Source organism: Streptomyces sp. NBC_01508, assembly GCF_045040315.1.
GTDB lineage: Bacteria > Actinomycetota > Actinomycetes > Streptomycetales > Streptomycetaceae > Streptomyces.
In genome coordinates this window covers 6,227,928-6,282,944 of sequence record NZ_CP109419.1, presented here as the reverse complement: position 1 = coordinate 6,282,944, position 55,017 = coordinate 6,227,928, and the positions used below count along the sequence as shown (strand labels likewise).

Sequence of the window (55,017 nt, the reverse complement as noted above, 5' to 3'; positions counted from 1 at the left end):
CGCTGACGGTGACCGGGTTCGCCGCCTCCGTACTGATGTGCCTCCGGCTGCGGCCGGCGCCGCCTTCCAAGGAGGCGGCGAAGCCGTCGCTGCGCGGAATCGCCGAAGGCGCGCGGTACGCGTGGAGCAAGCCGGTGCTGCTGGGCACGTACGCGATCGACCTGGGCGCCATGTTCTTCGCCTTCCCGCTCGCGATCTTCCCGTTCCTGGCGGAGGACCTGGACGCGGAGTGGGCGCTCGGCCTGATGTACGGGGCGATCCCGCTCGGCTCCATCCTGATCAGCCTGACCAGCGGCTGGGCCTCGAAGGTCCGGCGGCACGGCCTGATGGTGGTGTACGGCGCGGGAGCCTGGGGCCTGGCGATGACCCTGGCCGGCTGGATGCCGAACATCTGGCTGGTCCTGTTCTGCCTGATGCTGGCCGGCGCGGGCGACATGCTCAGCGGACTGGGCCGCTCGACGATCTGGAACCAGACGATCCCCGAGGAGCTGCGGGGCAGGCTGGCGGGCCTGGAGGTGCTGTCCTACAGCGTGGGCCCGCAGCTCGGCCAGGTCCGCGCGGGCACGGTGGCCGGCTGGACGGGCACCCGGCCGGCGGTCTGGAGCGGCGGGGTGGCGTGCGTGGTGGCGGTGGGGCTGCTGGCGGCGGTGCTGCCGAAGCTGATGACGTACGACTCGGAGACGGACGAGGACGCGGTGCGGCGGAAGGCGCAGCAGGAGGCGGAGGTCGCGGGCGCGGATGCGGATGCCGCTGCCGCTGCCGCTGCCCAGGCGCCTGGACCGGGTGCGGCGGTCTGACGCGCGACGTCGGGCTCAGGTACCTGGCGGGGACCGCCCCGGGGGCCGGGGGTCCGTCCTCAAACGCCGGACGGGCTTGAAATGCCCAACCCGCCTCCGGGCTGGGGCACCACGCGGGAAACCGCCCCCGAGGCCGGGGTTCGTCCTCGAACGCCGGACGGGCTGGAGTGGGCGTCAGGTTGGGGGTGGGGGGTCGTTTGGGGTGTCGTGCCAGCGAGGGTCCGTCTCCCAGTCGAGGTTGCGCTCGGCCGCCGTCTCCATCGCGTGTTCCGCCTCCTGTCTGGAGGCGTACGGGCCGAAGCGGTCCTTGGCCGGACAGTCGGGGCCCTCCTCGACCCGCTTGTGCTGGAGGCAGTAGTACCACTCGCCCGGCTTACCCGCCGTGCGCTTCTTGAACAGGGCCATCGTCGGCTCCTTCCTCTTAACGCCATGCTGCCCCACCGGCGGCTTTTGAACGCTGGTTAGACTCGCTGGCATGTCTGGCCAGTCGCTGCTCGTCCCCGGGGAACTGTCCCCCGTCCGTTCCGTTCCCGGAAGAATCCGGCGTCCCGAGTACGTCGGGAAGCCTCTGCCGACCCCGTACACCGGTCCGGAGGTGCAGACCGCCGAGACCGTCGAGCTGATGCGGATCGCCGGGCGGATCGCCGCCCAGGCGATGGAGGAGGCCGCGAAGCACATCGCGCCCGGCGTCACGACCGACACGCTCGACCAGGTCGCGCACGAGTTCATGGTCGACCACGGGGCGTACCCCTCCACCCTCGGTTACCGCGAGTTCCCGAAGTCGCTCTGCACCTCGGTCAACGAGGTCATCTGCCACGGGATCCCGGACTCCACCGTGCTGCGCGACGGTGACATCGTGAATCTCGACGTGACCGCCTACATCAACGGCGTGCACGGCGACAACAACGCCACCTATCTCTGCGGTGACGTCGACGAGGAGTCGACGCTCCTGGTCGAGCGGACCCGTGAGTCCCTGAACCGGGCCATCAAGGCGGTCCGGCCCGGTCGGCAGGTCAATGTGATCGGCCGTGTCATCGAGTCGTACGCCAAGCGCTTCGGCTACGGCGTGGTCCGGGACTTCACCGGGCACGGCATCAACTCGTCGTTCCACTCCGGGCTGATCATCCCGCACTACGACAGCCCGCACGCGACGACCGTCATGCGGCCCGGCATGACCTTCACCATCGAGCCGATGCTCACGCTCGGCACCCACGAGTACGACATGTGGGACGACGGCTGGACCGTGGTGACGAAGGACCGCAGGCGGACCGCGCAGTTCGAGCACACGCTCGTGGTGACGGACACCGGCGCGGAGATCCTGACCCTGCCCTGACCCCGCCCTGACCTCGGGCGCGACCCAGGTCGCGACCTCTCGCGGGGCCATTCGTGCGACAGGTGTCCCCCGCGCGGCCATGGGGTACCTCTTTTACCGACAGGACGTCGGGAACCGGTTGACTTAGGTAAGCCTAAGTAGCAGGATCGGCGGAGGCAAGCGCTTCTGCTGCCGCCGCCGGATCTCGGTCTGGTTTTCCGTCCCCCTCGGTCCCGGAGGCCCGCCTTGGACGCAACCGCCACCCCCTTCTCCACGCTCATCCGTGTCGCGTCACACGCGCAGCACACGGAGGCGGAGACCTCCACCTTCATGAGCGATCTGCTGGGCGGCCGGCTCGGGGTGGACGCGTACACGCGCTACACCGAACAGCTCTGGTTCGTGTACCGGGCACTGGAGGGCGCCGCCGGGATACTCGAACGGGACCCGGTCGCCGGCCCGTTCATCCGGCCCGAGCTGATGCGCACCGACGCCCTGGAGCGCGATCTCACACATCTGCGCGGTGCCGACTGGCGTACGGGCCTTGAGCCGCTGCCCGCCACCGCGGCGTACGCGGCCAGGGTCATCGAGTGCGCCCGCACCTGGCCCGGCGGCTATGTGGCGCACCACTACACCCGCTATCTCGGGGATCTCTCCGGCGGCCAGATCATCCGTGACAAGGCCGAGAAGACCTGGGGCTTCGCGCGCAAGGGCGACGGCGTCCGCTTCTACGTCTTCGAGGAGATCGCCAATCCGGCGGCGTTCAAGCGCGGTTACCGCGAGCTGCTGGACGCGGTGCCGGCGGACGACCTGGAGAAGCAGCGCGTGATCGACGAGTGCAAGCGGGCGTTCGACTTCAACGGGGCCGTATTCCGTGAGCTGGGCGGGGAGTTCCCCCTCAGCGCGTAGCCGAGGCCGGCGCGTGGCCGAGGTCAGCGCGTGGCCGAGGTCAGCGCGGGAGCAGCAGGCGGACGCGTCCGCCGATCTCGATCGAGCCGTCAGGGCCGGGGGCAGTGAGGATCTGCGACCCCCGGCCCTGTGTGATGTTCAGCGCGCGGCCCAGTTCGGCGGTGAGGAGCAGGGCCGCCGCGCCCGTCGCCTCGTCCTCCATGATGCCGTCGTCGCGGCGCGGGAAGCCCCGCGCCCTGACCCGGCCGGCCGACTCGTCCTGCCAGGCCCACGCGTAGAGCCAGCCCTCGCCGGGCGGCGGGGCGGGGAGCGCGTCGACCTCGGCGACGGTCTCGTACCGGCGCAGGATGCGCGGCGGGGACCATTCGGGGCGTGCCGTGATCCAGGTGAACTCGCCGTCCTGGCGCACCCACACCTCGCCGACGGGCGGGTTGATCACCTCCAGGTCGAGCAGCCAGGCGGCCCCGACGAGCGGGTATCCGGCGAACAGCAGCCGCAGGCCCGGGGTGTAGATGTCCACGTGGCCGCGCTCGGGGTCGTCGACGAACACGGTCTCGCTGAAGCCGAGTTCGGCCGCCAGCGCCTGCCGGGACGCCTGGTCGGGGTAGTCGCGGCCGTCCCGTACGACTCCGAGCGCGTTGCCGTGCCGGCCGTCGCCCGCGCAGAAGACGCGCAGCACTTCCACGTCGCCGCTGCCGATGTCAGTCATCCAGGCATTGAAGCATCACGTACGTGGTGTACCTGACAGCGCGGGGCCGTACCGCGATTTCCGTGCGGTACGGCCCTGCCCCGTGTCGGTGCCCGGCGGCTCAATTCACCGGTCAGACCTGACCGTTGGCCGTGTTACGGCGCCGGGCGACGAAGACCGCCGCGCCGCCCGCGACAGCGAGCGCGCCCGCGGCGCCGATGAGCGCGCCGGCCGGGACGTCCGCTCCGGTGCTCGCGAGGTTTCCGGTGCCGCCCGCGGAGCCGCCGACCGAGCCGCCGCCCGCCGCGCCGGCCGTACCACCCGTGGTGCCGGAGCCGCCGCCCGAACCGCCCGTACCGCCCGAACCGTCCGGAAGCTGGGCGTCCTTCGTCAGGGAGACGGCCGTGGTCAGGGCGTCGAGCGTCTCGCCCTCCTGGTACATGCCGCCGAAGGCCTTCGAGCCGTCCGCGGTGAGCGTGGCGGGCACGGCGTTCAGCGTGACGACGCCGTCCTTGGCCTTCAGCTCACCGGTCGGCAGATCGAGCGTGGCGATGGTCAGGTCCTTGAAGGTGGAGACCTTGTGCGTCGTCCGGTCCTTGGTGCTGACGTCCGCGACGAGGGTGCCCTTGCCGTTGTCGACCTCGGCCTCCAGACCGCTGAGCTTGAGGTCGAGCACGTACGTGCCGGCGTCCTCGTGGCCCAGGAAGCGGACCGAGCCGCCGAACTCGGCGGACAGGGTCTGCGCGTCCGCGTCGAAGGAGCCGGTGGCCTTGGGGAAGCGGTACGCCTCGCCCGACCGGGTCGCGCCGTCCGCGAGTTCGACCTTGCCCTTGGCGATGGGGCCCGTCACATACGAACGGAACTTCTTCTTCACGCCCCAGTCGAGGTTGCCGTCGACGATCGGGCCGTCCACGACGGCCGGGTTCGTCGGCTCGTCGGTGGGCTCGGTCGTGGGCTCGGTCGTGGGCTCGTCCGTCGGTTCATCGGTCGGTTCATCGGTCGGCTCGTCCGTGGGCTCGTCGGTCGGCTCGTCCGTCGGTTCATCGGTGGGGGCCTTGCCCGCCGTCACGGAGAGCGTCGCCGGGTCGAGTTCGGCGCCCGCCGCGTAGAAGCCCGCGAACGCGTCGGAGCCCTCGGCCGTCAGCTTGGCGGGGATGTCCTTGAAGACCAGCGCGCCGTTCTCGCCCTGGCCCGGCTTGACCGCCGTCAGATCGAGAGCGGCGATCGGGACGTCGTCGCGGGTCTCGGTCTTGCCCTCGGTCACGCTGGTGACGTCGGCGGTGATCTCCCCTTCCGTTCGGCCGGTGTTGACCTGCACATCGCTCAACTTGACGTCGAGAACGCCGTGGTGACCCTCGAAGTGAACGCTTCCCTTGAAGGTGGTGGCGGTGGCGTGCGTGCCGGTGTCGTAGGTGCCCGTGCCGTCCGTGAAGGTGAACACGCCGTTGCCGGTGGCCTGGGTGGCACCGTCGGCGGCCGTGATCTTGCCACTGGCTATGGGCGAGAGCAGGTACTTGCGGAAGGACTCCTTGAAGCCCCACTCCAGGGTGCCGTCCTTGAGTTCGAGCTGCGGCGCGGGAGGAGCGGCGGGGGCAGCGGGCGCGGCGAGGGCGCCGGGTACGGCGAGCGCGGTCGCGCCGATGGCCACGACGGTGGCGACCGCTGCGGCAAGGGCCAGGGGGCGGCGGGTGGTTGGCATGTTCGGGGTCTCCTCGATGGGTGGGAGTGCGCGAAAGGGAGTGAGGGGTGGGGCGGGGAAGGAAAGTCAGGAGTTACGGCGCCGGGCGCCGAGGTACACCGCGAGGGCGGCGGCCAGCACCAGAGCGGTGCCGATGCCCACGTACGTAAGGGCGTTGGAGGAAGAGGAGGCGGAGGCGGACGCGGCATCGTCCGCCCCCGCCGGCTTGGTGGACCCGCCGGACGCGTCGGACTTCGGCTCGGCGGGCGCCTTGGCGTCGCTGCCCAGGTCGGGCAGCGCGGGCAGCTCCGCCTTCTTGTCGACGGCGACGGCGAGCGAGACGGGATCCATCACCGTGCCCGCCCTGTACATGGAGCCGAAGGCCTTGGCGCCGCCTTCGGTGAGCGTGGCGGGGGCCTCGGTGAGTGCGGCGAGACCGTTCTTCGGGGTGAGGTCCCCGGCGGCGAAGGTGACCAGGGCGACGGCCTTGCGCGGCGCCTGCCCCTCGCTCGTGACATCGGCGGCCAGGGTGCCCTTGCCGCCCTTCACCCGGACGCTGATCTCGCTGAGCGTCAGGTCGAGTTGGGTTCCGGTGAAGTGGACCCTGCCCGCGAAGTCGGCGTCGAGCGTCCGCTTCTTCGCGTCGTACGTGCCCTCGCCCTTCGGGAAGCGGAAGAGCGCGCCGCCGTCCTGCGCTCCGCCGTCGAGCGTCCACTTGCCCTTGGCGATGGTGCCGGTGACGTACTCACGGAAGGTACGGCGTACGCCCCAGTCGACGGCCGCGTCCTGGATGGCGCCCTTGGCCTGCTTGCTCCTGGCCTTGTCCGCGCCCTTGCCCTTGTCGTCCCCCGCCTTGCCGCCCGGCTGCCTCGCGGTGTTCTTCGCGGCGGCCACGTCCACGGAGAGGCTGACCGGGTCGAGCGGCGTGCCCGCCGTGTAGTACCCGGCGAAGGCGGTGGCGCCCTGTGCGGTGAGCGTCGCGGGAACGTTGCTGAGGGCGACCGGGCTGCCGCCGCCCCTCATGTCGATCCCGCCGAGATCGAGGGTGGCGAGCGGGACCTGCGCGGAGTTGGTGACCTTGCCGCTGCCCTTGGCCTTGCTGGTCATGTCGGCGTGCAGGGTGCCCGCGCCGCCGGAGATACGGACCGTGGGACGGCTGATGGTGAGGTCCAGTTCGGACGATCCGTCGGCCTTGGTGTGGCCGACGAAGCGGACGCCGCCGCTGAATCCGGCGCGCAGCGCACCACTGTCGGGGTCGTACGTCCCCGAGGCGGAGTGGAACCGGAACAGGCTGTCGCCCACGGTCGCCGCGCCCCCGCTCAGGCTCCAACTGCCGCCCGCCACCGGGCCGGTGACATAGCTCTGGAAGGAGCTCTTGATCCCCCAGTCGAGCCGGCCGCCCTGCACGGTGCGGTTCGCCGCCTGGGCCGTGGCCGCCGGGAGCAGTGCCCCGAGGAGCGCGGCGAGGAGCGCGACGGCGAGAGCGCGCACCGGTCTTGACGACAGCATCAGAGAATCACTCCCACGTTGGAGACGTCGGCGGCCACGGGCACGCCGAAGAAAGCCCGGTTGAGACCCACCCCGGACCTGGTAAGCAAGGTAAGGCTAACCTAAGCTATCTCCAGTCCGGCCGGAACCCTTCCGTCCGGACCGCTCAACCGGAATCCACCCGGGACTCCACAGACGACGGGACGGTGCACTCCGTGCGCACTCAACGCCCGGTGGGCGCACTCATCGCGGTGCTCACCCTCGCCCTGGCCGCCACCGGCTGCGGCGGAAGCGGAAGCGGGAGCAGCGGCGACGGCGGGGAAAGCGGCGCCGCCAAGGGCGCCCGGACCACGGCCACCGCCGACCGCGTCGAGCCGCTGGCCACCGTCCCCGAGCCGAAGCTCCCGGTCACCGTGGACTCCGCGGACGGCACGAAGGTCACCGTCACCTCGGCCGACCGGCTCGTGCCCCTGACCGGATCGCTCAACGAGATCGTCTTCACCCTCGGCCTCGGCGAGCGGGTCGTGGCCCGCGACATCACCGCCACGTTCGAACAGGCCGAGAAGCTGCCCGTGGTGACCCGCGCGCACGACGTCTCGGCCGAGAGCGTGCTGTCCCTGCGACCCACGCTCGTCATCGCCGAGACCACCACCGGACCGGCGGAGGCCGTCGACCAGATTCGGGACGCCGGGATCCCGCTGCTCGTCATCGAGCCCGCCAAGAGCCTGGACGCCGTCGGTACACGCATCGAGACGGTGGCGCGGGCGCTGGGCGTCGACGCGGCGGGCGACGAGCTGAGCGCGCGTACGGCCGGGCGGATCGCCGCCGTACAGAAACAAATCCCGGCACCCGAAAGGGGGAGCGGGGACGGCGGGAAGCCACGCGTCGCCTTCCTCTATCTGCGCGGCACGGCGTCCGTCTATCTGCTCGGCGGCCGTGATTCCGGGGTGAGTTCACTGCTGGAGGCGGCCGGTGCCGTCGACGCGGGCAAGGAGTCCGGACTCGCCAAGGACTTCACCGCGATCACCAGCGAGGCGCTGGCGAAGGCCGCGCCCGACGCGATCCTCCTGATGAGCAAGGGACTCGACTCGGTGGGCGGCCCCGAGGGTCTGGTGAAGATCCCCGGCGTCGCCGAGACCCCGGCCGGTCTCGACCGCAGATTCATCTCCGTCGACGACGGCGTGCTGCTCAACTACGGGCCCCGTACGGACCAGGTGCTCGCGTCCCTGGTCGAGCAGCTCTACCCGGACGGCGAGTGAGATGACGACGACCGCACCACCCACCGTGACAACCACGCCGCCGGACCGACCGCCGTCCGAAGCCGCCCCCAAGGAACCCCAACGGCGCGGCACCACCTGGCTGTTGACCGCCGGGCTGCTGGGCGTACTGCTCCTGCTCTGCCTGCTCTCCGCCGGGCTCGGCGCGTACGACATCCCACTCGGCGACGTCCTGTCCTCCGTCCGGCACCGGATCGGCCTCGGCGGCGCCGCGCTCGAACGGGTCCCCGAGAGCGTCCTGTGGAACGTCCGGCTGCCGCGCGTCGTCCTCGCGCTGCTCGTCGGCGCCTCGCTGGGCTGCGCGGGCGCCCTGATGCAGGGCGTGTTCGGCAATCCGCTCGCCGAACCCGGAGTCATCGGCATCTCGGCGGGCGCGGCGGTCGGCGCCGTCGCGTCGATCGCGCTCGGCCTGAGCTTCTTCGGCAACTGGACGGTCACCGTCTGCGCGTTCGTCTCCGGGCTCCTGACGGTGCTGCTGGTGTACGCGATGTCCCGCTCCGGCGGCCGTACGGAGGTGGTCACGCTCATCCTCACCGGCATCGCGGTGAACGCCTTCGCGGGTGCGCTCATCGGGCTGTCCATCTTCTTCGCCGACAACGCGCAGATCACCCAGATCACCTTCTGGCAGCTCGGCTCGCTCGCGCAGGCGACCTGGCCCAAGGTGCTCGCCGTGCTGCCGTGCGCACTCCTCGGTCTGGCCGTCGCGCCCTTCTACGCGCGGAAGTTGGACCTCCTCGCGCTGGGCGAGCGGCCGGCCAGGCATCTGGGCGTGGATGTCGAACGGCTCCGTGTCCTGCTCGTCCTGGTCGTCGCGCTGCTCACGGCCGCCGCCGTGGCGGTCGCGGGGATCATCACTTTCGTCGGGCTGCTCGTCCCGCACCTGCTGCGGATGGCAAACGGCCCCGGCCACCGCTTCCTGGTGCCGGGCAGCGCGCTCGGCGGCGCGCTGGTCCTGGTCGCGGGCGACCTCGCGGCGCGTACGGTCGCGGCCCCGGCCGAACTGCCGCTCGGCGTCCTGACGGCGCTCTTCGGCAGTCCGTTCTTCTTCTGGTTGCTGCGCAGGACGCGGCGCAGGCAAGGGGGTTGGGCATGAAGGCCGGTATCGCGTTGCGGAGTCTGCTGGTACGGAACCTGCTCACCGCACGGAACCCGTTCGCCGCACGGAACCCGTTCACCGGACGGAGCCGGGAGCTACCCGCGCCCGTCGCCCACGGAGACGTCGTCGCCGAGGCGCGTGGCCTGCGGGTACGGCTCGGCCAGCGCGACATCCTCGGTGACGCCGACGGCGGTGTCGACCTCGTCGTACGCGCCGGTGAGGTACTGGCGCTCGTCGGACCCAACGGGGCGGGCAAGTCGACGCTCCTGTCCGCGCTCGCCACCGACCAGGGTGCCGACAGCGGCGGGGTACGGATCGGCGACCGGCCCGCCCACGACTGGTCGGCGCCCGAACTCGCCCTGCGCCGGGCCGTGTTGCCACAGGCCGCCACGCTCTCCTTCCCGTTCCCGGTGGCGGAGGTCGTCCGGATGGGCCGCGCGCCCTGGGCGGGCACGGCGGCGGAGGACGACGACGAGGCGGCCGTGGCCGAGGCGATGGCGGCGACCGAGGTCGGCGAATTCGCGCGCCGCCCGTTCTCCGCGCTCTCCGGCGGCGAGCGCGCCCGCGTCGCGCTCGCCCGGGTCCTCGCCCAGCGCGCCCCGCTGCTCCTCCTCGACGAGCCGACCGCCGCACTCGACCTGCGGCACCAGGAGTTGGTGCTGCGTATCTGCCGGGCCCGCGCTGCGGCCGGTGACGCCGTCGTGGTCGTCCTGCACGATCTCGGGCTGGCCGCCGCGCACGCCGACCGGGCCGCCGTCCTGCACGAGGGCCGGATCGTGGCGGACGGTCCGCCGGCCGACGTGTTCGGCGACCAACTCCTCAGCCGTGTCTACCGGCAGCCCGTCGAGGTCTTCGCGCACCCGCGCACCGGGACCCCGCTGGTGATTCCCAGGCGGACCGGTAGGGTTCGGACGGTCAGCGGGGGTAACGGAGCAGAAGGCGACCGATGAGAAGGCCGATTCGGGCAGCGGCGGGGCTGGCGATGGTGACGGTGATGTCGCTGGTCGCGAGTGGGTGTATGACGGTCCACGGGGAACTGGCGGTGCTTCCGGGCGCGAAGAAGTCCGAAGCGGCCCAGGCGCTCGCGGATTTCACCGAGGCGTACAACAAGGCGGACAAGGCGTACGACCCGGGGCTGGACGCCGGGCGGGTCACCGGTGCGCTCGGCGCGATCAACCAGGCCGGGCTCAAGGCGAGAAGCATCACGACGCCGGGGGGCAACAACCGGCACCAGCCGCTGGAGTTGACCGACGCGAAGTACCTCATCCCCAAGAAGGCCGGCTGGCCCCGCTGGTTCGTCGCCGACACCGACAGCAACCGCGACAAGGACGACGGCCCCGGCGACAACCGCTGGGTCCTGGTCTTCGTGCGCAACGGTGCCGACCAGTTGTGGGAGGTCGCCTACCTCGCGATCCTCACGCCGGACGAGGTCCCGGAGTTCAAGACCGACAAGGACGGTTACGTCGAACCGGTGGCGGCGGACAGCGGGGTGCCCGCGGTGGCCCCCGGCGATCTGAGCGCCGAGTACGCCTCGTATCTGAAGAGCGGCGAGCCGGACCACTTCGCGCCGGGACCGCACACGGACGCGTGGCGGGACATCCGGGAGAAGAACGCCAAACTGCCCGGTCTCACCATCCAGTACATCGATCAGCCCCTGAAGAGCGGGGACTTCGCGCCGCTCGGCCTCGCCACGAAGGACGGCGGCGCGCTGGTCTTCTTCGCGATCAAGTACTTCGACCGGCAGACGGCGGCGCCGGGCTACAGCCCGAAGGTGTCCCCCGACGTGAAGGCGCTGATGACCGGCGAGGTGAAGGACACCCTCACCAAGGAGTGGGTGTCGAGCCAGGCGGCGCTGGTGGAGCCGGGCGGTGCAGAAGGGGACCGGGTGAACGTGGTGAGCAGACTGCAAGGGGTGACCGGGGCCGAAGGCTCCTGACACCCCTCGCAGGGGACACGGGCATCGCGCGCCGGTGGTCAGCGGCCGAGCGGCCAGGCCACCGGGTGCGGGTCCAGCTCGTGGTTCTCGCCCGCGTACCGCGCGCACGCGTCCGTCAGTGACTCCAGCAGCGTCAGCGGGTCGGGCAGTGGATGCTCGGGGCCGCGCAGCCAGGTCATCGACAGGTCGCCGGGCAGCCTGGCCGGCGGTACGAGGACATAACTGCCCCGGCAGTGCCAGCGGAAGCCCGGATGCTCGTCCATCGTCTCGGGGTGGCAGTCCAGTTCACAGGGCCACCACTCGTCCTCGTCCTCGGGCGTGCCGCGGGTGGCGGTGAAGAAGAGCATCCGGTCGCCGCCGGAGTCCGCCACCGGACCGACGTCGATACCCGCGCCGAGCAGCCGCTCCAGCGCCCTGCTGCCCGCCTCCAGCGGTACGTCGAGGACGTCGTGCACCATGCCGGTGGCCGTGATGAAGTTGGCCTCCGGCTGGTTCCTGGCCCAGCGCTGGATCTGCGCCTCGTCGGTCGTGGACTGCGTCTGCCAGGCGAAGGAGACGGGATGCCTGGCGGGGGTGGGGCAGCCGATGCGTTCGCACGAACATCGGTAGCCGATGGGATGTGCGGCGGGCGAGACGGGCATACCGGCGGCGGCCACGGCCAGAAGCAGCGCCTCGCGTGCATCGGCGTCCGTGGCGGACGCCCGGCCGTCGTCCTGCTTCCCGGCGAGTCGGCGCAGCCACTGGGAAACCCTGCCCTCAGTGCCGCGGTAGCGGCCGAAATCGTCGCCCATCTATCCCCTCACCTCATGCATCGGTCCTCTCGGACTCTTCCATGTTCGCACCATCCTGCGCTTCGGGGGGCCGCACTCCTCAACCGGGGTGGGGAGGCGGATGCCTGTCACCGGGCGCCATCACGCGCTATAGCGGGAAATCGCCCCCCGATGTGGGCGATGGGAACCGGTGGTGTTCGACACATTCACCGCATCCGAATCAGGTCCGGTCCAAGTCCGGTCCAAGTCCGGGCCGGCTCCGGGCGCCGGTACGGCACTCAGTGCCGGGGGGCCAGCCCGTTCAGCGCGTAGTCGACCAGCGCGTCCGCGTAGGCGTGCGTGAGCGGCAGCGTGCGCAGCAGCCAGCGATGCACGAGGGGGCCGGTCAGCAGCTCCATCGCGGTGCGCGGATCGATGTCGTCCCGTACGGCGCCCGACTCCTGGGCGGCCCGCAGCCTTCGTACGTAGAGCGCCGCCTGCGGCTCCAGTAGTTTCTCCACGTACTGGGCGCCGATCCTCGCGTCCACGATGCCCTCGGCGGCGAGCGCGCGGAGCGGGGCCTCGAATCCCTGATCGTTCAGCTCGTCGACCGTGGCGCGCAGCACCCCTTTGAGGTCCGCCGCCAGATCGCCGGTGTCGGGGATCTCGTAGTCGCCGTCGGCCGCTTCGGCGGCCTGTTCGGCCAGGTCGAGGAAGGCTTCGAGGAGTACGGCGGCCTTCGACGGCCACCAGCGGTAGATCGTCTGCTTGCCGACGCCCGCGCGGGCCGCGATGCCCTCGATCGTCGTCTTCGCGTAGCCGGCCTCGCCGACGAGCGACAGGGCGGCGGCGTAGATCGCGCGGCGTGACTTCTCACTGCGGCGGGTGGAGTCCGGTGCCTTGCTCTCAGCCATCACGCCAGCCTAGCAGTGCGGCGAGACGCTACGTCTCGCCCTGCGCCGATCGCCTGCCGAGCATGGCCAGAGCGATGACCAGGCCCAGTGCCGCGACGAGGCCGACCACGCCGAACGCGGCCTGATGGGCGGGAACGAGCGTCTGCGGGGAGGCGGTCCCGGGTGTGGGTGCGTGCGCGGCGACGACGCTGCCGGCGATGGCTACGCCGAGTGCGGTGCCGATGGCGAAGCAGGTGTCGGCGAGTCCGGCGGCCAGACCGGAGTGCTGTTCGGCGACACCGGTGAACGCCGCGATCTGGGCACATACGGTGGCGGTGCCCATGCCCGCCCCGAAGACCAGCAGGGCGAGCATCAGCGGTTCCGGTGAACTGTGCTCGGACACCACCCGGTTGAGCAGCAGGCAGGCTCCGCCGAGCAGGGCGGTGCCGACGACCGCGACCGGACGCACGCCGGTCCTGGTCACCACCCGCTGGCAGACCAGAGCGCCGACGACGGCCGCCACGGTCATCACCCCGGCCGTGAGGCCGAACCGCACGGGCGACCAGCCGAGCACCGACTGCGCGTGGACGGTGAGGACGATGAGCATGCCGTCGACCGCCACGCCCGTGACGAGGAGCAGGAGACCGCCGCCGATCAGGGAACGCGACCGCAGGACCCCGAACGGCACCAGCGGCGCCTTGGACCGCCGTTCGATCACGACGAACAGGCCGGTCAGCGCCATCGCACCCGCCAGCGGCCCGAGGACCTGCCGGCCGGACCAGCCGACGCCTGGGACGCCGGTGATGGCGTAGACGAACAGCACAAGAGCCGAAGTGACCGTCAGCGCTCCGGCCAGGTCGAAGGAGCGGACACGCACCCGGTCGCGGCTCTCGATCAGCATCACCGGCGCGAGCGTCAACACCACCACCCCGACCGGGACGTTGATCCAGAAGACCCACTGCCAGCCGAGCGTGTCGGTGATCAGGCCGCCCAGCAGCAGCCCGGCGGTGGCACCGAATCCTCCGATCCCGCCCCAGATTCCCAGTGCCCTGTTCCGCTCACCGCCTTCGGCGAAGGCGTTCATCACCATGGACAAGGCCGCGGGGGCGATGACGGCGGCCGACACACCCTGCAGAGCGCGGGCCGCGACCAGCACTTCGACCGTCGGGGCGAACCCGCATCCCAAGGAGGCCAGCACGCGCAGCGACATTCCGGCCAGGAAGACCTTGCGGCGGCCGAGCAGATCCGCGGCGCGGCCGCACAACAGCAGCAGGCCGGCGAAGGCCAGCGCGTAGGCCGTGACCGCCCACTGGACGGCGGCGCCGTGCGCCCGGAACTCCCGCTCGATGGCCGGCAGGGCGGTAAGCAGGCTGGTCCCGTCCAGGATGGTCATGAAGAACGCCGTGCCCAGCAACACCAGCACCCGCCACTTCGAGGGGGAAGGCCGCGGGCGCCGGTCCTGCGATCCGCAATAGTTAAGCATACCCTTAACTATGAGACGGCACGCTTTCACAGTCAAGCGCTTCCTTAACCAACGACCCGATCACCAACGACCCGATGGCCAACGACCCGATCACCCGGCGCGGTCCGTCCGTTGCCGTTGCGTGAACCACCCGATCGGATCACTGCGCGAACGGCCCGCGCGGCGGACCATGGGCTCAACGCACACACCTTGTGCGACCCATCGTTCGTGAGGAGCCCTAGTTGCCTCGTGACGCCTCGCCCCGCCGCTATCTGATGTGCCCACCGGCGCATTTCAGAGTGACGTACTCGATCAACCCGTGGATGGATCCGTCGAAACCGGTGGACCTGCCGCTGGCTCTCGCGCAGTGGGAGGTGCTCCGCGACCGCTACCGCGCTCTCGGTCACACCGTCTCCCTGCTCGAACCCCAACCCGACCTGCCCGACATGGTGTTCGCCGCCAACGGCGCCACGGTCATCGACGGCCGCGTGCTCGGCGCGCGGTTCGCGCACCCCGAGCGCACCCGGGAGGCGCAGGCGCATCTCGCCTGGTTCCGGGCGCGCGGCTTCACCGACATCCGTGAGCCGGCGCACATCAACGAGGGCGAGGGCGACTTCGCCGTCACCGCCTCGTACATCCTGGCCGGGCGGGGCTTCCGGTCCAGCCCGCTCTCGCACGACGAGGCACAGGAGTTCTTCGGCCGGCCGGTGATCGGCCTCGATCTCGTCGACCCGCGCTACTACCACCTGGACACGGCGCTGTGTGTCCTGGACGACGCGGCCGACGAAGTCATGTACTACCCCGGCGCGTTCTCGCCCGGCAGCCGGGCCGTACTCGCCCGGCTCTTCCCGGACGCGCTCGTCGCCGAGGAGCCGGACGCGGCGGCGCTCGGGCTCAACGCCGTGAGCGACGGCCGCCATGTGCTGCTGCCGCAGGCGGCGGCCGGGCTCTTCGCGCCGCTCAGGGACCGCGGTTACGAGCCGGTCGCCATGGACCTGGGCGAACTGCTCAAGGGCGGCGGCAGCGTGAAGTGCTGCACGCAGGAGCTGCGACAGGAGCAAGAGCTGGACGTACGAAGGGAGTTGCTGCTCTCAGCGTGATCCCGGTCTCAGCGTGACTCCGGCGGGTGATCCCGCGCGTCGTGGGGCGGCCAGGCGTCGCCCCACGACGCGTCTCGCGCGCAGCGGTAGAGCGGCCCGTGCCGCTTGCTCACCGTCTCGCGTCGCAGCCCCTCCGTCTCCGTACAGAGGTCGAGCAGCATCTGCCCCTTGCGGGTCTGCGGCTTGCGGGTCACCCGCGCCCGTACCGGCTCCGCGTCGAAGCGCACGGCCGCCACGTAGCTGAACTTCTCGTCCTCGTACGCCAGCGAGCCCCCCTTCACCTGCCGGTGCAGCGACGACCGGCTGACGCGGGCCGCGAAGTGGCACCAGTCCGTGCCGGGTTCGATGGGACAGGCGCCGCTGTGCGGGCAGGGTGCCGCGACCCGCAGGCCCGCCCCGATCAGCACGTCACGGGCCTCGATGACGCGCTGATAGCCGTCGGGCGTCCCGGGCTCCACGATCACGACCGCCTGTCCGGCGCGCGCCGCCTCGGCGACGAGGGCGCCGCGGTCGCCGTCGGTCAGCTCGTTGAGGACGTAGCTGACGGTGACCAGGTCGCAGTCGGGGAGCTTCAGCCCCGTACCGATCCTCGTACGGCGCCACTCGACGTCCGCCAGCGCGGGCACCCCCGACTCGGCGGCCAGTTCGCGGCCGAGCGCGAGCGCGGGTTCCGCCCAGTCGAGCACGGTGGTGTTACGCCCCCCGGCCCTTGCCCCCGCCCCGCCGTCATCCGGCCAGGTCGCCTCGGCCGCCCAGACCGCCGCCCCCGTACCCCCGCCCACGTCCAGGTGGCTGCCCGGCGCCCACCCGGGCGCGGCCACGGCGAGCGCGTCGAGCGCGGACCGTACGGCCTCGAACGTGGCGGGCATCCGGTAGGCGGCGTAGGCGGCGACGTCGGAGCGGTCGCGCAGCAGCGGTGTGCCGGTCGGGGTGGCTCCCCGGTAGTTGGTGATCAGCCGCTCGACGGCACGGGTGGCCTGGCTCGGCGGCAGTCCGTCGAGCAGCCCGGCGAGGGCGGCGCGCAGGGCTTCGGCGGTGGGGAGGGATGCGTTCACCGCCGAAATTCTATGCGCCCGGGAAGTGGCCGGAACACGCCCGTCCGAGACTCCGTGGGGACGTAACGGGGACGGAATCGGGACTGAACCGAACCGCGGGGAGCACCGGCCCAGTTGCTACGCTGACGGCCGTTGCCGCTCCATCGCCACACCGTGCTCGCGGGGGGACCAAGTTGTCGTTTTACCGGGCTCGCGGTCTGACACCGATGTCCTTGATGACCAAGCGGCAGAAGATCGTTCGCCTCTCACTGATCGCCGGGGTACTGATCCTGGCGATGCTGCTCATCCTCGCCAGTTGCGGCGGGACCAAGGACGACGCCAAGCCCGGGAAGCCGGTGGCCGCCACCGGTCCCAAGACCCAGCTGAACGTGCCCGCCGGCTACAACACCCGGCACGGCTGGGAGATCACGGATGTGTCGCCGCAGTACGCGGTCGCGTCCGCGACCGGTCTCGTGGCGTATCTGGCCCGGATCGACGAGAGCCGCTACCAGCTGCGCACCCGCAACGCCGAGACCGGGAAGGCCGGCTGGTCGGGCGAGGCGTGGCGGCCCCTGGCGCCGGTGGACCGCTATCCCCGGCTGCTCTCGGTGACCAAGGGCGACAAGCAGTACTTCGTGACGTGGTCCTACGGCCGGCTCGGCGAGTACGCGCTGGCGTCGGCCGACTCCCTGGTCTCCCTCGACGTGTACGACGCGGCCACCGGCGAGCAGCGGCGGGTCGAGGTGCCCTGGGGGGACGCGCCGACCGTCACCGGTACCGGCCCCGGCATTCTGATCAGCGACGGCAAGGCCGTCAGCGCGGTCGTGGACCCGTCGACAGGCGAGGTGTCCAAGACGGCGCCCGGCTCGCTCGGTTACCCGAAGGGCTGCCCGAACTGCAAGAAGCTGACCGAGGTGCGCGGGGTGACCGCGAGCGGTCTGCTGGTGAGCGGGGCGAAGGAGTTCTGGGTACGGGGCGGCTGGTTCAGCCGGAAGGTCGCGCCGAAGGGCACCGAGCCCAAATCCGGGGTGCCGGCGTCCGTGTCGTCCGGCCATGTGCTGGCCAAGTGGCAGAAGAAGAAGGGCGCGAAGGACGCCGCCACGCACGAGCTGTGGGCGGTGCACGCCCTGGACACCGGCAAGGCCGTGGCGCAGGTGCGGTGCCGTAAGCCCGCGATCGACTCCGGCGCCGAGCCGCAGCTGCTGTCCTCCCCCGACGGCCGCTATCTCGTCGCGGGCAGGCTCGCCTTCGACCTGGACGAGAAGACGGCGTTCTGCTTCGAGGAGACGGACGGCACGAAGCCGCTGACGCTGACGTCGGTGGCGGACACGGGCGTGGCGTACGGGGCGACGAGCGCCCGTACGGTGGCGGACGCCCTGTCCGGCGGCGGCAACCCCGTACAGGTGAATCTCGCCACGGGTGAGCCCGAGCCGCTGGCCCTCAATGTGCGGCTGCCGGCCGGTGACGCGAACGGGATGGGGCTGTTCCGCTGGACGGACGGCAAGGACCGCTTGCGGCTGATCGCCTACGCGCGGCGCGGCGAGAGCTGACGGTTCACCGGCCGGCCGAAGGCCGTTTCCGGACCCGCCCCCGATTCCGCCCTCGAAGCCGTCCCCGAAGCCGTCCCCCGGCCCCGGCCCCGAAGCCCGCTCAGGGACCGGTCAGTTCAGTCGTCGCCGCCCGGTGCTGCGCCTGCCAGGGGCGGCACAGCGCCAGGAAGCAGACCAGCGACCCGGCTCCGCAGGCCACCTGCACGACGGCCATCGGCACCGCCGTCGCCTCGCCCGCGATCCCGACGAGCGGCGAAGCGACGGCGCCGATCAGGAACGACGCCGTACCGATGAGGGCCGACGCCGACCCGGCTGCGTGCGGGGTCCGCATCAGCGCCAGGGCGTTGGTGTTGGGCATCGCGAGCCCCATCGCCGACATCAGGACGAACAGCCCGGCCGCGACGGGGAAGAGGCCGATGTCGCCGAACACCCCGCTCGTCATCAGGAGCAGCGCCACCCCGGCGAGCGTGATGACGACCAGGCCGAAGGCCAGCACCTTGTCCATGCTGACCCGGCCGACGAGCAGCCGGCCGTTGATCTGGCCGACGATGATCAGGCCGATGGAGTTGACGCCGAAGAGCAGGCTGTACATCTGCGGTGAGGCGTCGTAGATCTCCTGGACCACGAACGGCGAGGCCGCGATGTACGCGAACAGGGCCGCGAAGGCGAGCCCGCCCGCCAGCATGTAGCCGGTGAAGACCCGGTCGGCGAGCAGCCCGCGCATCGTGCCGAGCGCTTCGCCGACGCCGCCGCTGTGCCGCTTCTCACTCGGCAGCGTCTCGTGCAGCCACTTCACGACGACGAGGGTCAGCGCGATACCGACGCCCGTCAGGACGACGAAGATGCCGCGCCAGTCGGTGAACTGGAGCACCTGGCCGCCGATCACCGGGGCGATGACCGGCGCGACGCCGGAGATCAGCATCAGGGTGGAGAAGAAGCGGGCCATCTCGATGCCGTCGTAGAGATCACGCACCACGGCGCGGGCGATCACGATGCCCGCCGCGCCCGCCAGTCCCTGGAGGAGGCGGAAGCCGATGAGCAGTTCGACGGTGGGGGCGAAGGCGCAGATCGCGGTGGCGAAGACGTAGACGACCATGCCGAGCAGCAGCGGCTTCCGGCGTCCCCACCGGTCGCTCATGGGCCCCACGACGAGCTGGCCGAGGGCCATGCCGGTCAGACAGGCGGTGAGGGTGAGCTGCGCGGTCGCGGCCGACGAGCCGAGGGCGCGGGTGACTGCGGGCAAGGCCGGGAGGTACATGTCCATCGACAGCGGCGGCAGGGCGGTGAGCCCGCCGAGGACGAGCGTGACGACGATGCCCGCGCGGCGCGCGGCCGGGATGCCGACGGCGGTGTCGGTCTTGGTCGGGGTGGAAGCGGTGGGTATATGTCCTTTTCGTGCGCGTATGGTCTGGCCGCCGTCCGGCATTCGCATCTCCATGTAGTTGAAACCCTCCCTATGCTCTCAGTTCCGGCCGATTGGTCGTGACCTTTTCTGTGCAGGGGACATATATGACGACGGAACACGACAGGGGCGCCGCGTCCGGCACCGGCCCGGTGCGGTGGGGTGTGCTGGCGACGGGCGGTATCGCGGCGACGTTCACCGGGGACGTGCGGCGTCTGCCGGGCGCCGAGGTCGTCGCCGTGGCCTCGCGGAGTGAGGCGTCGGCGAAGGCGTTCGCCGACCGGTTCGACATCCCGCGGGCGTACGGCGACTGGGCCGGGCTCGTCGCCGACCCGGACGTCGACGTGGTGTACGTGGCGACGCCGCACTCCGCGCACCGCGCCGCCGCGGGGCTCGCCCTCGAAGCGGGAAAGGCGGTGCTGTGCGAGAAGGCGTTCACGCTCAACTCGCGCGAGGCGCGGGAGCTGGTGGCGCTCGCGGGCGAGCGGGGTCTCTTCCTGATGGAGGCCATGTGGATGTACACCAGCCCGGTCGTCCGCCGGATGACGGAGCTGATCGCGGACGGTGCGATCGGCGAAGTCCGCACGATCCAGGCGGACTTCGGGATCCAGGGGCCGTTCGGTCCGGAGCACCGGCTGCGCGATCCCGCGCTCGGCGGCGGCGCGCTGCTGGATCTGGGGGTCTACCCGGTGTCGTTCGCGCAGCTGATCCTGGGCGAGCCCGACCGCGTACAGGCCGACGCGCTCCTGTCGCCCGAAGGCGTGGATCTCAACACGGGGATGCTGCTCGGCTGGGACCGGGGGGCGACGGCGCTGCTCAGCTGTTCCGTGACGGCCGGGACGCCGTCGACGGCGACCGTGACCGGCACGGCGGGCCGGATCGAGCTGCCGAGCGGCTTCTTCGCACCGGCCGGCTTTGTGCTGCACCGGGACGGTCGGGATCCCGAACAGCACACCGTTCAGAGCTCGTTGGAGGGGCTGCAGCACGAGGCGGCCGAGGTGATGCGGTGCCTGCGGGCCGGGGAGACCCAGTCGCCGCTGGTGCCGCTGGACGGCAGTCTGGCGGTGATGCGGACGCTCGACGCGGTACGTGACCGCGTCGGCGTCCGCTACCCGGCGGACGAGATCTCCTGACGGAGCGTCAACTCACCTGCCGTCAGGCAGGCTTGAGGCCGGGCGCGCCCGCCTCCGTCACGAAGGATCCGGCGGTCGTGACGGGGGCGCCGGGCGTCGTGACGGCGGACACCGTACGGAAGTCGGCGCGCGCCTGGCTCCTGCCGTACGTGACCGTCACATAGCCGCGCCGCCCGTTGTAGAACTTCATGTGCGGGTTGGCGGTGGTGAGGTTGTCCCAGTTGGCCGGCTTCTCGGCGCCGTCCTTGCCGCTGCTGACGGAGGTGGCGACGATCTCAGTGCCGACGGTGCGGGAGCCGGGGTTGTCGAAGTCGGCCTTGAGGTCGAAGCCGTAGCCGACGTGCACGTCACCGGTGAGCACCATCAGGTTGTCGACGCCGGCGCCGGCCGCGCCGTCGAGGATCCGCTGCCGGGAGGCGGGATAGCCGTCCCAGGAGTCCATGGAGTACTTGAAGTCGTCCCTCGGTACGTCGCGGCGCCGGGCGAACGTCACCTGCTGCGGCACCACGTTCCAGGTCGCGCGGGACTGCTTCCAGCCGTTCAGCAGCCACCGCTCCTGCGTCTGACCGGTCATGGTGCGCGCGGGGTCCTCGGACTCCGGTCCCGGGACCTGCCAGCCGTCCCCGTACGCCTGGTTGGAGCGGTACTGGCGGGTGTCGAGGATGTCGAACTGGGCGAGGCGCCCGAAGTGCAGCCTCCGATAGAGCCGCATGTCGGGTCCGTCCGGCCGCTGCGGGGTGCGCAGGGGCTGGTTCTCCCAGTACGCGCGGTAGGCGGCGGCCCTGCGAAGCAGGAACTCCTCCGGCGGTACGTCGTTCTCGGGTGTCTCGCCCGCGTAGTTGTTCTCGGTCTCGTGGTCGTCCCAGGTGACGACGAAGGGGTGCGCGGCGTGTGCGGCCATCAGGTCCGGGTCGGACTTGTAGAGGCCGTAGCGCAGCCGGTAGTCCTCCAGCGTGACCGTCTCGCGGTTGTAGTGCGCGGGCAGCCGCCGGTCGGTGTAGTCGCGTGCGCCGCCCGCGGCCGTCACGGCGTACTCGTAGAGGTAGTCACCGAGATGCACGACGACGTCGAGGTCTTCGGCGGCCAGATGCCGGTAGGCGGTGAAGTACCCGTCGTGGTAGGCCTGGCAGGAGACGGCGCCGAGCCGCAGCTCGGTGATGTCCGCGGAGCGCGCGGGGGCGGTGCGGGTGCGGCCGACGGGGCTGATCCAGGTGCCGGCCCGGAAGCGGTAGAAGTAGAAGCGGTCCGCGTCGAGGCCGGGGACCTCGACGCGCACGCTGTGGCCGAACTCGGGGTGGGCGGTGGCGGTTCCGCGTCTGACGATCCGGGTGAACCGCTGGTCGTGGGCGACCTCCCAGCGTACGGAGACCCTGTTGCCGGGCAGGCCGCCGCCGGGCTGGTACGGGCTGGTCGCCAGGCGGGTCCACAGGAGTACGGAGGCGGGCTGCGGGTCGCCCGAGGCAACGCCCAGCGTGAACGGGTCGCTCTTGATCCGTGCGGCGTCCAGCTCGGCGGCGCTCGCGGCGCCGGCCGTGGGCAGGTTGACGGCGAAGGCGAGCGCGGCGGCGGCGCCGGTGACGGTGAGGAACCGGCGCCGGCCGAGGTGGGCGGCGGCGGCCCTCAGCTCGGGCGGGTGCGCGGCGACGGCCTGGCGGGCGGACGTACTGGCGGGCGTACCGGTGCGTGCGGGTGTCATCTGAAGTGCCCCTCCCCTGACGGCTGTTGTCAGAGCGAGTGCAGCCGGACACGGCGTCCGATCGTTGTCGGGTACACAACATTGGGATGTCCGCCTGATGAGTTCCCCGTGCGCTCGTCGTACGCCACCGGCCCGATGAGCCCGGTCGCGTCCCGTACGCTGCGGGGCCATGAAAGCTGTGCGGAAGATCGCTGTGGTGACCGGAGCGGGTTCGGGCATCGGACGGGGCGTCTCGCTCGCCCTGGCCGGGGCGGGCTGGTCGGTGGTGCTCGCGGGACGGAAGGCGGAGCGGCTGGCCCAGACGGCGGCGCTGGCGGCGGACGCGGGGCCGGAGACCGTGTGCGTGCCGACGGACGTGGCGCGGCCGGAGGACGTGGACGCGCTCTTCGCGACGGTGCGCGAGCGGTACGGCCGGATCGACTTCCTGTTCAACAACGCGGGCACGTTCGGCCCCGGCGGCGTACCGCTGGAGGAACTGCCCTACTCGGCCTGGCGCAAGGTCGTCGACACCAACCTGACGGGCTCGTTCCTCTGCGCGCAGGCGGCGTACCGGCTGATGAAGGACCAGGACCCGCAGGGCGGGCGGATCATCAACAACGGCTCGGTCTCGGCGCACGCGCCACGCCCGGACTCGGTGGCGTACACGGCGACCAAGCACGCCCTCACGGGCCTCACCAAGTCGCTGTCCCTGGACGGGCGTCCGTACCGCATCGCCTGCGGCCAGATCGACATCGGCAACGCGGCGACGGACATGACGCAGCGCATGCGGGCGGGCGTCCCGCAGGCGAACCGCGAACTGGCGGTGGAGCCGGTCATGGACGCGGCGGACGTGGCGACGACGGTGCTGCACATGGCGGAACTGCCACTGGAGGCGAACATCCAGTTCGCGACGGTGCTGGCGACGACGATGCCGTTCGTCGGGCGGGGGTAGACCGGATGGGCCCTCCCCGGCCGGCCGGGGGAATGACTCCCCGCCCCCTGTCGTTGGCACGCGCATGAGCGAACCCACACCGACCGGCGAAGTCCTGCGTTACACCGCCTTCTCGGCCGACCCCGCCGGCGGCAACCCGGCCGGCGTCGTGCTCGACGCCGCGGGGCTCACGGACGACGCGATGCTCGCGATCGCCGCCGACCTCGGGTACAGCGAATCCGCCTTCCTGACGGCGGCCCCGGACGGCGTCGGTGCGCCGGGGCGGGCCTTCACCGTCAGGTACTTCAGCCCGAAGGCCGAAGTCCCGTTCTGCGGGCACGCCACCGTCGCCACCGCGATCGCACTGGCCGACCGGATCGGCGCGGGCGACCTGGTCTTCGCCACACGCGCCGGGACCGTGCCGGTGACGGTCACCGCCGGCGGGGACGGCGGTTCGCCGCGGGCCACCCTCACCAGCGTCGAGCCGTACGTCGAGGACGTCGCCGCCGCCGACCTCACCGAGGCGCTGGCCGCGCTCGGCTGGCCGGCCGGCGATCTCGACCCCGCGCTGCCGTCGCGCATCGCGTACGGCGGCGCCCGCCACCTGGTCGTCGGCGCGTCGACCCGCGCCCGGCTGGCGGACCTGTCGTACGACTTCGCCCGCCTCGAAGCGCTGATGCACCGGCTGGACCTGACCACGGTCCAACTGGTGTGGCGCGAGTCGGCGGACGTCTTCCACGTACGCGACCCGTTCCCGGTGGGCGGGGTGGTCGAGGACCCGGCGACGGGCGCGGCGGCGGCGGCGTTCGGGGCGTACGCGCGGGAACTGGCCCTCGTCCCCGAGACATCGGTGCTCACCCTCCACCAGGGCGCGGACATGGGCCGCCCGGCCGTCCTGACGGTGGAACTGCGCGCGGGCGACGCGCGAGTACGAGTGTCGGGCACGGGCGCGCCCATCCCGGCTTCGCAGCCCGTCCGGCGCGTGAGGACAGAACACCAAGCCCGTCCGGCGCGTGAGGACAGGACCTAGGGCGTGTTGCGAAAGTAGCGCCGTCCGCCCGAAGGGCGGGGCCGACGGCGTCTGGTGCGTGCGATCGCAAGGCGGAGGATCGCTCTCGTACTGGACGTACTTGGATGATTCCGACAACGCGGCGAGTGCGCGTGCCAGGCGTCGTCGGCCAGGCGGGACTTTCGAAACCCGCCCTAGGGTCCTTCCGGCGCCAACAGCTCTGATATCTCCAGGAGTTGCGCGGCGCTCAGCGGGCCGAACTCCCGCGCGCCCGCGTTCTCCTCGGCCTGCGCGACCGACCGGAAACCCGGAATCGGCACGGTCAGTTCGCTGCGCGCCCACAGCCACGCGAGCGCGCCCTGCGCGAGGGTGCGTCCGTCGCTGGTGAGGACGGACCGGACGGCGTCGACCCGCGCCACCCACTCGGGCAGCGCCCCGCCGCCCTCCCCGAACCACCGCAGCCACGACGGCGGCACCGCCCTGATGTCACCCTTGGCGCCCCGGCTGCCCGCACCGGTCTTGTCGGTCAGCAGCCCCATCGCGAGCGGTCCCCGGTTGATGCTGAGGAGCCCGCGCCGCGCGCACAGGTCGAGCATCGCGGGGGCGTCCTCGAACACGTTGCACTGGTGCTGCACGGCCACGCAGTGCGGTCCTTCGGCGAAGACGGCCGCCCGCGCCGGGTCGTCGGTGCTCCAGCCGTACGCGCGGATCAGCCCCTCGGCCACGAACTCCTCGCACAGATCGCGGAGTTCGGCGCCCACGGCGAGCGGGGCGTCGCCGGTGTGCAACTGGTACAGGTCGATGTGGTCCGTGCCGAGCCGGCGCAGTGACGCGGTCAGCGCCTGCCGCGCGTGGGCCGGGGTGAGGACGGCGCCGGTGGACGTGCGGGTCGTCTCGTCGAAGGAGTTGCCCCACTTGGTGGCGATGACCACTTCGTCCCGCCGTCCGGCGACGGCCCGGCCGAGTACCCGTTCGCTGTGCCCGGCGCCGTACACGTCCGCCGTGTCGAAGAAGTTCACGCCGAGTTCGAGCGCCCGTCTGATCGCGGCGACGGACTCGTCGTCGTCCACCTTTCCCCAGCCGAGCGGATTGCCGTCAAGATCCTGCCACTCGCCTCCGATGGCCCAGCAACCGAAGCCCAGCGGACCGATCTCGGGCCCGCCACGTCCCAACGTCGTTGTCTGCATGGCGGAACGGTAGACGCTGGAGCGCACTCGAAGGCAAGAGCCTTCTTGGGCAAGCCACTTCGGCCGGTGGGCTACTTCGGATCGGCGACCCGCGCGTACCAGCCCTCCGCCTCGTCCGGCCCCAGGACGCGCTCAAGCACCAGATTGCCGCTCATGTGGGGGAAGTACCGGCCGGCGGGCCAACTCCGTTCGTACGGCGGCGGGTCGAGGACCAGCAGCCGCGCGCCGTCCACCACGGGGATGTCGGACGGCGTCCCCTCGTTCCAGATCCAACTGCCGTCAGGGGCGAGAAGGTTGTACGAGCCGACGGTGAGCACCTGGCCCTCCGTCTCGCGGCACACGGCTATCGCCTCGGCGGTGGGGCTCTCGCCCGGCACGTGCAGCCCTCCGATGAGCGCCCCGGCGACCAGCGTGTGGAGCTGGAAGTTGTCACCGATGCCGGTCATCCGCATCAGGTAGGCGGTGCGCGTCGCACGGTGCAGGACGACCAGCGGCTCGTCGTCGAGCACGCGGAGCGCGTACACAAGGCCCTTGAAGTCCTCGCCCGTGTCGCCCGCCGCCGACTGGACCCGCTCCACGAGAGACCTCAACTCGCCCCCGTCCGAGGCGATCCGCTGCCGTACGGCCTTGCTGCTGAGCAGCGCGAGCGACGCCATCCGCCACTCGGGCAGCGTCCACCAGCCGAGCGCGGCCTCGACACCGACGCGCTCGACCACCTGGTCGTCCAGCTGGACCCGGCCCGGATCGGGCAGTTCGCCACCGCCGGTGGCCGACCACCGCTCGGTGAATTCGAGGGCGGCGGTGAAGGCCACCCGTACCGCCGCGAAGAGACCCGGCACGCACGGCACGGGGTCGGCGCCGCGCTCGACGCAGGCGCCGACCAGCATCGCCGTCACCGTCCGAGGCCCCGGCGGGACCTGCTCCAGCAGCGTGGCCAACCGGGGCGCTCCCCGATCGAGTTCGTCCGGACCCGCCTGCTGGAAAGCCTGCTGGAGAAGCGGGAGGGCGCGGTCGAAACGCTCGCCGTCCCGATCGCGGACGGCGGACTCGAACACGTCGAGGGCATCCGTGAATGTGTGTGGTGCCGATGTCATCCGAGAACCCTATTCGAAGGCCACGGCCGCCGGCGCGTGCGCCTCGTCCTCCACCGCTCTCCGGTCGGCGGCGGTGCCGGGCGGGGTGTTCCGCACGCCGCAGGCGCCGGCCGGGCCCGGTCAGGCCGTGCCGGCTCAGCCCGAAGGCGAGTACCCGCGCCCGGTCGACGTCGGGACCGGCACCGGCACCGGCACCAGCACCGGGACGGGCGGCACGGTCCGCGCCGCAGTCCGCGTCGCGGCCCGCGTCGGCTCGGCGTCGCGCTCGTTCACGTCCACCTCTCACTCCTCCGGCTCGCGCTGCTACCCACGCGCTCCATCCTGCCCGCCTATGCTCACGGCATGGAGCAGAGCGAGGTCCTGAAGCGCGTGATCGGCATCCTGACGCAGGCCGGTGACTGGCAGCGCCGACTTGAGGAGGACACCGGTCAGGAGCAGGACATGGACGCCGAGATGGGCGTCGTAACCGAACTGCTCAACGAGACGATGCCACGGGTCGAGGTACCGGCCGACGCGACCCCCGAGGAACTCAGCGCCCTGCTCGGCCGGGAGGTCGGCGGCGCCGTGGAACAGCTCGTCGGGGCGTTCACCCTGGCCTTCGTGACGCTGGCCCGCGTGCACGACGCCGGCGGCCCCGACGTCTCGTCGGCCGACATCCTCCAGGATCTGGCACTGCGGGCCGAGGAGATCTGACCACCCGGCCGGACCGGAACTACCGGCGGCCCTGATTCCGCGGGTGGTCGCGCGCCGCGCGTTCGTTGCCGAACTTGTACGAGCCGGTCCACCGCGCCATGACCAACTGGGCGTCACCCGACTCCACTTGGGTCAGGAACTTGTCGGCGCGCGCTCCGCGCAGTGTGCTCGCCACCCGGCCCTGGTGGGTGATGACCACACTGCCGTCGGTGTGCCGCTCGTAGCTGAAGCCTCTGGGTGGTGGCATGAGCAGGATTCTCCCCTGTGGTCCCCGGATCGGTCACGTCGATATCAGAAGTCGCGGAACGGCCGTTCTGGCCGCGACGGCCCCGCCGGCCGCTTCCGCCCGGACGAAGAGCCGGACGAGAGGATGCAGCCGCGCCCGGTGGTGGCCGCCGCCGTCGCCGGGTGCCCGGGGCACCATCTCCACCCAGTGTGACGCGGCCAGTTCGTCGACGAGATCCTCCGCCCGGTCCGCCTCCAGGCCCAGGTCCCGCGCGGCGTGGTACGCCGGGACGCCGTCCGCCGCCCCTTCCGCCGTGGCCGACGCCGCGAGGAAGCGCAGGAGTCCGCGGCTCTCCGGCGCCAGCCGGACGTACGCCGCGCGCAGCCGGGTGTGCAGCGACAGGTCGGCGAAGGCCAGCTCGGCGAGCCTGTGGTGCGGGGACGCCAGCCGGTCGGCGAGCCGGGTCAGCGGCCGGTGCGGGCGCGCCGACAGCTGTGCGCCGGCGATCCGCAGAGCGAGCGGCAGGCCCGCGCACGCGTGGACGATGACCGAGGCGGCGTAGGGCTCGGCCGCCGTACGGGAAGCACCGGCCAGCTTCCCGAGCAGGGCGAGCCCGTCGGCCGCGCCGAGGGGCCCGAGCGGTATCCGGCACACGTCGCCCAGGGCGTGCAGTCCCGAGCGGCTGGTGACCAGGGTCGCGCACCCGACGGTGGCGGGCAGCAGCGGACGTATCTGCCGCTCGTCGTCCGCGTCGTCCAGGACCAGCAGCAGCCGCCGGCCCGCGACCCGGGTCCGGTAGGCGCGTACCCGCGCGTCGTACGACGCCGGGACCTCGTCCGGGGGCACGCCGAGCACCCGCAGCAGTTGGGCGAGCGCGTCCGCGGGCGCGAGCGGCTCGGAGCTCGATCCCCGCAGGTCGAGATGGACCTGGCCGTCGGGGTAGCGGTGGAGCGCGCCGTGGGCCGCGTGCAGCGCGACCGCGCTCTTGCCGACGCCCGGCATCCCGGTCACGGCGAGCACCGCCCGGCCGCTGTCGCGCGGACCAATCCCGACGAGGACGTTGCGTATCCGCCGGACCTCCTCGTCGCGGCCGGTGAAGTCGGCCGGTGGGGGCGGGAGTTCGGCGGGCACGGCCGCCGTGTGCGGCGCCGCGTGGGCCGTACGTCCCGGGGCGGTGGCCCGGCCGGGGGCGGTGGCGTCGGGGGCACGCGGACCGGCGGGCGCCGGCGACGCGTGGGGCGGCCCGGTGGGTGACGCGCACCCGGCGAGCATGGACTGGTGCAGCCGGCGCAGTTCGGCGCACGGTTCGATGCCCAGCTCCTCGTTGAGGGTGGCGCGTGCGGCGCGGTAGGCGGCGAGCGCGTCGGCCTGCCGGCCCGCGCGGTAGAGCGCGAGCATCAGCTTGCCGCGCAGTGCCTCGCGCAGTGGCTGGGCGGCGATGAGCGCGGTCAGTTCGGGGATGAGGGCGGTGTGCCGGCCGAGTTCGAGGTCGGCGTCGACGCGCCGCTCAACGACGCCGACGCGCTCCTCCTCCAGCCGGTCGCGCTCCAGCGAGACGAGCGGTTCGCAGACCCCGCCGAGCGCCACGCCCCGCCAGACGGCGAGGGCGTGGCGCAGAAACCTGGCGGCGGTCGCGGGATCCCCCGCGCTCAGCGCGGTGGCGCCGCGCTCGGCGTACTCCTGGAAGTCCAGCAGGTCGATCCGGACGCCGTGTTCGGGAAGGCGGATGAGGTAGCCGGGGCGGCGGCGTTCCACCGCGGCTCCCGGACCGATCAACTGCCGCACGCGCGAGGCGTATGTGTGGATCTGGGCGGCGGACGTGGCGGGCGGGGCGTCGCCCCACAGCAGTGCCGTGAGCGTGCTGTCGGGGACGACCCGGCCGCGGGCGAGCAGCAGCGCGGCGAGGACGGTACGGGGCTTGACCCCGCCGAGGTTGAGGGGCCGGCCGTCGCGGTGGGCCTCGACCGGCCCGAGCAGACTCACGGTCAGCTCGGACGGCACGGCCCCCGCCGGCCTCACGGTGGTCACGGGCCCCAGATGTTCTCGTCGTCCGCCCGTGCGTGGCCGAGCTCGCCCCCGACGCGCGGGGCCGCCCCCGAGAGCGCGGCGCCTGGCGCCGGGTATCTCACCGTGTACCGGAACGAAGTCTTCATGTGTTCTCCCCTGTGAACCCATTGGACGGGCGTGCCGGTCCCGCCACGAACGGGCGGGACGAGCGGCCGACAGGGGCAACTTTCCCTGCAGCCGACGGACTTGCCCAGGTCGAGCGAGTGACAGGGAACTGCAATGGCAGGAGGCGGACAGCCGTGGCCGGCCCCCGTGCGAAGCCGCCCGCCACTGGGGCGTGGCGTAGACACCCGGCCGCCGCTCGGACCGGGTGCCCTCGGACGGGGCCGCCCTCACCGGGTCCGCTCAGACCGGTCCGCCCTCAGCAGGTCCGCCCTCACCGGGGGTCGGCCCGCTGGGCCGACAGCTCCACCAAGGTGGTCAGTGGCACGGTGGACCACCGGTCGAGGCGGCGGCCCCCGACGGTGCAGCGCGCCAGCAGTCGGTCCGCCACCCGCTCCGCGTCGGCGAGCGTGGGCAGGGCGAGGAAGAGCACCGCTTCGACGGACGACGGCGGGGCGTGGCGCGCGTACACATGCTCCAGCCGGTCGGCCGGGTCCGCCGCGTCCCACAGCGAGAGGCGCACGTCGGCGGGGTGCGGAACGTCGCGCGGCGTCCGGGGGTCCGCCGCTCTCAACCGCGCGCTCACGAGGTACATCTCGGGCACCCTCCCCGGCGGACGTCCGCACCTGGCCGAAAAAAGTCAGCGCCAATCGACCCGGCAATCCTTTGGAGGCTTCCCATAGAGTGTGCCCGCACAGCTCGTCGGGCCCGTGGTCCCGCGGTTGTACGAGAAGTCTTGCGCTGTCGCCCTTGGGGGAGGGGAACATGCTTGGCCAACTTGATATGGGTCCGGACGACGAAGCCGTCTACCGCGCGATGCTCTCGGACGAGGTGGAGGGGGTCGCCGATCTCACCGAACGCCTCGGCTGGACCGACGAACGGACCCGTGCGGCGCTCGACAGACTCGCCGCGCTGTCGCTCGTCAGACCCTCGGCGGACGGCGGGCCCGGCCGGCCGGTCGACCCCGAGCTCGGACTGACCTCGCTGCTCATCAGCCAGGAGGCCGATGTGCTGGAGCGTCAGCAGCGGATCGGGGCGAGCAGGCTCGCGATCACCCGCATGCTCGCCGAGTTCCGCGCGAGCGGCGGTCACGCGGTCCCCGAGGTGCAGAAGCTCCAGGGCACCGGCGTGATCCAGTCGAAGATCGAGCACCTGGCGAGCACCTGCACCACGGAGGTGGTCGCCTTCGTACCGGGCGGCGGCCAGAACGAGGAGCAGTTGGAGGCCGCCAGGCCGCTCGACGAAGCGGTCACCGAGCGGGGTGTGCGACTGCGCTACATCTTCCTCGACAGCGCGCACAACTCCCGTGCGACCAGGAGCTATGTGCAGTGGCTCGGGCGACGCGGCGGTCGGGTCCGTACGGTGTCCAGGCTGCCACCCCGGATGCTCATCTACGACGGCCGGACGGCGATGGTGCCGGTCGAGCCGGGCGCGGCCGACCGCGGGGTGCTCGTCCTGAACAGCGGGGGCACGGTGGCCGCGCTGCTCACCCTCTTCGAGCAGATGTGGAAGACCGCGCGCCCGATCGGTCAGCCCGCGGGAAGTCCCGGCGATACGCCGCCGCCGCAGGAGCGGGCCGTGCTCGAACTGCTCACCACGGGCCTGACGGACGATGCCATCGCGCGCCAACTGGGCGTCTCCGTAAGGACGGCACGGCGTATCACGGCCGATCTGATGCACCGTCTGGGCGCCCGTAGCCGCTTCGAGGCGGGCGTGCTCGCCGCGAGCAAGGGGTGGGTCGATCGCTGAACGCGGTGCGGCCCGCGGTGTCCCGCCGACGCGGACCCGCGGGAGCGGGAGAGGATGTGGCCGCCCCTCTGGCACGAGAACTCCCCCACTGTGGCCGACCGAGGCCCGTACGTACGACGTGAGCGTCACCGGCGTCAACAGTGCCCCGGGTTCCTATCCTTTCTCTGCACCCGTCAGTTGGAGACCGGGCACGGACCGTGACCGCGGCTCCGCCTGGGGCCGGGGCAGCGGCTCGGTGGCGAGTGCGGCGGCCGGCGTACGGGCCGCCCGGAACCAGTCGATCGTCGCCAACAGCCCGCGCTCGGTGGTGAACTCGGCGCGCCAGCCGAGCCCTTCGTACGCCCTGGCCGTGTCGGGGCATCTCACCGACGGGTCGTCCACCGGCCGCGCCACATGGACGATCTCGGCCTGCGACCCGGTGAGGTCGCGGATCTGTTCCGCGAGCGCGAGCATCGTGGTCTCCTCCTGATTGCCCAGATTGACCGGGCCTTCGAGAGCGGACGCCGTCATCCGCACGATGCCCTCGATCAGATCGGAGACGTAGCACAGCGAGCGCGTCTGTGAGCCGTCGCCGGTCACGGTCATCGGCTCGCGTGCGAGCGCCTGCCGGATGAAGGTGGGCACGGCGCGTCCGTCGTGTGCGCGCATCCGGGGGCCGAAGGTGTTGAAGACACGGATGATGCCGGTGTCGACACCGAGCGTGCGGCGGTACGCCATGGTGATCGCTTCGGCGTAGCGCTTGGCCTCGTCGTACACCGAGCGCGGCCCGACCGGGTTCACATTGCCCCAGTACGTCTCGGGCTGCGGGTGCACGAGCGGGTCGCCGTACGTCTCCGACGTGGAGGCGAGGATGAAGCGCGCGCCCTTGTCCCGGGCCAGGTCGAGCAGATGCCGGGTGCCCTCGGATCCCACCCGCAGGGTTTCCAGGGGCAGTTCGAGATAGTCCACCGGCGAGGCGGGTGACGCCAGGTTGAGCACGGCGGCGACCGGCCCCGGGATGTCCAGCGGTCCGGCGGAGACGTCGGCCGTCAGCAGCCGGAACCGCCCGTGGTCGGCGAGGTGCGCGACATTCTCCGGGGAGCCCGTGACGAAGTTGTCGACGCAGACCACCTGCCAGCCGTCGGCCAGCAGCCGCTCGCACAGATGCGACCCGAGGAATCCCGCCCCGCCGGCCACCACCGCCGTCCTGGGCTCCTCGGCTGTCACGGACTTCCCGGCCGTCCTGGGCTCCTCGGCTGTCCCGGCTCCCTCTTCCGTTCCGGTCATTCTTCCCACTCCATCCATGTCGTCGCCATTCCTTTTCCCGAATCACAAGGCATGGCAGCGAATTTGACAGCACGGGCGCCGCTCCCGCAAGGGTGAACTTCTCATACGAGGCCGGACATGCGTTCCTCATATCCAATGTGAGATCTTCACGCCGAGCCGCGGGGTGGCTTTCTCATGTCCGATCGATGAGGAAGAAACTACCGGCGGGCATCCGTGCGGGGCAGGATCGTCCCTGTCGAGAACGGCCGACAACATTGTGGCCGCAGGAGCCCCAATCGAAGAAGGAGCAGCTCGCCATGGAGCAGAGCGCGATAACCGCCGACAATGTCGAAGAGCGGATTGCCAAAAACATCTCGGAGCGGTTCGCCGACGACCACGAGGTGCTGAAGCTCTCCCAGCACTTCCGCCGCGAGGGCTATGTGAAGCTGCCCGGCCTGGTCTCCCAGGAGATCTTCGACGCCGTCGCCCTGGAGACGCACGAGCTGATCGACACCCACCAGAAGCGGATCGACATCCGGCTCAAGGCGACGGGCGACTCGCCGCGCTACATGTCCACGGCGGGCCAGAAGGCCATCGCCCAGGACGGCTCGCTCATCCCCGCGGTCTACGAGTCCACCGCGCTCAAGGCGTTCCTCTCCCGGATCGCCGCGGAAGAGGTGCTGGACTGCCCGTGGGACGAGGAGAAGTACATCATCACCCGTCAGCACCAGAAGGGTGACACCCACGGCTGGCACTGGGGCGACTTCAGCTACACCGTCATCTGGCTGATCGAGGCGCCGTCGCTGGAGTTCGGCGGCATGCTCCAGTGCATCCCGCACACCGACTGGAACAAGGACGACCCGCGCGTCGAGGAGTACCTCCAGCAGCACCCGATCCGCTCGTACGGCCACGCCAAGGGCGACCTGTACTTCCTGCGTTCGGACACCACGCTGCACCGCACGGTCCCGCTCAACGCGGACAAGACCCGCATCATCCTGAACACCTGCTGGGCCGGCCGCCGGGACATGGACAAGAAGGCCACCCACGAGACCATGCAGGCGATGTTCGACTGATTTCGCCCGACGGCAGAACAGGAGACCGGCGAGCCGCGCAGCAGAGGATGACCAGAATGCCTGCCACGCTTTCGATCACCGCGATGGTGCCCTGTTTCAACGAGGAGGAATGCATAGAGCAGGCATATCTGGAAATCAAACGAGAGATATACAGGTACGAGGATTCCGAGATCCTGTTCGTGGACGACGGGTCCACGGACGGGACGCTCGGCATCATCAAACGGATCGCGGCCGAGGATTCCCGCGTCCACTATCTCTCGCTCGCCCGCAACTTCGGCCTCGAATCAGCGTTCACAGCGGGTTTCTCCTACGCGTCGAAGGAATGGACCGTCCAGCTGGACGCCGATCTCCAGTCCCCGCCGGCCGAGCTGCACAAGCTCGCCCAGCGGGCCGTGGAGGGCGACTACGACGCGGTGTTCGCGACCCGGGCGGGCCGGCAGGACCCGTGGCACCGCCGGCTGGGCACCTACGCCCACCAGGCCATCGCAACCCGCGCGCTGGGCATCGAACTGCCCGTCCACGCCTCGGTGTTCCGGGTGGTCCGCACATCGGTGGCGCGCAAGGTCTCCGAATGCCGGGTCAGTACGCCGTACTTCCTCGCGACCCTGCCGCTCATCGGCGCGCGGTACACGACGATGCCGACCGCCCACGCCCCGCGCCGGGCGGGGCGTGCCAAGTGGTCGCTGGCCGGTCTGTGCCGGCACGCCGTCGATCTCTTCGTCGGCTTCTCCTACCGGCCGCTCGCGCTCGTCTACTTCGCCGCCGCGGGCGCCGCGGCGGCGGCGGCGGTCCTGGCCGTGGCGCCCGCCGCTCCGCGGCTGCTGGCCGTGGCGTCCGTCCTGCTGCACGCCCTCGGTATCGGTGCGCTCGCGCTCATCTCCCGCTACATGGTGCGCATCATGCGCGGCGGCGCCGGACTCCCCCGCTACCAGATCCGCGAGGCCAATGTGCCGATCCGGCCACGGGACGACCTCTACTCCCACCGGAACGAGATCCACGAGACCACCGGCGGCCGGGCCGTGTCCCTGTCGCTGTCGCAGACAGGGAAACTGCCATGACAGAGCCATACATCCTGGTGCTGGGCGGGGGCGAGGACCAACTGCCCGCGTACCACGAGGCACGCCGTCTCGGTTACCGGGTGATCGGTGTCGACCAGCGCCCGCAGGCGCTGGGCGCCGCCGCCTGCGACCTGTTCCTGTGCATGACCACCCGCGCGCCGGAGCGGATCGCCGCCATGGTCGGCCATCTCGACATCGCCGCCGTGCTCTCCCCCGCCAGTGACGCGGCGCAGGAGTCGGTGGCCGAGCTGAGCCGGCTGCTCGGCACTCCGTACCAGCCGGCCGAGGCGGCCGTACGCGCCTCCATCGACAAGGGCGCGTTCCACCAGGTGCTGGAGCGGCTGGGGCTGCCCGCCTACGCGTACACCCAGTCGGCCGACGCCGACGAGCTGCTGTCGGCCGCCGAGAGGCTGCCGCTGCCCGTCATCGTCAAGCCGAGCGACTCGTCCGGCAGCAAGGGCGTCCAGGTCGTCGCCGACCGGTCGGCCCTGCCGGAGGCGGTCGCCGCCGCCCGGACGTACTCCTTCTCCGGCGCGGTGATCATCGAGGAGATGCTGCTGGGCCGGCATCTGTCGGCCGAGGCGTTCCTGCGCGAGTCACGGCTGGCGACGATCGCGGTCACCGAGCGCACGACCACCGGCGCGCCCCACATGATCACCACCGCCCACACGGTGCCGGCCGAGCTGGCTCCGGCCACCGAGATCCGGCTGCGCTCCATGATCATGGACATCAGCTGCGAACTCGGCCACACGGACGGCCCGGTGAACTTCGACTTCGTGGTGGACAGCGCCGAGGAGATCCGCTTCATCGAGATGGGCGCCCGCCTCGGCGGCAACGGAATGCCGCTGCTCGTCCGGCACGCCTTCGGCATCAACACCTACGAGGCGGCGCTGCGGCTCGCCCTGGGCCAGCCGACGGAACTGACGCCCCGTCACAACCGTAAGACCGCTCTCCAGATCCTCATGTCCGACACCGACGGGATCCTGCGCGCCGTCGAGGGCGCCGACGAGGTCCGCGCCCTGCCCCAGACCGCCGAACTGCAACTCTTCGCGGGGCCCGGCAGCCGCGTGCACCGCTACACCCAGGCCGGGCACAAGCTCGGCTATCTGCTGCTCGTCGCCGAGACGCACGACGAACTCCGTGCGGCACAGGCCCGCGCCATGTCACTGCTGCGCTTCGTCGTCGAGCCCGCCGGCGCCGGAGCCGGAGCCGGAGCCGGAGCCGGAGCCGGCGCCTCCGCTGTCAGCAACCCACGCCCCCATACCCTTACGGAGAAGATCCGTTGATCACCCTCCGCCGCAACGCGGCCTTCCTGATCCTCACCGCACTCGCCCTCACCTTCGCCGGCATCGTGTGGTTCGCCATGCCGCACGACCGTGAGGTCACGAGCCTGGGCGTACTGCTCTTCAAACTCGTGCCGTTCGTCCTGGCCACCGAGGCGATCGCCCAACTCGACCCGGAGCAGGCGAAGAAGTGGCGGCTGCACCTGGTCGTACCGCTCTGCTTCCTGGTGTACTTCTGCTACTTCGTGCCGAAGATCTTCTTCTACGCCGAAGTCCACCCCACGCTGTACTACAACATTCTGACGCTGACGCCGTTCCTGATCCTGACCTTCGTGTTCTCCTTCCGGATCGGCGCCGGAGCGGCCCACCTGGTGCGCCGGATGTCGTACGCGATGATCCTGCTGATGCTGTCGGGCCTGGAGGATCTCGCCTACCTCACGGTCAACGACCACACCGACCCCGCCTACGCGACGATCCCCGAGGTCTGGGAGTGGGCCTCGCACATCACGGTCTTCATCGGCCACGCGCCGAGCAAGTACGAGGCGTACGCGTTCATCGCCGTGCATGTCGTGCTGGTGCTGTTCGTGCTCTTCGCGCCCACTCGCTGGTTCACCCCGGTGGCGCGGGTGTTCGGGCGCGGACAGGCCGGATCGGCCGGACGGTCCGCATCAACCGGATCGACCGGATCGACCGACGCTTCGGAAGGCGCTTCGGAAGGCGCTTCGGAAGGCGCCGACACCGCCGCCAAGACCCACCCCACCGCGGTCGGCTGAGCGGGCGACGACGATGTTCCTCCGAGAGGCCTGGTACGTACCGGTGGGCATCGCCCGCCAGTACGGCACCGGGACCGCCCTGAGACGGCGTCAGCTCTCCCAGCTCAACGGGATGCTGGCACACGCCCGCGCCCATGTGCCGTACTACCGGGACGATCCCGCCTACCACCGGCACCCGGGACCGCTGCGCGACCTCGCCGAACTGGCCGAACTGCCCGTCATCGACAAGGAAGTGCTGCGCGGGCACCCGCTGGAGGATCTGGTCGCCGACGGCGTACGCCACGAGGAACTCCCGACGTTCCGCACCAGCGGATCCACCGGCCGCCGGGTGACCGTGGTGCACGACCGGCGCAGCCACGACTACCACCTGGCCTGCTGCGTACGCCGGTTCCTGGCGACCGGCCGCTATCTGCCCACCGACCGGCTCTCCCACATCCGGCCCTTCGCACCGCCGTCGCGCGGCTACGAGAAGGCCGGCCTGTTCCGCCGTCATGTGCTGCTCACCGACCGGCCGATGGACGGCATCAAGGCCGAACTGCTCACCGCGCGCCCGCAGGTCCTCATCGGCTATCCCGTCCATCTCCGCGCGCTGCTGCGGGCGTTGACACCGGGCGAGCTGGAACTGCTGCGGCGGACGCTGAAATTGGTGCTCACGGAGTCCGAACTGCTCGTCGACGCCCACCGGGCGCTCTTCCGGCGGGAGTTCGGGGCCCCGGTGCACGACGAGTACTCGGCGTTCGAGGTGCTCAACATCGCCTACGACTGCAAGCACGGGCGGGCCCACCTCGCGGAGGACCGGCTGCTGGTCGAGATCATCGGACCGGACGGCCGGCCCGTGGAGGACGGGCGGGAGGGCCGGGTGACGGCGACCGCGTTCATGGAACGCGCGATGCCGCTCGTCCGCTACGACCTCGGGGACGTCGGCCTGATCGACCCCGAACCGTGCCCGTGCGGGCGGCGGTTCCGCACCCTGCGGCTCACCGCGGGCCGGGTCAACGACTCCGTGCTGCTGCCCACCGGCCGCCAGCTGTACCCGGACACGTTCCTGCACCTGGCCGCGACGTTCCCCGGCATCGCCGAGTGCGGTGTGTACCAGAACGCCGAAGGGGCGGTACGCCTCAGCGTCGTACCGTCCGAGCCGGCCGACCCGTCCCCCGAGGCCTGGGCCGACCTCTGCGAACGGGTGTCGGAGCGGCTGCTCACGGTGGCCGGCTGCGCCTTCCCGCTGGAGATCGTGCGGGTGGCGAGCGTGGAGATCACGGCGGGCGGCAAGGGCCGGTTCGTCACCTCCGAGCTGACGCCGCCCCCGTCCGTCGGCGCCGCCGGTCCGGCATGAACGGTTCGAGGGGCCGGACCGGCGCGACGGCCACGACGAAGGACACCGCGGACACGAGGGACGCGCAGGACACGGCGACGGTCTCCGTGGCGGCCGGGTCACCCGGCGCGGGCACGGGCAAGGCCGCGTCCCTGCGACCCCGCGCGGGCGTTCTCGTCTCGCTGCTCGCCGGCCGCACCGCCTTCCGGCTCTCCCTGCTCGGCACGAACGCCGCGCTGCTGGCGAGCTGGGGCCAGGGTCCGTACGAGCACTACGCCCAGGCCATGGGCACCGCACAGGTGCTCACCACGGTCACCTCGCTCGGCATCGAGAAATGCGCGCTCAAGCTCGTCCCCCGGGCCAGGCGCACCGGCCCCCAGCTCCTCACCGTCTTCCTCGCCACCTCGCTGCTGCTCACCGCGGCGGCCGTGCTCTGGCTCGGCTGCGCACTGCTGTTCGCGTCCGCCGGCCACACCGGCATGCTGCGTCTGCTGGCCGGGCTGTACGCCGCGCTGCTCGGGCTCAACATGGTGCTCGTCGGCCTGTGCCGGGCGCTCGGCCGCAACCGGGCCGACGTCCTCAACTTCTCCGCCCTGTCGGCCGTCGTCCTCACCGGGGCCGGCGGCGCGACGCTCCTCGGCTGGGGTCCGCTCGTCTTCACCGGCTGGCTCCTCGGCGGCACGGTCCTGCTGAACCTGGCCCTGCTGCCCTCGCTGCGGGCGGCGTCGGCGCGGCCCGTCCGCCCCGGCCTGGCCCGCCAGGCGGTCTCCACCTCACTGCTGATGGCGGCGGGGGACGTGGCGGCGAGCGGCGCGGTCAGTGTGCTCTTCGCCGTCCTGGCCGCCTCCCGGCACCACGAACAGAGCGGCCATCTCTATCTGATGGTGCTCGCCTCCTCCATCATCCTGAACGTCTTCGGCTATGTGCTGCGGCTCTTCCAGCCGCTGGTCTCGCTCAGCCTCCGGTCGGTGGACACCGGCGCGCTGCACCGCGGGGTCGTCGGTCGGCTGGTCCCCGTCGCCGCCGTGGGCACGGTGTGGACCGCCGGGGCGTTCGTACTCGTCCGGCACGCCGAACGCGCGGCGGGAGTACCGCCGGCCGTCGCCGTACTGCTGCTGTATCTGCTGTGTGTCCCGCTGTTCTTCGCCGTCGGCAGCCTCAACTACCTGCTGGAGAACGCCACGGCGCGCACCCTGCGGGCCACGGCGGTCAGCGCCCTGGTGGGCCTGGGCTGCGCGGCGGGCCTCGGGCTGGTCTTCGTTCCCGCCATGGGCGCGCTCGGTGCCGTCACCGCGCTCGCCGCCGGGGAGATCACCCATGCCCTGGCCGCGCGTCTGCTGCTGCGCCGGCGCCGTACGTGAACCCGACGCCGTATCCGTACGGCACCGAATCCGGGAGTTCCCCCATGACCGAGACCAACCGTCCGCAGGCCGCGGGGCAGTCCCCGCACGGCGACCGCGACCACCACGATAGCCGCGACCACCGCAGCGCCTGGCGCGGCATCGTCCTGCCGTTGCTGATATCCCTCGCCGCCCTCGGCGCGCTCGTCGCCGTCTTCGGCCTGGGCCTCGACCCGCCCGACGCCCCGGCCGCCGCGACCGGGGCCGGTACGCGGACGTCGGACACCGGTCCCCCGGCGAGCGAGACGATCCTGCGGGTGGTGGCCGCGCTCGCGGCGGTGGCCGCGGCGGCCGCCGGCGGCGGCTGGCTGGCCCGGCGCCTGGGTCAGCCTCCGGTCGTCGGCGAGATCGCGATGGGGCTGCTGCTCGGCCCGTCCCTGCTGGCCGGTCTGCTCCCCGCGTCGGCCGAGATCTTCTTCCCGGAATCGGTGCGGCCGCTGCTGTCCCTGCTCGCGCAGGTCGGTCTCATCCTGTTCATGTTCGCGGTCGGCTCCGAGTTCGACGTCTCCCAACTGCGGCGCAGCGGACGGGTCGTCGGCGCGGTCAGCCAGGGCAGCATGATCATCCCGTTTGTGCTCGGCGCGCTCTCGGCGATCGTCGTGTACCGCGAATTCGCCGCGGGCGGGGTCGGTTTCGTCCCGTTCGCGATCTTCCTCGGCACCGCGATGAGCATCACCGCCTTCCCGGTGCTGGCCCGCATCGTGCAGGAATCGGGGCTCTCCCGGCATCCGCTCGGCACGATGGCCATGGCCTGCGCCGCCGCCTGTGACGTGGTCGCGTGGTGCGCGCTCGCCACCGCCATGGCGGTGGCACGGGCGGACGGGCCCTGGGGCGCGGTCGGCACGGTGCTGCTCGCGGCGGCGGTGACGGTACTGATCCTGCGGCTGGGCCGTCCCCTCGTACGGGCTGCCGAGCGGTGGGCCGACCGGACGGGCGCCCCACCCGCGGCCCGGCTGGTCTTCCTCCTGCTCCTCGCGTTCTCGCTCGCCTGGGTCACCGACCTGATGGGCGTCCACTCGATCTTCGGCGCGTTCCTCGCCGGGCTGCTCGTCCCGCACCGCCCGGGGAACCGGATGACCGCCGTGCAGAGCGGTATCGACTCCATCAACCGCCGGGTGCTGCTGCCGCTGTTCTTCGTGACGGTCGGCATGTCCGTCGACCTCACGGCCGTGACCGGCCGGGCCGGGCTGCTGCTGGCCGGGGCCGTCGCGATCGTCACCGCCGTGGTCGGGAAGCTGGCCGGGACCGCCGTCACGGCACGGTCCGCGGGCCTGTCCTGGCGGATGTCGCTCGGCCTCGGCGTCCTGCTGAACGCGCGAGGTGTGACCGAGATCGTCGTACTGCGCGCGGGACTTGAGGCCGGGCTCATCAACCAGAACGCCTTCACCGTCCTTGTCGTGATGGCCGTGCTGACCACCGTGATGACCGGCCCCGCACTCGGCCTTCTGAAGCTCCGCCACCCCCGCACCGACGTCGGCACCGAGCCGGATGCCCCGTCCCGCGTACCCGGAACCCCCAAGGAAAAGGAACTGGTATGAACCCCCCAGCCGCAGCCCCCTCGCCCGGCCCCGTCTCCCTCGTCACGGGCGGCGCCGGCTTCATCGGCTCCCATGTGGCCCGCGAACTGCTCGCCGCCGGCCACCGGGTGATCGTTCTCGACGACCTCAGCGGCGGTGTCTGCGGCAACGTCCCGGCGGGCGCGGAGTTCCGCCACGGCAGCGTCTGCGACCCGGAGGTGGTCGACTCGCTCTTCGCGGCCCACCGCGTCGACTACGTGTTCCACCTCGCCGCGTACGCCGCCGAGGGCCTGAGTCACTTCATCAAGCGCTTCAACTACATGAACAACGTGCTCGGCAGCGTCAATCTGATCAACGCGGCCATCAACGCGGGCACCGTCAAGTGCTTCGTCTTCACCTCGTCGATCGCGGTGTACGGAGCGAACCAACTGCCCATGAGCGAGGAGCTGACGCCCGCCCCCGAAGACCCCTACGGCATCGCGAAGCTCTGTGTGGAGCAGGAACTCAAGGTCACCCACGAGATGTTCGGCCTGCCGTACATCGTCTTCCGGCCGCACAACGTCTACGGCGAGTACCAGAACATCGGCGACCGCTACCGCAACGTCATCGGCATCTTCATGAATCAGGTACTGCGCGGCGAGGAGCTGACCGTCTTCGGTGACGGTGAACAGACCCGCGCCTTCAGCTACATCAAGGACGTCGCCCCCGTCATCGCCCGCTCAGTCGACACCCCCGCCGCGTACAACGAGGTCTTCAACGTCGGCGGGGACCACGTCTACAGCGTCAACCGCATCGCGACGGCGGTGTGCGAGGCCATGGGTGTGGAGCCACGCGTCAACCATCTCGTGGAGCGTCACGAGGTGCGCGACGCCTACGCGAGTCACGAGCGGGCCCACAAGGTGTTCGGCGCGCCGGAGGTGCCCGTCGGCCTGGAGGAGGGAATCGCGCGGATGGCGGCGTGGGTGAGGAAGGTGGGGCCGCAGGAGCCGTCCGTCTTCTCCGGCATCGAGGTCGTCCGGAAGCTGCCGCCGTCCTGGAGCGCGGCGCTGGAGCAGCGCCGCACGATCTGAGCGGTGTGACACGACGGCGATACGGCCGTGACGGTACGGCGCCGGCACCGGCCGCCGCCCGTCACGGCCGTACTCGTCTAGGGCCTGTCCAGCACACCGCGAAGGATCGGGCGGGCATGCCGCGGGCAGGTTGCCGGGCGGTACAACTCCCCTCCCTCCGGGCGGACATGGACAAGAGTGGGACGACGGCGGCGCAGCATCGTCAGGACGGTGCCGCCGTCCAGCAGCCGGGCGTGCACCCGCGCCGGATTGAGGTGCAGTTCGCCGCAGGACGGGGGCACGGCGCCGAGATGGCCGAGCCAGGGCTCGTACCAGAGGGAACCCGCGGGGCGGGGCGTGGCGCGGATGGCGAGACCGAGCCTGAGTACGGTCAACGGGCCGGAACGGGTGCCGGACCCGGTCCCGGCACCGGTGTCCGTATCCGCGTCCGTATCCGCGTCGGTCACCAGCAGGGCGGGCGGCCCCGTCGGCCTCTCCGGCAGGGCGTAACGGCCGGGCTCCGCGTACGGATCGGTCTCGGCGGCGGCGGAGAGCCGGACGCGCCAGGTGACGCCGTACGCCCGTACCGGATCACGCAGCGCGTCCCCCGTCTCGTACACCTCGGTCCCCCGGGCCGGGCGACGGCCGGCCAGGCACAGCGCCTCGTACAGCTCGGCGACCCGCTCGGCCGCCGGGCCGCCGGGGCTCGGGTCGAGCTCCGGATCGCGGCGTGGCAGCAGGGCCGCGCCAAGCGGCATCAGCAGATGCCGCCGCAGTTCGGCCTCGTCGCGGGTGAGCGGCGGCAGTTCGCCGGCACCGCTCTCCAGGTACCGCTCCCGGTAGTGCGGAACGGTACCGAGGGCGCGCCGCACCGACCGCGTGTAGAGCCGTTCGTGGCGCCGGCGGCGTAGAAGTGACATGTCAGCGGTTGGTGTTCTGGTCGTGGAGCAGCAGCCAGTCCCCGTCCCCGGTCGCGCGGGCGAAGGTGAGGCTGAGGAAGTAGCTCAACCGGTAGGGCTTTCCGTCCTCGTCCAGGTCGTGGTAGTCGACGGCGAGTACCACGATCGCCGTGTCGCCCTGGGTGAGGGTGCGGGTGACCTCGGTGTTCATGGTCCAGTCGGGGTCCGCGAACCAGCCCTTGTGGAAGGCGCGGATCTCGTCGGCGCCTTCGAGTACCCGGCCGTTCGGCAGGATGAAGGTCGCGTCGGTGTGCACGGTGGCCATGAAGGCGTCCAGGTCGCGGTCGCGGACCGTCGTCAGGTGGTGGTCGAGCGCGGTGGTGAATTCCATGGGGCCTGATGCCCTTTCTGTTCTCTGTTGCTGTTGCTGTTGCGCTGTCGCTGTTCCGCTGTTGTCGTTCGTTCTCGTTGGACGGGACAAGAAGGATAGGGAGGAGCGCCGGTCACCAGGGTGCGAACGGTGCGACCACCGCGTAACGCGCCAGTGGTTCACCGCCGAAGGACTCCTTGATCGCGCGCATCCCGGGACCGAAATCGACGGCGGGCACCCCGGTGACGATCAGTTGCTCGATCTCCCGCAGATAGAGGTCGAAGTAGAGGTCGCGAACGCCGCCGGCCGCGCCGGTCACCGTGGTCATCCACCCCTCGGGCGTGTCGAGCACCAGGTCGAAGGAGACAGGCAGCCCGGCCCCCTTCTCCAGGTGGGCGAAGTACGCCGCTCCGGGGCGCTCGTTCAGCCGCTCGAAGTAGCCGGGCGGCAGCGGGGCGACGCCTTCCGGCCGGCCGGTGTACTTCATCCGGGTCAGCTGGTCGAGTCTGCTCGCGCGCACCGGGTCTATGGCGGGCGCGGCCACCACCGACACCAGTTCCGGATCGTCGCCGACCCTCTCGTACAGCGCAGTCAGCCGGCGCCGTCTGCCGCGCGGCAGTTCGGCGAAGTACGCGTCCATCGAGTCCCATCGGGTGCGCAGCACGGTGGTGGGGGCGATCGGCCGCCGAAGTCTGGCCGGGCCGTCCAGGTCCGGGAGTTCGGCGGCGGTCGCGGCGAAGTGCAGTACGCCGACACAGCGCGCACCCAGTCGGCGGCGCAGCGCGCGCTCGAAGGTGCGCACGGCGAACCGGCGCTCCGTGCGGCCGAGTTGGGGGCCGTACAGCCGCCCCCCGCTGAAGCTGTACGGCAGACGCGTCTGGAACCAGCCGGGCGAGGCGGCCCGGCCCGCGGGCCGGAAGCGCCGCACCAGCGGGAAGACACCGAGCCGCCCGCAGAACGCGGCGACCGGTTCGCCCGCGTCGCGTATCAGCCCGGCGAAGTACGGCCGGGGGCTCGCCCACGCGGCTGCTTCCAGCAGGGCCTCCTCCCACAGCACACCGGCTCGGCCGGCCCGCACGAAGGCGTCCCAGCCGTCGGGGGCGGCGCCACCCCCCGGTACGAAGATCTCAGCTCGCACGGTCGGCCTCCCGTGCCCCGGCCGGCGGTGTCCAGGCCTGCGGTGTCCAGGCTTCTTCCGCGGTCCGGCGGGCGCTGTCGAGCACCGCGAACGCCCTTTCCCTGAGGGGCTGTTCGCCACGGTCCCGATAGGCGGTCAGCGCCTGGGCGAGCACCGGCGGGGTGAACGCGTCGGTGAGAGTGTCGAGCCGGGGGCCGTGTCCGGTGCCGAACAGCGCTGCGTAGATCTGCCGGAAGTCCGCACGGGTCCTGGGGCGGTCCGCCCTGGGGGCGCCGGGGCCTTGGTGGTGGGCGAGTTGCCCGATCAGCGTGTCGACCGCGGTACCCGCGCCGGCCGGTGCCGGGGCCGCCGCCCCCTCGTACGGCCGCCGCCCGTGGATCGCGGCCCACGCCAGCGCGTGGCCGACCCGTTCGGCCAGCGACTCCGGCTCCGCGTGGGGGTGTTGGCGCGCCAGGTGGCGCAGCGCGGCGGGCCGGTCGTAGCCGTGCCCGTACAGGGCGCCGAGGACCGTGCGCATCCGGGGCAGGGCGGCGCGCCGCGCGGGGTCCTCGTCGGTCAGCAGCTCCCAGAGGGTCCTGGCACGCGCGTCGCCGTCGCCGTCATCGGCCCCGTCGTCGGCCCTGTCGGCACCGCCGTCGGCGCTCGACACGAAGCGGTCGAACGCGTCGTACGCGCCGAGGTAGGCCGCCCGGCCGAAGCCCAGACGCAGGTCGGAGAGGCAGTTGCGGCGCGCGTACAGCCACAGCACCAGCGGGGCGGGGAAGACGGTGAGGAGATCACGTACGTAGGGTCCGCCGCCCAGCGAACCGGAGATCTTGCCGGCGCCGCCGTCGCCGCGCACCAGGCCGTACGGGACGATGACCGGCTGTGGCGTGTTCAGATACCGCTCGAAGAGCGGCCGGGTGCGGTCCATGGTGCTGCCCGCGCTGCAGTGGTCCTGGCCGGCGGGCTCGCAGTCGATGTGCTCGTGGGCGACGCGCAGGGTCCAGTCCAGCGCCCAGGAGGGTTTGACGGCACCCGGCGAGCGGACGGTCAGCCGGGCCCCGCAGGCCCGGCAGGCGTAGCGGGCGGCCGTCGCGTCCAGACCGTGGATCTCGGTGGTGTTGCGACCGCACTGGAGGCAGTAGACGGCGAACAGGTCCGGGCCGTCGCCGCTTCTCCTGCCGAGCAGTTCGGCGAGCTTCCCGGCGTCCCGCTGGTAGCGGCGCTGGATGACCTCGTACTCGCCGGCCAGATACCGTTCGCGCTGGTAGTGGGTCTGCCACGAACTGCCGGGCGGGGTACGGCCGTCCACGTCCGCCGCCGGTGGCAGGATGCCCACGGCGCGCAGTTCGGCGAGGTAGGTGCGGCAGATCCCGGTGGCGCGCTCCCCGCGTACGGCGAGCGGACGGCCCGCGCAGTCGGCGAGTTGGGGGTCGCGGGCCGCCTGGCTCTCGCGTACGGGGTCGTAGTCGTCGAAGCTCAGCAGGATCGCGGACCGGCGCCCGAGCCGGGTCAGCGCCCGGTGCACCAGATGGGCGCAGACGGTGTCCCGGAAGTTCCCGATGTGGAAGTGGCCGGTGGGCGACATGCTCGTCTGGATCAGCACCCGGTGGTGCGGCGGATGCCGGTCGGCGAGCCTGCGCGCGTAGTCGAACGCCCAGTGCGGTGCGGAGCTGTCCTGCGCGAAGAGATCGCGGTGGCTGCCGCCCGTACGTCGTCGTGTCCCCAACATGGCGACGAGTACAGCGGATCGGCCCATAAACCGCCTATACATGACCGCCCGTACAGGCCACCCGTACGCGGCCGTGGTGGTCGTCGGCGGGGGCAGCGGGCCGGGCACTCAGGCGAGCCAGCCGTTCTCGCGGGCGACGCGCAGCGCGTCGACGCGATTGCGGGCACCGAGCTTGTTCACGATGGCCGTCAGGTAGTTGCGTACGGTCCCCACCGTCAGGTTCGTGGCGCTCGCGATCTGCGTGGCCTCCGCCCCGTCCCCCACCATGGCGAGCACCTCGGCCTCCCGTGCGGTGAGCGGGTTGTCGCCGATCTCCCAGGCGGAGATGGCGAGTTCGGGGTCGATGACCCGGCGTCCCGCGCCGACCCTGCGTACGGCGTCGATCAGTTCGCCGGGCGGGGCGTCCTTGAGGAGGAAGCCGCACACCTGCGCGTCCAGGGCCCGCCAGAGCTGGCCGGGGCGGCCCATCCCGGTCAGGATCAACGTGCGGCAGTCCGGGGCCTGTTCGCGCAGCCGCGCGGCGGCGGTGATGCCGTCCATACCCGGCATGCCGATGTCGAGCACGGCGGTGTCCGCACCCGTTCTGAGTACCGCGGCGACCGCTTCCGTACCGTTCCCGGCCTGGGCGACCACCTCCAGATCCGGCTCCAGTTCCAGCAGCCCGGCGAGCGCCGACCTGATCATGTGCATGTCCTCGGCGAGCACGATTCTCTGCATGTGTCCCTGTGTCCTCAACCGTCCCCACGACCCCGAACCGGGCCGTCCAAACCGAGGGCCGGCCCTCGGCCCGGCCTTGTCTACCACCGATCCGGCCGTGCCCGGCGGACGCGTATAGCGCAGTGATAGCCCGGAGCGCGAGGGTGCTGACCGGCACGGACCACCAGGAAGGGGGCAACATGTCGACGGCGGACTCCACCGCACAGCGACACGTCGTCGTACGCGAACGCCTGCGCTTCGCCCGCGATCTGCACGATCTGCTGGGGCCCCGGCTGTCGGCCGTCACGCTCCAGTGCGAGCTGGCGCGGCGCATGATGGACAGCAGGCCCCAGACGGCCCGCGAGGAACTGGACCGGGCGCTGTCCGGGATGCGGGAGGTCATGGCCGAGGTGCGTCAAGTGGCGCACGGCTACCACTGCCTGTCGCTGGAGACGGAGGCCGACGCCACCCTGGCCGTGCTGCGGTCCGCCGGAATCCGGGCCACGGCCCAGCTGCCGCCCGAGCCCCTGCCCACGCCGGTCCAGACGGTGCTGGCGACGGTGATCCGGGAGGCCGCCGCCAATGTGCTGCGGCACAGCAGGGCCGGGCGCTGCCGGACGACCGTCGAACTCCTCGACGGGGCGGTGCGGTTGACGATGACCAACGACGGCGTCAGCAAGGCGGCCCCGCCGGCCGCCCCCGGCTTCGCCGATCTGCCGGCCGGAATGGGGCTGCGCAGCCTGACCGAGCGCGTGGAGGCGGTCGGCGGCCGGCTGACCCACGGCCCGGTCCCGCCCCACCACTACACCCTGCGGGTCCACCTGCCGTAGGCCCTGTCCGGCGGACCTTCCCGAGTGCGACCGCCGCCACGAGGACCGGTACGCCGCCGGACTTCGAAGGAGTGACCCTCAAAGTCCTCTGCGACACCCCGCACCTGTCCATGTACAACAGCGTCCTTGTCCCTGCCTGGCAGGGGTTGACCGGTGGCACATTGCTGACGAGCGCCGTCGACCAACTCGCGTCGGCCATCGAGGGGAAGCGGAGCGCGGCCACGGCACCGCGGAACGCGCGGGCGGCCTGGAAGTCGTAGGCCACGCCGGTCCTCGATCGATGGACCGGCACGGACGGGCACGGACCGGCGCGCAAGGGCACCCAGCGGTCACAGCCGGGGCGGCAGACGAGTCGAGCTATACGCCGGATTCTGTCGCCCGGTCGCCTCGCGGCGGCCGGGGAGACGGCCATCCATCTAGGACCGACGTTGCCGTCGGCCTCCTGCGGTCTACCCGCGGACTCGGGCGGGCAGCCCTCGAACGTCCGCGCAGGACCGTCTCGCGACGGCCCCTCTTGACCTTGCTCCAAGTGGGGTTTACCTAGCCGCCTGAGTCACCTCAGGCGCTGGTGGTCTCTTACACCACCGTTTCACCCTTACCGAGGACCGTCCTCCCGAAGGAGCACAGTCCCTGGCGGTCTGTTTTCTGTGGCACTGTCCCGCGGGTCACCCCGGGTGGGCGTTACCCACCACCTTGCCCTGTGGAGTCCGGACGTTCCTCGGGAAGATCCGGAGATCTTCACGCGGCCGTCCGCCCGGCTCGTCTGCCGTGATCGTCATGGTACCCGCCCGATCGGCCGATCGATCGATCACGCTTGACCTTGTCGCAGCGTCAGGGTTTCTACTGAACTCATGCGAATCGGAGAGATCGCCGCCCTCGTGGGGGTCACCTCGCGGGCGGTGCGGCACTACCACCACCTGGGCCTGCTGCCGGAGCCCGAGCGGCTGCCCAACGGCTACCGCGTCTACTCCGTACGGGACGCCGTCCTCCTCGCCCGGATCCGGCGGCTGTCGGAGCTGGGGCTCAGCCTGGACGAGGTGCGGGACGTGCTCGCCGACGACGCCGGGCGGGAGCTGGCGGAGGTACTTGGCGAGCTGGACGCCGATCTGGCGCGGCAGGAGCAGGAGATCCGTACCAGGCGGCGCAGGCTCGCCGAGCTGATGGCGGGGACGCTGCCGCCCGAGGGGCCGGTGTCGCCGACGCTGGAGCGGTTGCTGGGGGCCATGCCGGAGACCACGTCGGTGATGGCGGCCAAGGACCGCGAACTGCTCACGCTCCTCGACACCGTCGGCGGCGACGAGACCGTGTACGACGCCCTGCGCCCCCTGACGCACGACCCGGACCTCCTCGCGCTCTACGAACGCCTCGACGCGCTCGCCGACGCGCCGACGGAGGATCCCCGCGTCGGACCACTCGCCGCGGCACTGGTCGACGCCATCCCGGACGAGGTGCTGGCCGCGATGCCGAGGACGCCAGGACCCGGGCTGGAGGGGTTCGGCGCCGCGTTCCTCGCCGACTTCGCGCCAGCCCAGGCCGAGGTGGCACGACAGGTGATGGAAGCGCTCGCGAAGCGGATGAACGAGAAGAACACGAAGGGGGAGGGACCGCGGTGAACAGAGTCCTGTGGGTGCTGGTGCCGGCCGAGGTCACGCTGGTCGGGTGTCTGCTGGCGGGCGTGGACGTCCCGGCGCCGGTCATCTGGACCGCCGAGACCGTCGTGCTCGCGCTGCTCGTGACCGAGGCCGTGCTGGTGCGGCGGCACTACCGGGCGGCACGCGTCGCCGGGGCCGGGCGCCGGGCCGCCCTCGCACGGGCCGTGGAGGCGGCCGTGCCGGCCACCGCGCGCCGGCTGCTCCTCAACGAGGCGCGGGGCGTGACGAGTCTCGTACGGTGGGTGGCCCGGCGGCGGCACGGCGTGGGCGAGGGGGATCTGGCCGCCGCGTACACCGGGCCGCAGACGGCGATGATGTACGGCTTCCTCTTCGTGTCCGTGGTGGAGACCGTGGCGCTGGCGATCCTCATCCCGTGGCCGCTGGTGCACATGATCGTGCTGGTGTTGGACGTGTACGGCGTGCTGATGGTGCTGGCGCTGCACGCGGGCTGCGTCACCCGGCCGCATGTCGTGGGCGCCGACGGGTCGCTCCGGGTGCGCTGGGGCGCGCTGTTCGACATGCCGATCGCAAGCGGTCAGATCACCTCGGTGCGCGTCGAACGCCGTTATCCGGAAGGCTCGTTGATCAAGATCGACGAGCCCGGCGGGACGCTCGACCTGATCGTGGGCGGCCAGACGACAGTACGGGTGGACCTGACCGAGCCGGTCGGGTTCGTCCGGCCGATGGGCGGGCGCGGCACGGCGACGGCGGTCCGCTTCCACGCGGACGACCCGGCGGCGCTGGTGGCCGGGCTCACCCGGATCCGCGAGACGCTCGACGTCGCTTAACCTGGCGGACCGGGGCCGCCCCCACTCCCCGGTCCGTACGCCCTTGAGGAGAACCACCGTGCTCGTGCTGCTGCCACCGTCGGAAGGCAAGGCCGCTTCCGGCCGCGGGGCTCCGCTGAAACCGGAGGCGCTGTCGCTGCCCGGACTGGCCGGGGCACGGGCCGCCGTGCTGGACGAGCTGGCCGAGCTGTGCGCCGCCGACGAGGAGAAGGCCGCGGCGGTCCTGGGCCTGAGCGAGGGCCTGCGCGGCGAGATCGCGAAGAACGTGGAGCTGCGGACCGCGGGGACGCGGCCGGCCGGGGACATCTACACCGGCGTGCTGTACGACGCGCTCGGCCTCGCCACGCTGGACACCGCCGCGCGGCGGCGGGCCGGGAAGTCGCTGCTGGTCTTCTCCGGGCTGTGGGGCGCGGTGCGGATCGGCGACCGGATTCCGTCGTACCGCTGCTCGATGGGCGTGCGACTGCCGGGCATCGGCGCGCTGGGAACCCACTGGCGCAACGCGATGGCCCCGGTACTGCCCGAGGTGGCCGGGGACGGGCTCGTACTGGACCTGCGGTCGTCGTCGTACGCGCCCGCCTGGAAGCCGGCGGGCGAGGTCGCCGCCCGTACGGCGACGGTGCGCGTCCTGCACGCGCAGTTCGTGGACGGTGTCGAGAAGCGGTCGGTGGTCAGCCACTTCAACAAGGCGACGAAGGGGCGGCTCGTGCGGGACCTGCTCATGGCCGGCGCGAAGCCGCGGAAGCCCGAGCAACTGGTGAACACGTTGCGCGAGTTGGGGTATGTGGTGGAGGTGGCGGCGCCCGGCGGGACCGGGCGGTCGTGGTCGCTGGACGTGGTGGTGACGCAGATCCACTGAGCCGCGCCGAAATCGCCCGCGTTGCGCAGGACGCAACACCCGTTGCGAGGAGCGTGGGCGGGACGGCAGGATGGCGGCATGACCTCCGTGCTCGACCTCGCCCCCGTTGTCCCTGTCGTCGTCGTGGACGATGTCACCGACGCCGTACCGCTGGCCCGCGCCCTCGTGGCCGGCGGACTGCCCGCGATCGAGGTGACGCTGCGTACCCCGGTCGCGCTGGAGGCGATCCGGGCGATCGCCGCGGAGGTGCCGGACGCCGTGGTCGGCGCCGGGACGGTCATCTCGGCACGGTCGGTGACGGACTCCGTGGACGCCGGGGCACGCTTCCTGGTCAGCCCCGGCTGGACGGACACGCTGCTGACGGCGATGCGGGCGTCGGGGGTGCCGTTCCTGCCGGGCGTCTCGACGACGTCGGAGGTCGTGGCACTGCTGGAGCGCGGCGTGACGGAGATGAAGTTCTTCCCGGCGGAGGCGGCCGGCGGCACGGCGTATCTCAAGGCCCTGTCGGGCCCCCTGCCCCAGGCACGGTTCTGCCCGACGGGCGGGATCTCCCTGGCGTCGGCCGGGTCGTATCTGGCGCTGGGCAACGTGGGCTGCGTGGGCGGCTCCTGGATGCTGCCGGCGGACGCGATCGCGGCGAAGGACTGGGGCCGGGTGGAGAAGCTGGCCCGCGAGGCGGCGGGGCTGCGCTGACGCGCGGGTCGCCCGGCGCTTCCGCCGGCGGCTCACCCCGGTCCGCCGTTCCTCGCGACCGCGGCCATTCCCGTGACGCGGCGTCCAGGGCTGATGCCGCCGCCGCGGTCAGGACATCGGCGGTGAACGGGGCGAGGATCACGCCCGGCCGCTCCCTCACCTCAGGGCGTCACCGATCTCAGCGCGTCTCTGACCTCACGGCGCGACTCCACGCACTTGCGGTGCGGTCGGGCACTTCAACACCAAGGGGAGGCGGGTGCCTTGGCCCGCCTTCGTCCGCGACGAGCGCGTACGCACGGCGGCCGAGAACCTGTGGGTCCGGCTCATGCGAAGGTCAGCACCTGACGGCCCGTCAACGGCCGGTATCCCAGCCGCTGGTAGAGCGCGTTGCTCGTCGGGTTCGCCAAGTCCGTGAAGAGCAGCACCTGTTCGGCCCCGGCGTCTCGCGTCGCCCGGCTGACCGCCGCCGTGACCGCACCTCCGTAGCCGCGTCCGCGCAGCCGAAGTGGCGTGTAGACGGGGGACACCCGGGCCTGGCCCGCGACGATCGGTGAGACCGAGGCCATCGACACCGGGGCGCCCGCGACGTCCCACACCCAGAGCCGGCCGCCGGCGACGCGCTCGGCCGCGGCCCGTCCGTAATCCCCGCCCGGCTGGCCGGTGTCGGCGGCGAAGGCGCTCAACCACTCGGTGACGAGCGGCAGATCGGCGCCGGCCGCGAGCCGGGACCGGCCGGCGGGGGCGGGGTCCGGCGGGGTCAGCTCGCCGAGGCGGAACAGCCGTACCCGGTGCGAGACCCGCCCGCCGCCGCGGCGGCCGGTCCACTCGGCGGCGAACGCCTCCGCGCACCCCTGCTCGCCCTCCACGGAACCCAACTCCGGTTCGACGGCGCGCAGTACGGGGACGAGTTCGCGCGCCGCCCGGTCCGGCATCGGGCCGAGCAGCGGGCGCAGGGGCAGCGTCTGGAGGAAGGCCGCGGACACCGGGGCGTCCTCGTACTCCCGCCAGAGGCCGAACCGTACGGGCGCCCGTACCCCGCCGGTCCGGACCGACTCGCTGATCGTCAGCAGCAGCGTCGACCGCGCGGCCTCCCGCGCGAGGCACGGACCGGCCGCCGTACGGAACTCCTCGGCGTCCTCGGTCAGTTGCCAGCCCACGCCACCACTCCCCCCACTCCCGCACACCCCCCCCCGCCCGCTCAGCGCAGATGCGACGTGTCGTTCAGCAGACGCAACGACGCGTTGCCGTCCGCGTAGTAGGCGACCGCCGACAGCGACGCCGCCGACAGCTCCATCCGGAACAGGGACTCGGGCGGCGCGCCCAGTGCCAGTCGGACCAAGGTCTTCACCGGCGTCACATGTGTGACGACCAGCACCGTGCGGCCCGGGTGCCTGGCCAGCAGCGCGTCACGGCTCGCGGCGACCCGCGTCGCGACCGAGGTGAAGCTCTCGCCGCCGCCCGTGGGCGCCACGTCGGGCGAGGCCAGCCAGGCGCTGAGATCGTCCGCGTACCGCTCCCTGACCTCGGTGAACGTCAGCCCTTCCCAGGCGCCGAAGTCCGTCTCGCGCAGCCCGTCCTCGATGCCGACCGCCAGGCCGAGCCGGGTGGCGACGGCGTCGGCCGTCTCGCGGCAGCGCCGCAGCGGCGAGGAGACGACGGCCTGGATCGTGCCGCGGGCGGCCAGGGCCGTCGCGACGGCGTCGGCCTGCCGGCGGCCGACCGCCGACAGCTCCGGGTCACTGCCGCCGCTGCCCGAGAAGCGCTTCTCGGGCGTGAGGGCGGTCTCGCCGTGCCGCAGCAGGACGAACGTGGCGGGCGTGCCGAGGTCGGCGGCGCCCCAGCCGGAGGTGGGCGCGGCCTGTTCGGGGACGGCGGCGGACAGCTCGAACGAGGCGGCCAGCGCCGCACGCGCCTTGGCCGCGCCGGCCGCCGCGTCCCCCGGCGGCCCCGCCGGGGCGGGAGCGCCGGCCGACTGCCGGGCACCACGCCGCGCACCCGCGTCCAGCTCCGCCGTGGAAGCGGACGGCTCCCACTGCTTGCCCTTCTTGCCCGCGTCCATCGCCTCGTTGGCGAGCCGGTCGGCGTGCTTGTTCTTCTCGCGGGGGATCCACTCGTAGCGGACCTGCCCCGCCGGCAGGATCCGCGCGGCCTCGGCGGCCAGCGGCTTCATGTCCGGGTGCTTGATCTTCCAGCGGCCCGACATCTGCTCCACGACGAGCTTGGAGTCCATCCGCACATGTACGTCGGCGGCCGGGTCGAGCGCCTTCGCGGCCTTCAGGCCGGCGATCAGCCCCTTGTACTCGGCGACGTTGTTCGTGGCGACGCCGATGTACTCGGCGGCCTCGGCGAGCGTCTCACCGGTCACCGCGTCGATGACGGCGGCGCCGTAACCCGCCGGGCCCGGGTTGCCCCGCGACCCGCCGTCCGCCTCGACGACGAATTTCGGCATCTACAGACCCGATTCGGCGGTACGGACGAGGATACGGCGGCAGTTCTCGCACCGCAGGACGGTGCTGGGGCTCGCCGCCTTGACCTCGTTGACCTCGGTGATGTTCAGCTCCAGCCGGCAGCCCTCGCAGCGGCGCTGGTAGAGGCGGGCCGCGCCGACGCCACCCTGCTGCACGCGCAGCTTCTCGTACAGCTTGAGGAAGTCGGCGGGGATCGTCGCCGAGACGGTCTCGCGCTCCTTGGCCGCCGTCGACTCCTCGGCGGCGAGCTTCTCGGTGGCGGCGTCGCGGCGCGCGAGGGCGTCGTCCGTCTTGGCCTGGACGGAGGAGACGCGTCCGGTCAGCTCGGCGGCACGTTCCTGCGCGGCCTCACGGCGCTCCATGACCTCAAGGACGACGTCCTCCAGGTCACCCTGGCGCTTGGCGAGCGAGACGATCTCGCGCTGAAGGCTCTCCAGATCCTTGGGCGAGGTGACGGCGCCCGAGTCCAGGCGCTGCTGGTCGCGTACGGAGCGCTGGCGAACCTGGTCGACGTCCTGCTCCGCCTTCGTCTGCTCGCGGGCGGTGTCGCTCTCCTCGGTCTGCGAGGCGACCAGCAGGTCGCGCAGCTGTGTGAGGTCCTTGGTCAGCGACTCGATCTCGGCGTGCTCGGGCAGCGACTCGCGCCGGTGGGCGATCTGCTGGAGTCGTGTGTCGAGGGCCTGGACGTCGAGGAGTCGGATCTGGTCGGCGGGTTCGGCGTTCAGTTGGGGGCTCCTGAGGAGTGGTGGGCGGACCAGGGGTCGGTGACCGTCTTCGAGACGTGGACCCGCAGGTCCCAGCCGTGGCGGTCGGAAATCTCGTCGAGCTGGGTGGCCGCCAGTTCGCACCAGGGCCACTCGGTGGCCCAGTGCGCGGCGTCGACCAGCGCCAGCGGTGAGTGCTGGGTGGCCTCGGAGGCCGGGTGGTGGCGCAGGTCGGCGGTGAGGAAGACGTCCACGCCCG

General features: G+C 71.8%; 55 protein-coding genes and 1 other RNA gene (2 of these 56 running past the window's edge). 28 read left to right on the top strand and 28 right to left on the bottom strand.

The genetic code is table 11. The annotated features are described in order from the left end of the window. On the top strand, window positions 1–797 hold the 3' portion of the coding sequence (locus OG700_RS29145) for an MFS transporter (protein WP_405618696.1). Its footprint begins 544 nt before the window's first position; the window shows 797 of its 1,341 coding nt (coding positions 545–1,341); its start codon lies beyond the left edge, outside the window; it ends in the stop codon at window positions 795–797. A 174-nt stretch (window positions 798–971) separates the two neighbouring features. Here OG700_RS29145 and OG700_RS29140 read toward each other — a convergent pair whose 3' ends face one another. Next, entirely contained in the window at window positions 972–1,202 is a 231-nt protein-coding gene (locus OG700_RS29140) for a hypothetical protein (protein WP_405618694.1), read from the bottom strand. A gap of 70 nt (window positions 1,203–1,272) precedes the next feature. Between OG700_RS29140 and map the strand changes: the two genes are divergently transcribed. Then, entirely contained in the window at window positions 1,273–2,130 is an 858-nt protein-coding gene (gene map, locus OG700_RS29135) for a type I methionyl aminopeptidase (RefSeq protein ID WP_405618692.1), read from the top strand. Window positions 2,131–2,355: 225 nt separating this feature from the next. Continuing rightward, on the top strand, window positions 2,356–3,015 hold the full coding sequence (locus tag OG700_RS29130; protein ID WP_405618690.1) for a heme oxygenase (biliverdin-producing): 660 nt from the start codon (window positions 2,356–2,358) through the stop codon (window positions 3,013–3,015). 40 nt (window positions 3,016–3,055) lie between these two features. On the opposite strand, the gene OG700_RS29125 is transcribed toward OG700_RS29130, so the two are convergent. From OG700_RS29125 to OG700_RS29115, 3 genes are all read right to left on the bottom strand, one after another. Next, window positions 3,056–3,724 carry a PhzF family phenazine biosynthesis protein gene (locus tag OG700_RS29125; protein WP_405618688.1) on the bottom strand — a complete coding sequence of 223 codons (669 nt, stop codon included), beginning with the start codon at window positions 3,722–3,724 and terminating at the stop codon, window positions 3,056–3,058. Window positions 3,725–3,836: 112 nt separating this feature from the next. Continuing rightward, window positions 3,837–5,402: an HtaA domain-containing protein gene (locus OG700_RS29120; protein ID WP_405618685.1), complete on the bottom strand. Its 1,566-nt coding sequence runs from the start codon at window positions 5,400–5,402 to the stop codon at window positions 3,837–3,839. Between the two features lie 66 nt (window positions 5,403–5,468). Continuing rightward, entirely contained in the window at window positions 5,469–6,890 is a 1,422-nt protein-coding gene (locus tag OG700_RS29115) for an HtaA domain-containing protein (protein WP_405618682.1), read from the bottom strand. A gap of 194 nt (window positions 6,891–7,084) precedes the next feature. Here OG700_RS29115 and OG700_RS29110 point away from each other — a divergent pair, with 194 nt between their 5' ends. The 4 genes from OG700_RS29110 to OG700_RS29095 are packed head-to-tail and all read left to right on the top strand — an operon-like array spanning window position 7,085 to window position 11,178. Then, on the top strand, window positions 7,085–8,128 hold the full coding sequence (locus tag OG700_RS29110; protein WP_405618680.1) for a hemin ABC transporter substrate-binding protein: 1,044 nt from the start codon (window positions 7,085–7,087) through the stop codon (window positions 8,126–8,128). Window position 8,129: 1 nt separating this feature from the next. Continuing rightward, complete coding sequence (locus tag OG700_RS29105) at window positions 8,130–9,239, top strand: FecCD family ABC transporter permease (protein WP_405618678.1); 1,110 nt, start codon at window positions 8,130–8,132, stop codon at window positions 9,237–9,239. Next, window positions 9,236–10,192 carry a heme ABC transporter ATP-binding protein gene (locus OG700_RS29100; RefSeq protein WP_405618676.1) on the top strand — a complete coding sequence of 319 codons (957 nt, stop codon included), beginning with the start codon at window positions 9,236–9,238 and terminating at the stop codon, window positions 10,190–10,192. The genes OG700_RS29105 and OG700_RS29100 overlap by 4 nt, the downstream gene beginning before the upstream one ends. Next, window positions 10,189–11,178 (top strand): hypothetical protein, encoded by a 990-nt coding sequence (locus OG700_RS29095; RefSeq protein ID WP_405618674.1) that lies wholly within the window; start codon window positions 10,189–10,191, stop codon window positions 11,176–11,178. The genes OG700_RS29100 and OG700_RS29095 overlap by 4 nt, the downstream gene beginning before the upstream one ends. Window positions 11,179–11,216: 38 nt before the next feature. On the opposite strand, the gene OG700_RS29090 is transcribed toward OG700_RS29095, so the two are convergent. From OG700_RS29090 to OG700_RS29080, 3 genes are all read right to left on the bottom strand, one after another. Next, window positions 11,217–11,969 carry a bifunctional DNA primase/polymerase gene (locus OG700_RS29090; protein WP_405618672.1) on the bottom strand — a complete coding sequence of 251 codons (753 nt, stop codon included), beginning with the start codon at window positions 11,967–11,969 and terminating at the stop codon, window positions 11,217–11,219. Between the two features lie 257 nt (window positions 11,970–12,226). Further along, window positions 12,227–12,841 (bottom strand): TetR/AcrR family transcriptional regulator, encoded by a 615-nt coding sequence (locus OG700_RS29085; protein ID WP_405618669.1) that lies wholly within the window; start codon window positions 12,839–12,841, stop codon window positions 12,227–12,229. 28 nt (window positions 12,842–12,869) lie between these two features. After that, the gene (locus tag OG700_RS29080) at window positions 12,870–14,303 is read right to left on the bottom strand and encodes an MFS transporter (RefSeq protein ID WP_405618667.1); all 1,434 of its coding nucleotides are present in this window, start codon (window positions 14,301–14,303) and stop codon (window positions 12,870–12,872) included. Window positions 14,304–14,524: 221 nt separating this feature from the next. Between OG700_RS29080 and ddaH the strand changes: the two genes are divergently transcribed. Then, window positions 14,525–15,382 (top strand): dimethylargininase, encoded by an 858-nt coding sequence (gene ddaH, locus OG700_RS29075; RefSeq protein ID WP_405618664.1) that lies wholly within the window; start codon window positions 14,525–14,527, stop codon window positions 15,380–15,382. A gap of 8 nt (window positions 15,383–15,390) precedes the next feature. Here the strand turns inward: ddaH and OG700_RS29070 are convergent, their stop codons facing one another. Continuing rightward, on the bottom strand, window positions 15,391–16,437 hold the full coding sequence (locus OG700_RS29070) for a small ribosomal subunit Rsm22 family protein (RefSeq protein ID WP_405618662.1): 1,047 nt from the start codon (window positions 16,435–16,437) through the stop codon (window positions 15,391–15,393). 215 nt (window positions 16,438–16,652) lie between these two features. Between OG700_RS29070 and OG700_RS29065 the strand changes: the two genes are divergently transcribed. After that, window positions 16,653–17,966, top strand: coding sequence for a hypothetical protein (locus OG700_RS29065; protein WP_405618660.1), 1,314 nt, complete (start codon window positions 16,653–16,655; stop codon window positions 17,964–17,966). Between the two features lie 100 nt (window positions 17,967–18,066). On the opposite strand, the gene OG700_RS29060 is transcribed toward OG700_RS29065, so the two are convergent. Then, entirely contained in the window at window positions 18,067–19,392 is a 1,326-nt protein-coding gene (locus OG700_RS29060) for a Bcr/CflA family multidrug efflux MFS transporter (protein WP_405622054.1), read from the bottom strand. An 83-nt stretch (window positions 19,393–19,475) separates the two neighbouring features. On the opposite strand from OG700_RS29060, the gene OG700_RS29055 reads away from it, so the two are divergent. Beyond that, window positions 19,476–20,501 (top strand): Gfo/Idh/MocA family protein, encoded by a 1,026-nt coding sequence (locus OG700_RS29055; RefSeq protein WP_405618658.1) that lies wholly within the window; start codon window positions 19,476–19,478, stop codon window positions 20,499–20,501. A 22-nt stretch (window positions 20,502–20,523) separates the two neighbouring features. Here OG700_RS29055 and OG700_RS29050 read toward each other — a convergent pair whose 3' ends face one another. After that, complete coding sequence (locus OG700_RS29050) at window positions 20,524–22,197, bottom strand: alkaline phosphatase D family protein (RefSeq protein ID WP_405618656.1); 1,674 nt, start codon at window positions 22,195–22,197, stop codon at window positions 20,524–20,526. Window positions 22,198–22,366: 169 nt separating this feature from the next. Here OG700_RS29050 and OG700_RS29045 point away from each other — a divergent pair, with 169 nt between their 5' ends. Together OG700_RS29045 and OG700_RS29040 are read left to right on the top strand one after the other, a co-directional pair. Next, complete coding sequence (locus OG700_RS29045; protein ID WP_405618654.1) at window positions 22,367–23,128, top strand: SDR family oxidoreductase; 762 nt, start codon at window positions 22,367–22,369, stop codon at window positions 23,126–23,128. A 64-nt stretch (window positions 23,129–23,192) separates the two neighbouring features. After that, the gene (locus OG700_RS29040; protein ID WP_405618652.1) at window positions 23,193–24,137 is read left to right on the top strand and encodes a PhzF family phenazine biosynthesis protein; all 945 of its coding nucleotides are present in this window, start codon (window positions 23,193–23,195) and stop codon (window positions 24,135–24,137) included. 173 nt (window positions 24,138–24,310) lie between these two features. Here the strand turns inward: OG700_RS29040 and OG700_RS29035 are convergent, their stop codons facing one another. The 3 genes from OG700_RS29035 to OG700_RS29025 form a co-directional block, all read right to left on the bottom strand. Next, window positions 24,311–25,303 carry an aldo/keto reductase gene (locus OG700_RS29035; protein ID WP_405618649.1) on the bottom strand — a complete coding sequence of 331 codons (993 nt, stop codon included), beginning with the start codon at window positions 25,301–25,303 and terminating at the stop codon, window positions 24,311–24,313. 71 nt (window positions 25,304–25,374) lie between these two features. After that, on the bottom strand, window positions 25,375–26,397 hold the full coding sequence (locus tag OG700_RS29030; RefSeq protein WP_405618646.1) for a hypothetical protein: 1,023 nt from the start codon (window positions 26,395–26,397) through the stop codon (window positions 25,375–25,377). 135 nt (window positions 26,398–26,532) lie between these two features. Beyond that, complete coding sequence (locus tag OG700_RS29025) at window positions 26,533–26,676, bottom strand: hypothetical protein (protein WP_405618644.1); 144 nt, start codon at window positions 26,674–26,676, stop codon at window positions 26,533–26,535. Window positions 26,677–26,739: 63 nt separating this feature from the next. On the opposite strand from OG700_RS29025, the gene OG700_RS29020 reads away from it, so the two are divergent. Further along, a complete protein-coding gene (locus OG700_RS29020) occupies window positions 26,740–27,090 on the top strand; it encodes a hypothetical protein (RefSeq protein WP_405618642.1) in 351 nt (116 codons plus the stop codon). A 19-nt stretch (window positions 27,091–27,109) separates the two neighbouring features. On the opposite strand, the gene OG700_RS29015 is transcribed toward OG700_RS29020, so the two are convergent. From OG700_RS29015 to OG700_RS29000, 4 genes are all read right to left on the bottom strand, one after another. After that, complete coding sequence (locus OG700_RS29015) at window positions 27,110–27,337, bottom strand: hypothetical protein (RefSeq protein WP_405618640.1); 228 nt, start codon at window positions 27,335–27,337, stop codon at window positions 27,110–27,112. Window positions 27,338–27,370: 33 nt separating this feature from the next. Next, window positions 27,371–29,344, bottom strand: coding sequence for a BTAD domain-containing putative transcriptional regulator (locus OG700_RS29010; RefSeq protein WP_405618638.1), 1,974 nt, complete (start codon window positions 29,342–29,344; stop codon window positions 27,371–27,373). Then, window positions 29,341–29,469, bottom strand: a complete 129-nt coding sequence (locus OG700_RS29005) for a hypothetical protein (RefSeq protein WP_405618635.1) — start codon at window positions 29,467–29,469, stop codon at window positions 29,341–29,343. The genes OG700_RS29010 and OG700_RS29005 overlap by 4 nt, the downstream gene beginning before the upstream one ends. 290 nt (window positions 29,470–29,759) lie before the next feature. Then, complete coding sequence (locus OG700_RS29000) at window positions 29,760–30,080, bottom strand: hypothetical protein (RefSeq protein WP_405618633.1); 321 nt, start codon at window positions 30,078–30,080, stop codon at window positions 29,760–29,762. A 170-nt stretch (window positions 30,081–30,250) separates the two neighbouring features. On the opposite strand from OG700_RS29000, the gene OG700_RS28995 reads away from it, so the two are divergent. Next, the gene (locus OG700_RS28995; protein ID WP_405618631.1) at window positions 30,251–31,234 is read left to right on the top strand and encodes a LuxR C-terminal-related transcriptional regulator; all 984 of its coding nucleotides are present in this window, start codon (window positions 30,251–30,253) and stop codon (window positions 31,232–31,234) included. A 153-nt stretch (window positions 31,235–31,387) separates the two neighbouring features. Here OG700_RS28995 and OG700_RS28990 read toward each other — a convergent pair whose 3' ends face one another. Continuing rightward, the gene (locus tag OG700_RS28990; RefSeq protein WP_405622052.1) at window positions 31,388–32,413 is read right to left on the bottom strand and encodes an NAD-dependent epimerase/dehydratase family protein; all 1,026 of its coding nucleotides are present in this window, start codon (window positions 32,411–32,413) and stop codon (window positions 31,388–31,390) included. 383 nt (window positions 32,414–32,796) lie between these two features. Here OG700_RS28990 and OG700_RS28985 point away from each other — a divergent pair, with 383 nt between their 5' ends. The 8 genes from OG700_RS28985 to OG700_RS28950 are packed head-to-tail and all read left to right on the top strand — an operon-like array spanning window position 32,797 to window position 41,968. Further along, window positions 32,797–33,552 (top strand): ArpA protein, encoded by a 756-nt coding sequence (locus OG700_RS28985; RefSeq protein ID WP_405618629.1) that lies wholly within the window; start codon window positions 32,797–32,799, stop codon window positions 33,550–33,552. A 56-nt stretch (window positions 33,553–33,608) separates the two neighbouring features. Then, window positions 33,609–34,610: a glycosyltransferase family 2 protein gene (locus OG700_RS28980; RefSeq protein WP_405618627.1), complete on the top strand. Its 1,002-nt coding sequence runs from the start codon at window positions 33,609–33,611 to the stop codon at window positions 34,608–34,610. Continuing rightward, the gene (locus OG700_RS28975) at window positions 34,607–35,896 is read left to right on the top strand and encodes an ATP-grasp domain-containing protein (protein ID WP_405618625.1); all 1,290 of its coding nucleotides are present in this window, start codon (window positions 34,607–34,609) and stop codon (window positions 35,894–35,896) included. Before OG700_RS28980 ends, OG700_RS28975 begins: the two co-directional genes overlap by 4 nt. Continuing rightward, the gene (locus OG700_RS28970; protein WP_405618623.1) at window positions 35,893–36,666 is read left to right on the top strand and encodes a hypothetical protein; all 774 of its coding nucleotides are present in this window, start codon (window positions 35,893–35,895) and stop codon (window positions 36,664–36,666) included. The genes OG700_RS28975 and OG700_RS28970 overlap by 4 nt, the downstream gene beginning before the upstream one ends. 13 nt (window positions 36,667–36,679) lie before the next feature. Continuing rightward, window positions 36,680–38,002 carry a phenylacetate--CoA ligase family protein gene (locus tag OG700_RS28965; RefSeq protein WP_405618621.1) on the top strand — a complete coding sequence of 441 codons (1,323 nt, stop codon included), beginning with the start codon at window positions 36,680–36,682 and terminating at the stop codon, window positions 38,000–38,002. Continuing rightward, window positions 37,999–39,342 carry a hypothetical protein gene (locus tag OG700_RS28960; RefSeq protein WP_405618619.1) on the top strand — a complete coding sequence of 448 codons (1,344 nt, stop codon included), beginning with the start codon at window positions 37,999–38,001 and terminating at the stop codon, window positions 39,340–39,342. The genes OG700_RS28965 and OG700_RS28960 overlap by 4 nt, the downstream gene beginning before the upstream one ends. A 44-nt stretch (window positions 39,343–39,386) precedes the next feature. Next, window positions 39,387–40,919, top strand: coding sequence for a cation:proton antiporter (locus tag OG700_RS28955; protein ID WP_405618617.1), 1,533 nt, complete (start codon window positions 39,387–39,389; stop codon window positions 40,917–40,919). Next, the gene (locus OG700_RS28950; RefSeq protein WP_405618615.1) at window positions 40,916–41,968 is read left to right on the top strand and encodes an NAD-dependent epimerase/dehydratase family protein; all 1,053 of its coding nucleotides are present in this window, start codon (window positions 40,916–40,918) and stop codon (window positions 41,966–41,968) included. The genes OG700_RS28955 and OG700_RS28950 overlap by 4 nt, the downstream gene beginning before the upstream one ends. A gap of 77 nt (window positions 41,969–42,045) precedes the next feature. Here the strand turns inward: OG700_RS28950 and OG700_RS28945 are convergent, their stop codons facing one another. The 5 genes from OG700_RS28945 to OG700_RS28925 form a co-directional block, all read right to left on the bottom strand. Further along, window positions 42,046–42,867, bottom strand: coding sequence for a hypothetical protein (locus tag OG700_RS28945; RefSeq protein WP_405618613.1), 822 nt, complete (start codon window positions 42,865–42,867; stop codon window positions 42,046–42,048). A 1-nt stretch (window position 42,868) separates the two neighbouring features. After that, on the bottom strand, window positions 42,869–43,237 hold the full coding sequence (locus OG700_RS28940) for a YybH family protein (protein WP_405618611.1): 369 nt from the start codon (window positions 43,235–43,237) through the stop codon (window positions 42,869–42,871). A gap of 112 nt (window positions 43,238–43,349) precedes the next feature. After that, window positions 43,350–44,354 (bottom strand): hypothetical protein, encoded by a 1,005-nt coding sequence (locus OG700_RS28935; protein WP_405618608.1) that lies wholly within the window; start codon window positions 44,352–44,354, stop codon window positions 43,350–43,352. Beyond that, complete coding sequence (locus tag OG700_RS28930; RefSeq protein ID WP_405618606.1) at window positions 44,344–46,095, bottom strand: lysine--tRNA ligase; 1,752 nt, start codon at window positions 46,093–46,095, stop codon at window positions 44,344–44,346. Before OG700_RS28930 ends, OG700_RS28935 begins: the two co-directional genes overlap by 11 nt. 81 nt (window positions 46,096–46,176) lie before the next feature. Next, window positions 46,177–46,785, bottom strand: a complete 609-nt coding sequence (locus OG700_RS28925; protein ID WP_405618604.1) for a DNA-binding response regulator — start codon at window positions 46,783–46,785, stop codon at window positions 46,177–46,179. Between the two features lie 143 nt (window positions 46,786–46,928). Here OG700_RS28925 and OG700_RS28920 point away from each other — a divergent pair, with 143 nt between their 5' ends. Both OG700_RS28920 and OG700_RS28915 read left to right on the top strand, forming a co-directional pair. Continuing rightward, on the top strand, window positions 46,929–47,594 hold the full coding sequence (locus OG700_RS28920; RefSeq protein WP_405618602.1) for a sensor histidine kinase: 666 nt from the start codon (window positions 46,929–46,931) through the stop codon (window positions 47,592–47,594). Between the two features lie 71 nt (window positions 47,595–47,665). Then, the gene (locus OG700_RS28915; RefSeq protein ID WP_405618600.1) at window positions 47,666–47,854 is read left to right on the top strand and encodes a hypothetical protein; all 189 of its coding nucleotides are present in this window, start codon (window positions 47,666–47,668) and stop codon (window positions 47,852–47,854) included. An 84-nt stretch (window positions 47,855–47,938) separates the two neighbouring features. Here the strand turns inward: OG700_RS28915 and rnpB are convergent. Further along, an RNA gene (gene rnpB / locus OG700_RS28910) (RNase P RNA component class A) lies at window positions 47,939–48,356 on the bottom strand. A gap of 89 nt (window positions 48,357–48,445) precedes the next feature. On the opposite strand from rnpB, the gene OG700_RS28905 reads away from it, so the two are divergent. The 4 genes from OG700_RS28905 to eda all read left to right on the top strand — a co-directional run bounded on the left by OG700_RS28905 (window position 48,446) and on the right by eda (window position 51,586). Next, complete coding sequence (locus tag OG700_RS28905; RefSeq protein ID WP_405618598.1) at window positions 48,446–49,207, top strand: MerR family transcriptional regulator; 762 nt, start codon at window positions 48,446–48,448, stop codon at window positions 49,205–49,207. Further along, window positions 49,204–50,034 carry a hypothetical protein gene (locus OG700_RS28900; protein ID WP_405618596.1) on the top strand — a complete coding sequence of 277 codons (831 nt, stop codon included), beginning with the start codon at window positions 49,204–49,206 and terminating at the stop codon, window positions 50,032–50,034. Before OG700_RS28905 ends, OG700_RS28900 begins: the two co-directional genes overlap by 4 nt. 58 nt (window positions 50,035–50,092) lie before the next feature. Further along, a complete protein-coding gene (gene yaaA, locus OG700_RS28895) occupies window positions 50,093–50,893 on the top strand; it encodes a peroxide stress protein YaaA (RefSeq protein ID WP_405618593.1) in 801 nt (266 codons plus the stop codon). Window positions 50,894–50,971: 78 nt separating this feature from the next. Further along, entirely contained in the window at window positions 50,972–51,586 is a 615-nt protein-coding gene (gene eda, locus OG700_RS28890) for a bifunctional 4-hydroxy-2-oxoglutarate aldolase/2-dehydro-3-deoxy-phosphogluconate aldolase (protein WP_405618590.1), read from the top strand. 323 nt (window positions 51,587–51,909) lie between these two features. Here eda and OG700_RS28885 read toward each other — a convergent pair whose 3' ends face one another. The 4 genes in view from OG700_RS28885 to OG700_RS28870 are tightly spaced (at most 41 nt apart) and all read right to left on the bottom strand, a layout consistent with a single transcriptional unit that may run on beyond the window. After that, window positions 51,910–52,743: a GNAT family N-acetyltransferase gene (locus OG700_RS28885; protein ID WP_405618588.1), complete on the bottom strand. Its 834-nt coding sequence runs from the start codon at window positions 52,741–52,743 to the stop codon at window positions 51,910–51,912. A gap of 41 nt (window positions 52,744–52,784) precedes the next feature. Continuing rightward, window positions 52,785–54,035: a bifunctional RNase H/acid phosphatase gene (locus OG700_RS28880; protein ID WP_405618586.1), complete on the bottom strand. Its 1,251-nt coding sequence runs from the start codon at window positions 54,033–54,035 to the stop codon at window positions 52,785–52,787. Continuing rightward, a complete protein-coding gene (locus OG700_RS28875) occupies window positions 54,036–54,779 on the bottom strand; it encodes a zinc ribbon domain-containing protein (protein WP_405622050.1) in 744 nt (247 codons plus the stop codon). It lies immediately after the preceding gene. Then, window positions 54,776–55,017 carry the final stretch of a Nif3-like dinuclear metal center hexameric protein gene (locus tag OG700_RS28870; RefSeq protein WP_405618584.1) on the bottom strand. It continues 595 nt past the right edge of the window, so only the last 242 of its 837 coding nucleotides appear in the window; its start codon lies off the right edge, out of view — the gene reads right to left on this strand; it ends in the stop codon at window positions 54,776–54,778. Before OG700_RS28870 ends, OG700_RS28875 begins: the two co-directional genes overlap by 4 nt.

Excerpts from the sequence above, each read along its gene's own strand:
- OG700_RS29115 (WP_405618682.1), bottom strand. The coding sequence starts at position 6,890 with ATGCTGTCGTCAAGACCGGTGCGCGCTCTCGCCGTCGCGCTCCTCGCC.
- OG700_RS28950 (WP_405618615.1), top strand. The coding sequence starts at position 40,916 with ATGAACCCCCCAGCCGCAGCCCCCTCGCCCGGCCCCGTCTCCCTCGTC.
- OG700_RS29015 (WP_405618640.1), bottom strand. The coding sequence starts at position 27,337 with ATGCCACCACCCAGAGGCTTCAGCTACGAGCGGCACACCGACGGCAGT.
- OG700_RS29060 (WP_405622054.1), bottom strand. The coding sequence starts at position 19,392 with ATGCCGGACGGCGGCCAGACCATACGCGCACGAAAAGGACATATACCC.
- OG700_RS29120 (WP_405618685.1), bottom strand. The coding sequence starts at position 5,402 with ATGCCAACCACCCGCCGCCCCCTGGCCCTTGCCGCAGCGGTCGCCACC.
- OG700_RS28905 (WP_405618598.1), top strand. The coding sequence starts at position 48,446 with ATGCGAATCGGAGAGATCGCCGCCCTCGTGGGGGTCACCTCGCGGGCG.
- OG700_RS28940 (WP_405618611.1), bottom strand. The coding sequence starts at position 43,237 with ATGGAATTCACCACCGCGCTCGACCACCACCTGACGACGGTCCGCGAC.
- OG700_RS28930 (WP_405618606.1), bottom strand. The coding sequence starts at position 46,095 with ATGGGCCGATCCGCTGTACTCGTCGCCATGTTGGGGACACGACGACGT.
- OG700_RS28960 (WP_405618619.1), top strand. The coding sequence starts at position 37,999 with ATGAACGGTTCGAGGGGCCGGACCGGCGCGACGGCCACGACGAAGGAC.
- OG700_RS29020 (WP_405618642.1), top strand. The coding sequence starts at position 26,740 with ATGGAGCAGAGCGAGGTCCTGAAGCGCGTGATCGGCATCCTGACGCAG.
- OG700_RS29105 (WP_405618678.1), top strand. The coding sequence starts at position 8,130 with ATGACGACGACCGCACCACCCACCGTGACAACCACGCCGCCGGACCGA.
- map (WP_405618692.1), top strand. The coding sequence starts at position 1,273 with ATGTCTGGCCAGTCGCTGCTCGTCCCCGGGGAACTGTCCCCCGTCCGT.
- OG700_RS29085 (WP_405618669.1), bottom strand. The coding sequence starts at position 12,841 with ATGGCTGAGAGCAAGGCACCGGACTCCACCCGCCGCAGTGAGAAGTCA.
- OG700_RS29045 (WP_405618654.1), top strand. The coding sequence starts at position 22,367 with ATGAAAGCTGTGCGGAAGATCGCTGTGGTGACCGGAGCGGGTTCGGGC.
- OG700_RS28985 (WP_405618629.1), top strand. The coding sequence starts at position 32,797 with ATGGAGCAGAGCGCGATAACCGCCGACAATGTCGAAGAGCGGATTGCC.
- eda (WP_405618590.1), top strand. The coding sequence starts at position 50,972 with ATGACCTCCGTGCTCGACCTCGCCCCCGTTGTCCCTGTCGTCGTCGTG.
- OG700_RS28965 (WP_405618621.1), top strand. The coding sequence starts at position 36,680 with ATGTTCCTCCGAGAGGCCTGGTACGTACCGGTGGGCATCGCCCGCCAG.
- OG700_RS28925 (WP_405618604.1), bottom strand. The coding sequence starts at position 46,785 with ATGCAGAGAATCGTGCTCGCCGAGGACATGCACATGATCAGGTCGGCG.
- OG700_RS29005 (WP_405618635.1), bottom strand. The coding sequence starts at position 29,469 with ATGAAGACTTCGTTCCGGTACACGGTGAGATACCCGGCGCCAGGCGCC.
- OG700_RS28975 (WP_405618625.1), top strand. The coding sequence starts at position 34,607 with ATGACAGAGCCATACATCCTGGTGCTGGGCGGGGGCGAGGACCAACTG.
- OG700_RS29055 (WP_405618658.1), top strand. The coding sequence starts at position 19,476 with ATGACGACGGAACACGACAGGGGCGCCGCGTCCGGCACCGGCCCGGTG.
- OG700_RS29030 (WP_405618646.1), bottom strand. The coding sequence starts at position 26,397 with ATGACATCGGCACCACACACATTCACGGATGCCCTCGACGTGTTCGAG.
- OG700_RS29040 (WP_405618652.1), top strand. The coding sequence starts at position 23,193 with ATGAGCGAACCCACACCGACCGGCGAAGTCCTGCGTTACACCGCCTTC.
- OG700_RS29140 (WP_405618694.1), bottom strand. The coding sequence starts at position 1,202 with ATGGCCCTGTTCAAGAAGCGCACGGCGGGTAAGCCGGGCGAGTGGTAC.
- OG700_RS29100 (WP_405618676.1), top strand. The coding sequence starts at position 9,236 with ATGAAGGCCGGTATCGCGTTGCGGAGTCTGCTGGTACGGAACCTGCTC.
- OG700_RS29090 (WP_405618672.1), bottom strand. The coding sequence starts at position 11,969 with ATGGGCGACGATTTCGGCCGCTACCGCGGCACTGAGGGCAGGGTTTCC.
- OG700_RS28980 (WP_405618627.1), top strand. The coding sequence starts at position 33,609 with ATGCCTGCCACGCTTTCGATCACCGCGATGGTGCCCTGTTTCAACGAG.
- OG700_RS29035 (WP_405618649.1), bottom strand. The coding sequence starts at position 25,303 with ATGCAGACAACGACGTTGGGACGTGGCGGGCCCGAGATCGGTCCGCTG.
- OG700_RS29000 (WP_405618633.1), bottom strand. The coding sequence starts at position 30,080 with ATGTACCTCGTGAGCGCGCGGTTGAGAGCGGCGGACCCCCGGACGCCG.
- OG700_RS29050 (WP_405618656.1), bottom strand. The coding sequence starts at position 22,197 with ATGACACCCGCACGCACCGGTACGCCCGCCAGTACGTCCGCCCGCCAG.
- OG700_RS29080 (WP_405618667.1), bottom strand. The coding sequence starts at position 14,303 with ATGCTTAACTATTGCGGATCGCAGGACCGGCGCCCGCGGCCTTCCCCC.
- OG700_RS28880 (WP_405618586.1), bottom strand. The coding sequence starts at position 54,035 with ATGCCGAAATTCGTCGTCGAGGCGGACGGCGGGTCGCGGGGCAACCCG.
- OG700_RS28995 (WP_405618631.1), top strand. The coding sequence starts at position 30,251 with ATGCTTGGCCAACTTGATATGGGTCCGGACGACGAAGCCGTCTACCGC.
- OG700_RS28955 (WP_405618617.1), top strand. The coding sequence starts at position 39,387 with ATGACCGAGACCAACCGTCCGCAGGCCGCGGGGCAGTCCCCGCACGGC.
- OG700_RS28945 (WP_405618613.1), bottom strand. The coding sequence starts at position 42,867 with ATGTCACTTCTACGCCGCCGGCGCCACGAACGGCTCTACACGCGGTCG.
- OG700_RS29065 (WP_405618660.1), top strand. The coding sequence starts at position 16,653 with ATGACCAAGCGGCAGAAGATCGTTCGCCTCTCACTGATCGCCGGGGTA.
- OG700_RS29125 (WP_405618688.1), bottom strand. The coding sequence starts at position 3,724 with ATGACTGACATCGGCAGCGGCGACGTGGAAGTGCTGCGCGTCTTCTGC.
- OG700_RS29095 (WP_405618674.1), top strand. The coding sequence starts at position 10,189 with ATGAGAAGGCCGATTCGGGCAGCGGCGGGGCTGGCGATGGTGACGGTG.